At 52.8% G+C, this 43,675-nt stretch carries 43 protein-coding genes; 12 read left to right on the forward strand and 31 right to left on the reverse strand.

The features are described 5' to 3' along the window. Window positions 1-175 precede the first annotated feature (175 nt). The gene (locus AC9UG7_RS07905; protein ID WP_509586322.1) at window positions 176-1,327 is read left to right on the forward strand and encodes a serine hydrolase domain-containing protein; all 1,152 of its coding nucleotides are present in this window, start codon (window positions 176-178) and stop codon (window positions 1,325-1,327) included. Window positions 1,328-1,345: 18 nt separating this feature from the next. After that, window positions 1,346-1,870: a peptide deformylase gene (gene def / locus AC9UG7_RS07910; protein ID WP_509586324.1), complete on the forward strand. Its 525-nt coding sequence runs from the start codon at window positions 1,346-1,348 to the stop codon at window positions 1,868-1,870. Between the two features lie 161 nt (window positions 1,871-2,031). On the opposite strand, the gene AC9UG7_RS07915 is transcribed toward def, so the two are convergent. From AC9UG7_RS07915 to bchF, 13 genes are read right to left on the reverse strand one after another with little or no spacing between them, the layout of a single operon-like run. After that, on the reverse strand, window positions 2,032-3,093 hold the full coding sequence (locus tag AC9UG7_RS07915) for a phytoene/squalene synthase family protein (RefSeq protein WP_509586326.1): 1,062 nt from the start codon (window positions 3,091-3,093) through the stop codon (window positions 2,032-2,034). Continuing rightward, window positions 3,074-4,612, reverse strand: coding sequence for a phytoene desaturase (locus tag AC9UG7_RS07920; protein ID WP_509586328.1), 1,539 nt, complete (start codon window positions 4,610-4,612; stop codon window positions 3,074-3,076). The genes AC9UG7_RS07915 and AC9UG7_RS07920 overlap by 20 nt, the downstream gene beginning before the upstream one ends. After that, window positions 4,609-5,451: a putative photosynthetic complex assembly protein PuhE gene (gene puhE / locus AC9UG7_RS07925; RefSeq protein ID WP_509586330.1), complete on the reverse strand. Its 843-nt coding sequence runs from the start codon at window positions 5,449-5,451 to the stop codon at window positions 4,609-4,611. The genes AC9UG7_RS07920 and puhE overlap by 4 nt, the downstream gene beginning before the upstream one ends. Before the next feature lie 23 nt (window positions 5,452-5,474). After that, window positions 5,475-6,587, reverse strand: coding sequence for a magnesium-protoporphyrin IX monomethyl ester (oxidative) cyclase (acsF, locus tag AC9UG7_RS07930; protein WP_509586332.1), 1,113 nt, complete (start codon window positions 6,585-6,587; stop codon window positions 5,475-5,477). A gap of 3 nt (window positions 6,588-6,590) precedes the next feature. Next, a complete protein-coding gene (gene puhC, locus AC9UG7_RS07935) occupies window positions 6,591-7,067 on the reverse strand; it encodes a photosynthetic complex assembly protein PuhC (RefSeq protein WP_509586334.1) in 477 nt (158 codons plus the stop codon). After that, on the reverse strand, window positions 7,064-7,738 hold the full coding sequence (gene puhB, locus AC9UG7_RS07940; RefSeq protein ID WP_509586336.1) for a photosynthetic complex putative assembly protein PuhB: 675 nt from the start codon (window positions 7,736-7,738) through the stop codon (window positions 7,064-7,066). The genes puhC and puhB overlap by 4 nt, the downstream gene beginning before the upstream one ends. Continuing rightward, window positions 7,735-8,496 carry a photosynthetic reaction center subunit H gene (puhA, locus tag AC9UG7_RS07945; RefSeq protein WP_509586338.1) on the reverse strand — a complete coding sequence of 254 codons (762 nt, stop codon included), beginning with the start codon at window positions 8,494-8,496 and terminating at the stop codon, window positions 7,735-7,737. Before puhA ends, puhB begins: the two co-directional genes overlap by 4 nt. Before the next feature lie 33 nt (window positions 8,497-8,529). Next, window positions 8,530-9,954, reverse strand: a complete 1,425-nt coding sequence (locus AC9UG7_RS07950; protein WP_509586340.1) for a BCD family MFS transporter — start codon at window positions 9,952-9,954, stop codon at window positions 8,530-8,532. Next, entirely contained in the window at window positions 9,951-10,676 is a 726-nt protein-coding gene (bchM, locus tag AC9UG7_RS07955; RefSeq protein WP_509586341.1) for a magnesium protoporphyrin IX methyltransferase, read from the reverse strand. Before bchM ends, AC9UG7_RS07950 begins: the two co-directional genes overlap by 4 nt. 1 nt (window position 10,677) lies before the next feature. Next, window positions 10,678-11,589 carry a ferredoxin:protochlorophyllide reductase (ATP-dependent) iron-sulfur ATP-binding protein gene (gene bchL, locus AC9UG7_RS07960; protein WP_509586400.1) on the reverse strand — a complete coding sequence of 304 codons (912 nt, stop codon included), beginning with the start codon at window positions 11,587-11,589 and terminating at the stop codon, window positions 10,678-10,680. A 24-nt stretch (window positions 11,590-11,613) separates the two neighbouring features. Then, window positions 11,614-13,221 carry a ferredoxin:protochlorophyllide reductase (ATP-dependent) subunit B gene (gene bchB / locus AC9UG7_RS07965; RefSeq protein WP_509586344.1) on the reverse strand — a complete coding sequence of 536 codons (1,608 nt, stop codon included), beginning with the start codon at window positions 13,219-13,221 and terminating at the stop codon, window positions 11,614-11,616. A 12-nt stretch (window positions 13,222-13,233) separates the two neighbouring features. Further along, complete coding sequence (locus tag AC9UG7_RS07970) at window positions 13,234-14,523, reverse strand: ferredoxin:protochlorophyllide reductase (ATP-dependent) subunit N (protein WP_509586346.1); 1,290 nt, start codon at window positions 14,521-14,523, stop codon at window positions 13,234-13,236. Beyond that, on the reverse strand, window positions 14,520-15,029 hold the full coding sequence (bchF, locus tag AC9UG7_RS07975) for a 2-vinyl bacteriochlorophyllide hydratase (protein ID WP_509586348.1): 510 nt from the start codon (window positions 15,027-15,029) through the stop codon (window positions 14,520-14,522). Before bchF ends, AC9UG7_RS07970 begins: the two co-directional genes overlap by 4 nt. Before the next feature lie 163 nt (window positions 15,030-15,192). Here bchF and AC9UG7_RS07980 point away from each other — a divergent pair, with 163 nt between their 5' ends. The 4 genes from AC9UG7_RS07980 (at window position 15,193) to AC9UG7_RS07995 (ending at window position 19,720) form a co-directional block, all read left to right on the forward strand. Continuing rightward, the gene (locus tag AC9UG7_RS07980; protein ID WP_509586350.1) at window positions 15,193-16,008 is read left to right on the forward strand and encodes a cobalamin B12-binding domain-containing protein; all 816 of its coding nucleotides are present in this window, start codon (window positions 15,193-15,195) and stop codon (window positions 16,006-16,008) included. A gap of 130 nt (window positions 16,009-16,138) precedes the next feature. Continuing rightward, window positions 16,139-17,524, forward strand: a complete 1,386-nt coding sequence (gene ppsR, locus AC9UG7_RS07985; protein ID WP_509586352.1) for a transcriptional regulator PpsR — start codon at window positions 16,139-16,141, stop codon at window positions 17,522-17,524. 68 nt (window positions 17,525-17,592) lie between these two features. Beyond that, window positions 17,593-18,480, forward strand: a complete 888-nt coding sequence (gene chlG, locus AC9UG7_RS07990) for a chlorophyll synthase ChlG (protein ID WP_509586354.1) — start codon at window positions 17,593-17,595, stop codon at window positions 18,478-18,480. Between the two features lie 40 nt (window positions 18,481-18,520). Continuing rightward, window positions 18,521-19,720, forward strand: a complete 1,200-nt coding sequence (locus AC9UG7_RS07995) for a geranylgeranyl diphosphate reductase (protein ID WP_509586356.1) — start codon at window positions 18,521-18,523, stop codon at window positions 19,718-19,720. A 67-nt stretch (window positions 19,721-19,787) separates the two neighbouring features. Here the strand turns inward: AC9UG7_RS07995 and AC9UG7_RS08000 are convergent, their stop codons facing one another. The 6 genes from AC9UG7_RS08000 to AC9UG7_RS08025 all read right to left on the reverse strand — a co-directional run bounded on the left by AC9UG7_RS08000 (window position 19,788) and on the right by AC9UG7_RS08025 (window position 28,413). Next, window positions 19,788-20,345 (reverse strand): hypothetical protein, encoded by a 558-nt coding sequence (locus AC9UG7_RS08000; RefSeq protein WP_509586358.1) that lies wholly within the window; start codon window positions 20,343-20,345, stop codon window positions 19,788-19,790. Next, window positions 20,342-20,689 carry a hypothetical protein gene (locus AC9UG7_RS08005; protein WP_509586360.1) on the reverse strand — a complete coding sequence of 116 codons (348 nt, stop codon included), beginning with the start codon at window positions 20,687-20,689 and terminating at the stop codon, window positions 20,342-20,344. Before AC9UG7_RS08005 ends, AC9UG7_RS08000 begins: the two co-directional genes overlap by 4 nt. Before the next feature lie 72 nt (window positions 20,690-20,761). Beyond that, on the reverse strand, window positions 20,762-21,700 hold the full coding sequence (gene bchO, locus AC9UG7_RS08010; protein WP_509586362.1) for an alpha/beta fold hydrolase BchO: 939 nt from the start codon (window positions 21,698-21,700) through the stop codon (window positions 20,762-20,764). Continuing rightward, on the reverse strand, window positions 21,640-23,532 hold the full coding sequence (locus AC9UG7_RS08015) for a magnesium chelatase subunit D (protein ID WP_509586364.1): 1,893 nt from the start codon (window positions 23,530-23,532) through the stop codon (window positions 21,640-21,642). Before AC9UG7_RS08015 ends, bchO begins: the two co-directional genes overlap by 61 nt. After that, on the reverse strand, window positions 23,529-24,554 hold the full coding sequence (bchI, locus tag AC9UG7_RS08020) for a magnesium chelatase ATPase subunit I (RefSeq protein WP_509586366.1): 1,026 nt from the start codon (window positions 24,552-24,554) through the stop codon (window positions 23,529-23,531). The genes AC9UG7_RS08015 and bchI overlap by 4 nt, the downstream gene beginning before the upstream one ends. Before the next feature lie 64 nt (window positions 24,555-24,618). Continuing rightward, the gene (locus AC9UG7_RS08025) at window positions 24,619-28,413 is read right to left on the reverse strand and encodes a magnesium chelatase subunit H (RefSeq protein ID WP_509586368.1); all 3,795 of its coding nucleotides are present in this window, start codon (window positions 28,411-28,413) and stop codon (window positions 24,619-24,621) included. A 111-nt stretch (window positions 28,414-28,524) separates the two neighbouring features. On the opposite strand from AC9UG7_RS08025, the gene AC9UG7_RS08030 reads away from it, so the two are divergent. The 4 genes from AC9UG7_RS08030 (at window position 28,525) to AC9UG7_RS08045 (ending at window position 32,730) form a co-directional block, all read left to right on the forward strand. Beyond that, window positions 28,525-29,091 carry a TspO/MBR family protein gene (locus AC9UG7_RS08030; protein ID WP_509586370.1) on the forward strand — a complete coding sequence of 189 codons (567 nt, stop codon included), beginning with the start codon at window positions 28,525-28,527 and terminating at the stop codon, window positions 29,089-29,091. 142 nt (window positions 29,092-29,233) lie between these two features. Beyond that, entirely contained in the window at window positions 29,234-29,539 is a 306-nt protein-coding gene (locus AC9UG7_RS08035) for a high-potential iron-sulfur protein (protein WP_509586372.1), read from the forward strand. A 172-nt stretch (window positions 29,540-29,711) separates the two neighbouring features. Further along, entirely contained in the window at window positions 29,712-31,610 is a 1,899-nt protein-coding gene (gene dxs / locus AC9UG7_RS08040; protein WP_509586374.1) for a 1-deoxy-D-xylulose-5-phosphate synthase, read from the forward strand. A gap of 40 nt (window positions 31,611-31,650) precedes the next feature. Then, a complete protein-coding gene (locus AC9UG7_RS08045; RefSeq protein ID WP_509586376.1) occupies window positions 31,651-32,730 on the forward strand; it encodes a TRAP transporter substrate-binding protein in 1,080 nt (359 codons plus the stop codon). A gap of 149 nt (window positions 32,731-32,879) precedes the next feature. Here AC9UG7_RS08045 and AC9UG7_RS08050 read toward each other — a convergent pair whose 3' ends face one another. The 4 genes from AC9UG7_RS08050 to crcB all read right to left on the reverse strand — a co-directional run bounded on the left by AC9UG7_RS08050 (window position 32,880) and on the right by crcB (window position 36,838). Then, a complete protein-coding gene (locus AC9UG7_RS08050; protein WP_509586378.1) occupies window positions 32,880-34,652 on the reverse strand; it encodes a TRAP transporter large permease in 1,773 nt (590 codons plus the stop codon). Between the two features lie 15 nt (window positions 34,653-34,667). After that, a complete protein-coding gene (locus tag AC9UG7_RS08055) occupies window positions 34,668-35,273 on the reverse strand; it encodes a TRAP transporter small permease subunit (protein WP_509586380.1) in 606 nt (201 codons plus the stop codon). Between the two features lie 61 nt (window positions 35,274-35,334). Continuing rightward, window positions 35,335-36,423 carry a helix-turn-helix domain-containing protein gene (locus tag AC9UG7_RS08060; protein ID WP_509586381.1) on the reverse strand — a complete coding sequence of 363 codons (1,089 nt, stop codon included), beginning with the start codon at window positions 36,421-36,423 and terminating at the stop codon, window positions 35,335-35,337. 37 nt (window positions 36,424-36,460) lie between these two features. Further along, on the reverse strand, window positions 36,461-36,838 hold the full coding sequence (gene crcB / locus AC9UG7_RS08065; RefSeq protein ID WP_509586383.1) for a fluoride efflux transporter CrcB: 378 nt from the start codon (window positions 36,836-36,838) through the stop codon (window positions 36,461-36,463). A gap of 91 nt (window positions 36,839-36,929) precedes the next feature. On the opposite strand from crcB, the gene AC9UG7_RS08070 reads away from it, so the two are divergent. Then, window positions 36,930-37,274 (forward strand): DUF6172 family protein, encoded by a 345-nt coding sequence (locus AC9UG7_RS08070; protein WP_509586385.1) that lies wholly within the window; start codon window positions 36,930-36,932, stop codon window positions 37,272-37,274. A 3-nt stretch (window positions 37,275-37,277) separates the two neighbouring features. Further along, window positions 37,278-37,952: an SDR family oxidoreductase gene (locus AC9UG7_RS08075; protein ID WP_509586387.1), complete on the forward strand. Its 675-nt coding sequence runs from the start codon at window positions 37,278-37,280 to the stop codon at window positions 37,950-37,952. 1 nt (window position 37,953) lies between these two features. On the opposite strand, the gene AC9UG7_RS08080 is transcribed toward AC9UG7_RS08075, so the two are convergent. The 8 genes from AC9UG7_RS08080 to AC9UG7_RS08115 all read right to left on the reverse strand — a co-directional run bounded on the left by AC9UG7_RS08080 (window position 37,954) and on the right by AC9UG7_RS08115 (window position 43,593). Then, window positions 37,954-38,967 (reverse strand): alpha/beta fold hydrolase, encoded by a 1,014-nt coding sequence (locus AC9UG7_RS08080; RefSeq protein WP_509586389.1) that lies wholly within the window; start codon window positions 38,965-38,967, stop codon window positions 37,954-37,956. Next, window positions 38,964-39,626, reverse strand: coding sequence for an urease accessory protein UreG (ureG, locus tag AC9UG7_RS08085; RefSeq protein ID WP_509586390.1), 663 nt, complete (start codon window positions 39,624-39,626; stop codon window positions 38,964-38,966). Before ureG ends, AC9UG7_RS08080 begins: the two co-directional genes overlap by 4 nt. After that, window positions 39,623-40,324, reverse strand: coding sequence for an urease accessory protein UreF (locus AC9UG7_RS08090; RefSeq protein ID WP_509586392.1), 702 nt, complete (start codon window positions 40,322-40,324; stop codon window positions 39,623-39,625). The genes ureG and AC9UG7_RS08090 overlap by 4 nt, the downstream gene beginning before the upstream one ends. Window positions 40,325-40,375: 51 nt before the next feature. Next, on the reverse strand, window positions 40,376-40,945 hold the full coding sequence (gene ureE, locus AC9UG7_RS08095) for an urease accessory protein UreE (protein WP_509586402.1): 570 nt from the start codon (window positions 40,943-40,945) through the stop codon (window positions 40,376-40,378). A gap of 89 nt (window positions 40,946-41,034) precedes the next feature. After that, window positions 41,035-42,780 carry an urease subunit alpha gene (ureC, locus tag AC9UG7_RS08100; protein ID WP_509586394.1) on the reverse strand — a complete coding sequence of 582 codons (1,746 nt, stop codon included), beginning with the start codon at window positions 42,778-42,780 and terminating at the stop codon, window positions 41,035-41,037. Continuing rightward, window positions 42,780-43,097, reverse strand: a complete 318-nt coding sequence (locus AC9UG7_RS08105) for an urease subunit beta (protein ID WP_509586404.1) — start codon at window positions 43,095-43,097, stop codon at window positions 42,780-42,782. Before AC9UG7_RS08105 ends, ureC begins: the two co-directional genes overlap by 1 nt. Before the next feature lie 5 nt (window positions 43,098-43,102). Next, entirely contained in the window at window positions 43,103-43,264 is a 162-nt protein-coding gene (locus AC9UG7_RS08110) for a hypothetical protein (protein WP_509586396.1), read from the reverse strand. A 26-nt stretch (window positions 43,265-43,290) separates the two neighbouring features. Beyond that, the gene (locus AC9UG7_RS08115; protein WP_509586398.1) at window positions 43,291-43,593 is read right to left on the reverse strand and encodes an urease subunit gamma; all 303 of its coding nucleotides are present in this window, start codon (window positions 43,591-43,593) and stop codon (window positions 43,291-43,293) included. Window positions 43,594-43,675 lie beyond the last annotated feature (82 nt).

A 43,675-nucleotide genomic window follows, 5' to 3' on the forward strand; every position in this document is an offset into this window, starting at 1 on the left:
CAGCAAGCGGCTTCACGCGACATTGGCTACATGCCGGCATTTGAAAACAGCTTGAGCAAGGCGCAAATCACGGCTTTAGTTCAGTGGATGCGACAACGTTATGCACCTGATAAACCCGCTTGGACGCAAGAGCAAATCAACAAGGCAATTCAATGAAACGCGTCTTACTATTGATATGAAGTTTTTCAACCCTTTGTGTATAGCCAGTCGATGCATCAGCTTCACTGTGCTTGGCATCGTCTTAGCGATGACTGGCCGACAGGTGCGGGCCAATGAAGCCATTTCTGCCCTCAGCAAACAAGAACGGATTGCATATTTCCGTGATGCTACCGACAAGTTAATGAAACAACTGCATTCACGCAAAGGTCCCGGCTTGGCGGTTTGGCTGGAAGTCGATGGCGAAACCGTTTACAACAACTGGGGAGGCATGGCACAGCGTGACAAGCAAATTCCTATTGACAGCAACACCGCATTCGAACTTGCTTCTGCTTCCAAACCCTTGACTGCTGCCGCGATTATGCAATTGGTTGAAGCAGGCTTGCTTGGCGTGGATGATGCCGCTATCAAATGGTTGCCTGACTTGCCGCCGCAATGGTCGAAGATCACCGTGCGTCAGTTGCTGACCCAAAGTGCAGGCGTACCGGACTACATGAACCAGATCAACTCTGCCAAGCTTCGCGAGCTTGATGGTTTGACCAACCAACAATTGTTAGAAAAATGGCGGAACAGCCCTGTCTTGAATTTCGAGCCCGGCTCTAAAGTGGAATACAGCAACAGCAATTACGTGTTATTGGCTGAAATCATCGCCAAAGCCTGTGGCATCAGTTATGGCGAATGTTTACGTAAACACATGTTTGAGCCCCTGGGTATGTCACATACACGCGTCGATTCTGAACAGCCGATGCAAGATGAATCGCTGGCCTTGAACTATGCTGCCACGGTTCGCACCAAAGGCATACAACTTAAAACAGAAGGTCCAACTGGCATTTACAGTTCACTTGGCGATTTGGCGATTTGGTTGCGTGCATTTCGCGATGGCAAAATTGTGAATAAGCGCAATGCACAAAACATGGCCATGCCAGGTTTGGGCATGGCTGCATTTGAGAACGGTGATAAGTACGGCATGGGTTGGGTGCTGGCTGCTGAGGACACACCCGCTGGCGCTTATTCACACCCTGGTCAAAAAGATGGGTACCGCACATTGATACGTGGCAACCCAACGCATAAAGTGAATTACATCATCCTCAGTAACGGCGGAGATTTTGTGCAACCGATGACTGAGGAAGTGCAAAATCAAATCCAAGAATTGTTTGAGTCTGCGCTTTAAATTAAAAGTGAAACGAATATGGCTATCAAAGTTATTTTGAAAATGGGAGACCCTCGACTGCTGCAAATGGCAGAACCGGTCTCAGACTTCAATACGCCAGCGTTGCATAGCCTGATCGAAGACATGCGGGAGACCATGGCTGCTGTGAACGGTGCAGGATTGGCAGCGCCGCAAATCGGCGTCAACTTGCAACTCGTTATCTTCGGCACCGATTTCATCAACCCGCGTTACCCAGACAGGCCTTTGGTGCCGAAAACTGTATTGATCAATCCGCTCATCACGCCCATCGGCGCAGACGAAGAACAAGACTGGGAAGGGTGTTTGTCAGTGCCAGGATTGCGCGGCATGGTGCCACGATGGGCGCACATTCGCTATCAAGGGTTTGATGAAACAGGCAACCTCATCGATCGCACGGTTGACGGCTTTCATGCACGCGTGGTGCAACACGAATGCGACCACTTGATCGGTAAGTTGTATCCGATGCGGGTGCGAGACTTTACGCAGTTCGGGTATAGCGAGGTGTTGTTTCCAGAGATTGGGTAATTGGATACTGACCCCAATTACTGCTGCACTGACCCCAATTACCCCAATTATCCAAGGAAATTGGATACTGACCCCAATTACTGCTGACCCCAATTACTGACCCTGACCCCAGTTACCAATTACTGCTGACCCCAATTGCTACCCCTGACAGCTACCAAGACTTAGCGTTGAAACCTGTTCACTGGAACACCTGAGTTTTGTCTTCTTTGTATTTCCAAACGCTCCAGCATATTCAACATAGATTCGATGCGCGGCGGTTTAGGCAAAGTCATATCCATTGCTGTTTGAGCACTCAACTGACATTGCTCGACCAAATACGCAATGCCTGCCAGCGGTTGCGGTTGGTGGCGCTGCACTGTCAGCCAGCGCGATTGCAACCATGCGCAGGCCAGCAACCACAGTTTGCGTTTGCCACTGACGACGCTGCGGTGATTCACTGGGTCCATGCCTATGCGGCGCAGTTGATGACCTATCTCTGCATAAATCAAATGGGCAGACATGATGGCCGAGCGACAGTCGCGCGGCAAATGCGCAATACCGGCGACCGATTGTTTGTACAAACTGTCGGCCTCTTGCAGTACGCGTTCGATCACGCGTTGCAGTGCCGGCGTGCATACAGGTGCAAGCAACCAAGCGTTTGGGTCTATGCCTTCTTCACGCATCCATTGCAAGGGAAGGTAGACCCGGCCAATGCGTGCATCCTCGCCGACATCGCGTGCAATATTGGTCAACTGCATGGCGACACCCAACTCACAGGCGCGCGCCAGTGTGACCGCTTGTTGCGGACCCATGATCCAGCACATCATTGCACCCACACTGCCTGCAACCCGCGCAGCGTAACCATGCAAATCTTCCATGGTTTCGTAACGGCGCTCGTGGCCGTCCCAGCCGAAGCCGTCCAGCAGTGCATCCAGCAAATGTCTTGGCAGCGCATGGCGTTGCACCACCACAGCCAAGGCGCGGTCTTCCACCGTATTCTCTGGCTGCCCGGCATAAATGCGGTCTAGGCGATGGTGTAGTAATTTCAAGCTGCGTTCTATCGAGTCGCCTAAATCCACCATGTCATCGGCCACGCGGCAAAACGCATACAAAGCAATCGCGGCGTCGCGTATGCGCTTGGGCAATAAACGGCTGGCGGCAAAAAAAGTTTTGGAACCGCCGCGCATCATTTCTACGCAAGCAGCCAGGTCGCGGTCAGCCTGATCAGTGAAAGGCAAGGGCATGGGGGATCACCTGTTCAAGCATTTTTGCTGACATCAACACGCTTGGCACGCCAGCACCCGGTTGAGTGCCTGCGCCTACCAAGAATAAATTTTGAATGTCTTCGCTGCGGTTGTGTGGACGGAACCACGCGCTTTGGGTCAGTACCGGTTCCAAACCAAATCCCGCGCCTTTGTAAGACCATAAATTGTCTTGAAAATCTTGCGGCGTGCTGACTTTGGATGTCACGATATGTTGTTTCAAGTCGGGTAATACGCTGTCTTGCAAGACCGTGGCAATCGCGTCTTTGTATTGTTCGGTGATGGCTGGCCAGTCGGTGCCGCTGCTGAGGTTGGGCACAACGGACAAGACATAAAACGCATCGCACCCGTAAGGCGCGAGCGACGGGTCAGTGGCGGTCGGGCGGTACAGATAGAGGCTGAAATCTTTAGAAAGCTTGTGGTTTTTGAAAATGTCTTTGAGCAAACCTTCGTAACGCGGACCGAGCACCATCATGTGATGCGGCACATCTTTGTATTGCTTGTCAGTACCGAAATACCAAACGAACAAGCCCGAAGAATAATTGCCTGTTTCAATGCGCCGGTTGCTCCAACTGGGGCGGTATTTTTCTTCGATCAGGTGTTTGTAAGTCCATGCGGGATCTGCATTGCTGACGACGATCTCAGAGGCGATAAATTCACCGTTTTCCAATTCAACCCCGATGGCTTTGCCATCCTGCACGCGTATACGGGTGACTGCGGTGTTGTAGCGGATAGGCACCATTTGGTCTTGCAATAAATTGACCAACGCATTGACGATGGCACCCGTACCACCCATGGCTGAATGCACCCCCCAGCGTTGCTCCAAAATATGAATCAGTGAATACACACAAGTGACTGAAAACGGATTACCGCCGATCAACAACGGGTGAAAACTCATGACGATGCGCAGTTTGGGGTGCTTTAAATAGGATGACACCATGCTGTAAATCGAGCGCCATGCTTTCATGCGTGCCAAATTAGGCAAGGCTTTGATGACGTCAGTCAGTGTCTCAAAAGGTATAGAGCCGAGTTCGACAAATCCAAGTTGATAGCATTGTGCCGAGGCTTTCATCAGGTTTTTGAAGCCTTGCACATCTGACGGACTGATAGCTTCAATTTGTGACAGCATTGACGCTTCATCGTTGCTGTAGTCAAAGTGTGTGCCGTCATCAAAACGGATGCGGTAAAACGGCGACATCGGCCGCAAATCGACATAGTCTTCCATGCGTTGACCGCACAGAGTGAACAATTCCTCGATCAAATACGGCAATGTAATGATGGTTGGGCCAGCATCAAAAGTAAACCCGTCTTGCTTGTGCACATAGGCACGGCCACCAGGCGCATCCAGCTTTTCCAATACTTGTACTTGGTAACCTTGAACGCTCAAGCGAATGGCGGCAGCCAATCCGCCAAAACCACTACCTATGACCAAGGCGCGTGGAGAATGTCTGGCTGGAGTTCCACCAGCGGCTCGTTCACCTATGGCGCGGTATGCATTCATGCGGGATCTGCCTGGTTAGCTGGGTTGACTGGGACGATGACAGAAGAAGTATGTGTGTCTATCGCAGACACCCTGTAAGCGCCATAAGGACTGCGTTTCATGGCCCAGCCCCACAAGCGTTGCAGCGGCAAGGCAATCACCATCAACACGTGCTCAATGATGGCCAAACCCAGCAGGGCCGATAACAATACCCACCCTGTGCTGATGACGACCGCACCGCTTTGCAACTCCCACACCATCCAAGACCAGACCACCACGGACAAGCCCATGGTGAAAAAGAAGAACGGGCTGATGCGACCGCTTTTGAAATAGCTGCCTATGTAGCGCAAATGCGCGGGCAAATATTGCTCACCGACTTGTGGTACACCGAAAAACAAATTGAGCTTGGCACTCAAACGCATACACCAGAGCAAGGCGAAGGTGCACAAGGCCACATGGTTGGGTTGACCTTGTTGCAATGCCAGTAGCACGCCGAAATTGAACAGCAACGCCACCTCGTGGTAGAGCAAGGCCATGACCGATTGGCCAAAGCGACGATGGATGCCGAGTCCGGGTTCGAGTGGAATACGCCTTGGACCAGCCAACCATCCTGTGAGAAAAGCCATTTCATGCCAACTCCACATGGCAATCACGCTGACAAACCCGATGTAGGCATTGGGTACGGAATTCGAACGCATGCTGATTGAGGTGGTCCACAAACTCACGCCGAGTAAAAAACTGAGAAAAAACATGCTCCAGCGAAACGTGGATGTCGGCAGGCGCACCAACCACAATATGGCGCCCGTGCCCAGCCACCAGCAGAACACCGCAAACAAGCAGGCGCCTAAAGGGGTGGACATAAATTCAAACATCTAGGTTTTCCTTACCAAGTGGGTTGCATGCGAATGTCTGCAGGCAATACATTTTTCTTGACCGGCAACATATACAAACGACCAAAGGTGAACACGGCTTGCAGAGCTGTGCTGGCGCGACCGATCAGGCCGAATACGCCGCCACGTTCTTTAGCCTTGGCATTGGCGATGGACAGTTCGACCAGACGCGTCATGCAGGCGCGGAAAATTGGGTGTTCGATATCGACTTCGATAGGAAAGACTTGACGCGCAATGTCCGAGGTGATGCGAAACACCTCGTAGTCGTAGTCTGTGGATTCAAAGCCCATGGCTTCGTGTAGTAACGGACGCGTGTGATCGCGCACATACATGGTGGCGTAGACCGCCAGAATGAAAAAGCGAATCCACAGCAGGTTCACACCACGCAGTAATTCGGGCTGAGAGCGCATGATGAGTGCAAACGATTCGCCATGGCGAAACTCGTCATTGCACCAGCGCTCAAACCAGCGAAAGATGGGGTGAAAACGCTTGTCAGGGTTTCTCTCAAGTTGACGGTAAATCGTGATGTAACGCGCGTAGCCGATTTTTTCAGACAAATAGGTTGCGTAAAAAATGAATTTAGGCTTGAAGAAAGTGTAGGACTTGGTGCGCTTGAGTTGCCCCAAGTCTATGCCTAAGTCAAAGTCGCGTAACGACTGGTTGATAAAACCGGCATGGCGGGATTCATCGCGTGCCATGAACGTCATCAATTGCTTGATGTCCGGGTTCTTCACATGCTTGCGCACTTCGTTGTACAAAATACAACCCGAAAACTCTGAGGTGAGTGAGCTGATTAAAAAGTCCAGAAACTCCTGGCGCATTTCAGGTGACAGTTGCGGCATCAGCACACGCACTTCCTCTGCAAACGCGTCGTCGCGTTGAAAGTGGTCGTGGTTGTTATCACCCTCGTACTCTTTCATCATCACATCCCATTCGGTGCGCACCGACTCCACGTTCAACTTGTCCATTGCGTCAAAGTCGGTGGTGTAAAAACGCGGGCTGAGCACCGTATTACGTACCGCTTTGGCGTTGGCATCGGCTGCGTTTTCAACAGCTCCGATCAACAGCTCGACGTGATCAAAATCTAATGTGGCGGTGTTGGTCATGGCTTACTCCTGAAGCGCTTTCTGAGGGGACGGGGTGGTGTTTTGCAAGTGTGCAAAAGACGACATATTGGTTGGGCCAAAAGACTCAAGGTCGATACGTATGCCCGTGGCGGGGTCTTGCAATGTCAATCGGCCATCGGTATGACCGACGAGCTCAAATGCAGGGCCAGCGCCTATGCCACGGCGCATACGCTCTCGTGACAGGGTGCGCAGCGTACCTCTGACAAAGCCTTGTTCACCTTGGAACCGAGACACTTCCAATTGGGTTTCGGGGTCTACCACTGCAACGTCCCCATTGGGCCTGTCTTCAAAGCGCAGACTGCGTTTCCAACTGACCGGTGCATCGTCTTGCGGTGTCACCATGCCTTGGCCGCGTAAAAAACCGACGACCAGCAACACGCTACATAAAAAACCCACAAATATCCAACCGGTCAGACCGTGTTGTCCGGGCAGGTGTTGGTTGGAAATGGATTGGTTCATGCGGATACTGCCTCTGTGTGGTGTGGGTTCATATGCAATGCCACTGGCTCTTCGATGATGTCGCCAAGCATGACGGGTACGGACGGGTTGACTTCGCGCCAAGCTTGAACCAACCGTTCGCCAACCCGCACTGCATCAGGAATGAATCTCAAGCATGGCTCTGGGTTTTTCAGCGCCCAAGGTTTGGCATGTGGCCACAGGTTGAGCCAAGCGATGTGGTCATCCCCGGCGAGTTTGAGGGCAATGTCACCGATGCCGTTTTTCATTGGCTTGACACTGGCCGCCGCCACCATGCGTAAAGGCAGATTGAAAGTCAGCGTCAGCACGATGCCAATACGCATGACAACCCGTTTGCTGGTGATGGTGTACAAAGCCGTGCGGGCCGTCAGCCAAGCAAACCAAGTCAACAGGCCTAAGGCGGTCAAACTGAGTGCCACGCTGGTGGCTATAGGCACAAACACTCGGGACGCCGGCTCACCCAGCAAATACAACGCTTGCAATGCCACCATCACAGAAAAGTAAACAGCCAAGGTACGCACGTGGAAAACATGTAACGCCAATTGTTTCCAATCAGGCATACCTTGCCACAACAAGCGTTCGCCTGCGGGCAGAGCTTCGGGCAGACCGGGGGCTGCCTCAAATTCGTGTTCGTGGTGCGGGTTGACGTTCAAAACAAAGGCTCCTGACGTTCAGGCATGGCGTAAAGCGTGCCAGCGCCGTAATAGGCTGTGACTTTTTCTTCTTCCAGCAAGGTGATTTGTACGTCGCTTTTGGTTTTTGGCACGTTGGCAAATTGTGCGGCGAGTATGGAAGACACATGGACGCCACGGCGGTTAATTCGCGCAAAAGTCATAGGCAACAACACGGTATCACCTGAATGCAATGACACTTCGATGTAGCGGAACATCATCTCGCAGCGATCAACCCACAGGTCTTTCACATGGCCTGCTTCATAACGGTCCAAGCCATACACAGGCAGTCCGCGCGGGTCAATGTCGGGGGACATCACGCCATGGTCAGCAGCGATGCGCAAAGGAACAATTTTGATTTCACCGCCGTGGTACAGGTCCGGTTCATCGGCGCGCGCCGCCCATGCGCCCGGGCCGATGCCAGCAAGCAAAGGATCACCCAACGGCTCAAGCGGAGCACCCAGCCAGCCATGCGCAGGCTGTGCTGTGTAACTGCCGTCTGGACGGTTGACATCAGGAGCCAAAATTTCACGACCATCTGCCATCTTGTATACCTTGGGCTCGGGAACGGGCCAGCCGATTTGCACCGGACCGCCTTGCAAATGGCCGTTGTCCATGGGATAACCCTCGCGGTGGCCTTCGCGGACAAGGTAATAAATCAGACCGGCAAAAAATCCCCAGAACATGTAGAGCACGATTTGTGCGACATCTACATACTGCGTAATAGCACCTGTTTCCATGGTCATTCTCCTTTAAAGAGCGCTTAGAAAAAGTTAGCCTGGCAGTTCTGCCAGACCGAATCGGGTGTCTTTGGGATCACGTGGGGTCGGCTTGCGGCTGACCAACGGACCCAAAGCAATCAACACACTGAACAACATGTACATCTCGATGTGAAACACCACGCTGTAACCAGTTACAGGCGAAACCAATGCTTCACCAAGCATGCCTTGTTCCGCCAAATTACCAACCAAGTCGCGAGTCACGCCACCGGCAGCCATGGCCAAACCAGAGGCGGTGGCCTGCACCGCACCCCATGCGCCCAAAACCATGCCCGCTTGTCCTTTGTCTGTCATCGCCATGGCAGTCAGCAACATACCGACTGCAAACAAGCCACCACCAAAACCGATAAAGGTGGCACCTGCTTGAAACAACAGCGCTGATTGCAAAGGCGCTGAAAAAATGATGCAAGCAAATGCGGGCAAGCCGATCAGCGCACCGATGGCCGCCAATCTGCATGCATCCATGCCGCGTGACAAAAAGCGGGCAGACAGCGCAAAAGCCAGCAATGCGCCTGCGGAGGTCATGGCAGTCAGTGCACTGGTTAGGCTGACATCCAGTCCGAGTACCTGAGCGCCATACGGCTCAAGCACGATATCTTGCATACTGAAAGCGGCAGTACCCAAACCCACGGTCCATAAAAACCGTTTCATGCGAGGCAAGGCCATGAGTTGACGCCAGTTGTGAGAAAAACCATCAGGCTCGCGTTTTCCGCGTTTGCTGCTGCGCGCCTCTTGTTTCCACAAGGACACCAGATTGAGCGCAGCTACCATCACGCCGCAGCCCTGAACCACTTGGATCAATTTTTGGGGAGAAAAATCGCTAAGTAACAAACTGAGAGCGGCACTACCTGCGATCAAGCCTACCAATTGCATGGCGTACATCAGCGCCACCACACGTGGCCGCTTGTCTTCAGGCGACACATCGGAGGCCAATGCAAGACCAGCAGTTTGTGTGATTTGCATACCTGCACCGACGCATAAAAACGCCATCGCAGCACCGAAACGGATGACCCACAAATAGCCTTCGCGCGGGTCTGATAAACCTAACAATGCAAACGGCATGATTGCCAAACCGCCAAACATCAACAGCGTACCCATCCACATATAAGGGATGCGGCGCAAGCCCAGTGCCGACGGGTGTGTATCACTGCGATAGCCAATCATGGCACGCAAGGGTGCAAACACAAGTGGCAACGCCACCGACAGCGCTACCCACCAGGCAGGCACTTCAAGTTCAATGATCATCACTCGGTTGAGCGTGCCCACCAGCAGTGCCATGGTCATGCCAATCGATAACTGGAACAGCGCAAGCCTGAATAAGCGACCCAGCGGCAGATCCGGCGAAGCCGCATCTGCAAACGGCACGTATTGCATCATGATGGATTTCATCCATGCTGGTGGGCGCATATGCAATTTCATGTTTGTACCCACTCCCAAGCTTGAGAGGTATAAAAACCGCTAGAGATGCGTTGCATGCGTAGGGGGCGCCATCCGAAGCTGCGCACAGCGCGTTCTATGTACACATGCAGGGTAGATTGGCGAACCGGTGCCAATTGCGGAGACCGGTCGGTGCGCGGAAACAAGCGCCCCATGGCGTGTGCGGTGGCCAGCAAGGGTGAATGCGGCGCAAACGTGAACAGGATAGAAGTTCGGGTGCGTTTACTCAATGACTCCACCGCGTTGGCAATGTCTTGAGTCTCGTAATGGATGAGCGAATCCATGCAAACCACATGATCGAAATCGCCGTGTTCAGCCGACAGCATGTCACCCGATAAAAAAGTGATGCTGCCGCCTTTGGCGCTGAGTGCTGGATTGTTTAACAAGTCTTGGGCATGGCGTTCACGCGCCAAGTTCACCAACGTGGGTGACAAATCGATAGCTACCACATGGGCGCCACGCTTCATGGCTTCTTGCGCTAACGCACCAGTGCCGCAACCTGCGTCAAGTAAACGCAAACCAGTCATGTCCTCGGGCAGCCAAGAGAGCAAGGTGTGGCGCATTTGGTCACGGCCACGGCGCACAGTGGCGCGAATGCGACCCACAGGCGCATTGGAGGTGAGTACCTCCCAAGCCTTGGCTGCGGTGCGATCGAAATAGGTTTCGATCTGGCCGCGACGCGCGACATAACTGGCGTGGTTCATCTCAATCAAATCCCAACAAATCAAAAATGTCCCGGTCTTTCATCGGAATGGAGGGCAGGGGATCGGCACCCGCCCACAAGGCTGCAGCCAGACGCAAGTATTCGTCCTGCACAGCTTTGACCGCTGGTGTGGGCTCGAGTTCAAACAAAGTGCATTTCTGCAAACGGCTTTTGCGGATTTCGTCCAGCATAGGGAAATGCGCCATGGTTTTAAGACCAGTGACCGCATTGAATTTATCGACCTGATCGGTGGCGTCACTGCGGTTGACGATCACGCCGCCTAAGCGCACGTTGTAGTTTTTCGATTTAGCGCCAATGGCTTGCACAATGCGGTTCATGGCAAAGATGGAATCGAAATCGTTGGCCGTGATGATGAGTGCGCGGTCTGCGTGCTGCAGTGGTGCGGCAAAACCGCCGCACACAACGTCACCAAGCACATCAAAAATGACAACATCGGTATCTTCAAGCAAATGATGTTCTTTCAACAGTTTGACAGTTTGACCCACCACATAACCGCCGCAACCCGTACCTGCTGGCGGGCCTCCAGCCTCGACACACATGACGCCGTTGTAGCCGGGGAACACAAAGTCCTCGAGGCGCAACTCTTCGGCGTGAAAGTCAACCGTTTCCAAGGCGTCGATAACGGTAGGCACGAGCTTTTTGGTTAACGTGAACGTGGAATCGTGTTTGGGGTCGCAACCGATTTGCAGCACGCGTTTACCGAGTTTGCTGAACGCAACCGACAGGTTGGATGAGGTGGTGCTTTTGCCAATGCCGCCTTTGCCGTAAATGGCAAACACCTTGGCGTTGCCGATCTTGACGCTGGGGTCCATTTGCACTTGAACACTGCCTTCTCCATCGGGCGGACGCGGGCCGCGTGTGATGGCGCTGAGCGGAATGTTGGCGGTTTCAATCATGACATTTTTCCTGTTGGGACTTCATCTGCTGAAATGGGCTTTGGCTTCGTACATGGTTTCGACCGTGATTTGCGACACACCGCGTTCACGGGCAAACAACTCGGTATTTCGACGCGCTTTGCCGCGTACAAAAAACGGGATTTTTTTCAATTCTTTTTCGGCTTCTGGCGCCCAGTCGGTGGAGGCTGCGGCGCTGCCATTGGCAGTGCCGTTGTCTTGCGCCAAGTGAATTTGTTCAGCGTTGTTTGACGGTGTGAGTGGTAGCACCATGGATTTGGCTGGTGCACCGTGGCCTGACCCCAAATGAGAGGGCGCGGCACCATCGTGGAACTCGAAGTCTTCGCGGAACATGCCCAGCAAGTGTTCTTCCAGTCCCATCATGAGCGGGTGTACCCAGGTGTCGAACAACACATTGGCGCCTTCAAATCCCATTTGCGGTGCGTAGCGTGCAGGAAAATCTTGTACATGCATGGGCGCAGAAATGACGGTGCAAGGCACGCCCAGTCGCTTGGCTATGTGACGTTCCATTTGCGTGCCCAGCAGCAGCTCAGGCTGTAACGCTTTGACCTGGTCTTCAACTTCAAGGTAGTCGTCAGTGATGAGCGCTTCGATGCCGTACAACTTGGCTGCATCTCTGACTTCGCGTGCAAATTCGCGGCTGTACGTGCCCAAACCGACCACCTCAAATCCCATCTCTTGGTGCGCCACGCGCGCGGCGGCGATGGCGTGGGTGGCGTCGCCGAACACAAACACACGCTTTCCGGTCAGGTAAGTGGAGTCCACCGATTTGGCATACCAACGTGCACGTGAGCTACGCATGAAATCCTCGCGGGATTGCGTCGGGTCTGCCATGCCAGCGAGCTGTTGAACTTCAGCGATAAAGTCCAACGTGCCGTTCACGCCATAAGGAATGCACTGGGTGAAGGGCTGAGCGCAACTGCGTTGCAACCATTGCGCTGCGGTACGACCAAGCTCGGGATACAACACCACATTGAAATCGGCTTCGGGCAAGCGGCGAATGTCAGCCACACAAGCTTGCAGCGGCGCGACCACATTGACTTTGATACCGAGTTCTTCGAGCAAACCACGGATTTCTTTGACATCGTCGCGGTGTCTGAATCCAAGCGCGGTCGGTCCCAAGATATTGCAAACCGCTTGGCGGCCTTCGAGGGGTGTGCGGCTGTGACCAGCAGGCACCAGCGCACGCACCAAATGGTAAAAAGTTTCAGAAGCGCCCCAGTTTTCTTTGCGCTGGTAAGCCGGCAATTCGAGTGCCACGACAGGTATGGGTAGGTTCAATGCCAGCGCCAGACCACCTGGGTCGTCTTGAATCAGCTCGGCTGTGCATGAGGCGCCGACCAGCATGGCGTTGGGCTTGAAGCGTGCATGAGCCTCGCGCGCCGCATCTTTGAATAACTCGGCGGTGTCGCCGCCGAGGTCGCGTGCTTGGAATGTGGTGTAAGTGACTGGCGGGCGGCGTGGCAAACGCTCGATCATGGTGAACAACAAGTCAGCGTAGGTGTCGCCTTGTGGCGCATGCAACACGTAATGCACGTCCTTCATGGCTGTGGCCACACGCATGGCGCCAACGTGCGGCGGTCCTTCGTATGTCCAAAGTGTGAGTTGCATTTGAGTTGTTCCTCAGGCGGCGAGTTTGATGCGACGGCGCAGCGGTCTGCTGAACAATTCAGCCAGATCAGCGGCTTGCTCGTAGCCTTGGATGGGGGTGAAAACGAGCTCGATGGCCCATTTGGTGGCAAGGCCTTGAGCTTCCAGCGGGTTGGCCAAACCAAGACCGCAAACCACCAGATCGGGTGCTTCGGCGTGGCAACGATCCAGCTGGTTTTCCACATGCTGGCCTTCGGTGATGCGACTGCCTGGAGGCAACATGGCCAATTCTTCGGCCATCAATTTGCGGTGCAGATAAGGTGTGCCAATCTCTGACAATTGCATGCCCATTTCGCGGTGAAGAAAACGTGCCAATGGAATTTCAAGCTGTGAGTCGGGGAAGAAAAAGATTTTCTTGCCTTCCAACTGGCTGCGTATGCGTGCCAACGCCGCTTCTGCGCGTTGTCTGGCAGCACGGGTCACGTTGTCGAAAGTCTCGTGGCTCACATGGAACGTATTTGCCGCCGCTTGTAACCATGCGGTTGTTCCTTCCACGCCCAGCGGAAAGGGTGCGGATAAGCGCTTGGCACCGCGCGCCTCTAGCGCGAGTGTTGTATCGGGGAGAAATGGCTGAGCCAGTAAAAAAACCGTGTCAGCGCCTACCGCAGGCAGTTCGGTGCTGTTGCGTGGTGGGAAAAAGTCAACTTCTGCAACACCCATGTCTGTCAAAAGACGGCGCAACTGGTCTTCCACAATGTCTGCCAGCGTACCGACCACCATCAAACGGGGTTTGGCTTGGGCAGGCAAAGTGGGCAGTACCGGCACCATGGATTGCAGGCAGGTGTCTTCGCCTTGTGTGAACGTGGTTTCAATCCCGCTGCCCGAATAGTTGAGCACCCGCACACCCGGATTGAACTGGCGACTCAAGCGCTCGGCGGCACGGGATAGGTCAAGCTTGATGACCTCAGAAGGGCAGGAACCCACCAAAAACAAGGTCCGGATATCTGGGCGTCGCGACAACAATTTGTCGACCACTTTGTCGAGCTCGTCATTGCAGTCGGCCAGGCCTGCCAGGTCACGTTCGTCGATGATGGCCGTGCCAAAACGCGGTTCGGCAAAAATCATCACCCCAGCCGCCGACTGGATAAGGTGGGCACACGTGCGCGAACCCACCACCAAGAAAAACGCATCCTGAATCTTGCGGTGCAACCAGATGATGCCTGTCAGACCGCAAAATACTTCACGCTGACCGCGCTCCGTGGTCACCACCGGCGACTGGTCGCAACCGCTGCTGTCTGAACGAATGGGAATGACGGGCGTCATGCTGTTAATTCCTGATGCATGGCCAAGGTGGCACGCTCCTGAACCCTGGCTGCCCTCAGTTTGAGTAAAAATTGACCGGCGTTGATGGCGTAAGCCGCATAGGCCGCGAGTGCCAGCCAAAGTTGTTGGTAAGTGTTCATGTTGCCGGTATACAAACTCCATAAATAGGCAGTATGCAAACCCAACACCAAAAAGCTGAATACATCCTCCCAAAAAAATGAGTGGGCGAACAACCATTTGTCAAACACCACCTTCTCCCAAATGGAGCCGGTCACCATGATGGCGTAGAGCACCATGGTTTTAAATACCACGGACCAAATGGCTGCAGTCTCACCCAGGCCGGTGACCATGAAGCGGGTGATCAGACAAACGCTGACGGCAAACACAATGAACTGGAAAGCCGCCAGAAAACCCTGTACCGGCGTCCAGATAGTGGCATCGCGGCGGGCGCGTTCCTCAGGTGTATATAAGCCGACGCTGATTGTCGGTGCGGTTGATTCAATCATGTCTCATGCTGGTCGATGTCCATGAATTGACTTTAGAGTCAGAACGTGAATGTGTCAACTTAAATTGACGTTATTTAAAGATGACATAAGCGGGGTTTTCCCTAGGTCCGCTGTGTCTAAAAACATTGACACTTTAGGGGTTTATTCGAATTAACGACAAGAAATGTATTGCGCGGGGGCTCTATTGGAAATCACCATCAATCAAGAAATCAATTTGCCTCTGCACCAAACCCTGGTTTCCCATGTCATTCCGCAATTGTTGGACACCGCAGTGAAAACCTATGCCAAGGCCTCATTACAGGGGCAGCACAGCGTTTTGCTGGGAAAAGCCTGTGTTTCCAACCATTCTGGCGCAGCCGAGGCCTATGCAAGAGGCTTGCTTGCCAAAGAATATGACATTGAAAGTCTGTTTTTAGACACTATTCCGCAAACCGCCCGCCTGTTTCATGATTGGTGGAACAATGACGAAATTGATTTCATTCAAGTCACCACGGGTATTTTTAGGTTGGAAGAGCTGGTTTACAGCCTGAGTTCCGAATTTGTCCTGGGTGGGCAAATGCAAACACCGGGCCGGCAGTTGAATGCCTTGCTTCTCAAGCCCGAGGGCTCTCACCATTCGCTGGGATTGTTGCTTTTGTCTCAGTATTTCAAGCGACATGGCTGGCATGTTTTCAGCGCCAATCAATTCACGGATGAGGACATGTCCAGTGCGGTCAAGTCGGAATGGGTGGATTTGATAGGGATTTCACTCTCCGAGGACCACCAGATTCCCTCGGTCAAAAAATTGATTGCGCGTTTACGAAAACAATCTGGCAATCCACAGGTTCAAGTCATGGTCGGGGGGCCTTTGCTAAGGTTATGCCCTGATTTGTCTCAATTATTAGGCGCTGATTTTGCCTGTTTAAGGGCCGATCAGGCACAATCACGGGCCAAACAGCATGTTCAAATGAACCTGTCTCTTGGAGATGTCAATTCTTGATGACGCCAAAATAGGTCTATCAAGTTGACAGCAAGCTTAGAATGCATTGAGTTTCAATATATATTTTCAAATAGCAAATAAACAGGTGTATCCAAATTAATAAAAACTCAACCTATTCAAATCATTCAAAGTGAAACCTATACCATTACCCCTAGACAAAATTGATGGTCTGCTCACAACGTTGTCGGACATTATTTTTGTGACTGATTTTCAGGGTGATATTCAAAGCATTCAGGTGAATGGCAGAGACCTCAAGCGTTTAGATTTGTCTACTTGGCAGGGAAAAAACATCCATTCTTTGGCAACCATTGACAGCCAAGACAAAGTCCAGCAGTTGCTAAGTGTGACTGCAGACGATACTTCCCACACATGGAGGCATGTCAATTTCGTTAGTCCTGACAATGTGGATATGCCCTTGCAGTTGTTGCCAGTTGTTTTTGCCCAAAGCCAGCAACTGTGGCTTTTTGGCCGAGATCTGAGTGGTGTGTCGCAAATGCAGCGCCGTTTGGTGGAGTCGCATCAGTCCATGGAGCGTGACTACTTGCGTTTGCGCCACATGGAAGCACGCTACAGGCTGCTGTTTGATTCTGTGGCTGAGCCTATGCTGGTGGTGGATGTCACGCAGCGTCGCGTCATGGAAGCCAACCATTCGGCCCAACTGGTCTTCAAGGATATTCTCAAGCGGTTGCCGGGCAGTGACGTTGCACAGTGCTTCGAAACTACATCCAGTGAGGCCTTGGATGCTTTGCTGCGGTCTGCTCAAACCTCGGGGCGCACAGAATCTGCGCGCGTTCGCAGTCTCAAGGCTGAACAGGACTGCATGTTGCACGTCTCCGTGTTTGTGCAAGAGGGGGGGCCACAGTTTTTGTTGCGTTTGCAGTCTTCATTTGTATCGTCGAGTTCGATGATGAAACGGCACAGCGAGCAATGGTTTAGCAGCGCGTTGGAAAATGCGCCCGTGGGTTTCATGGTCAGCGATCGCAACGGCGTCATTCTTGCTGCCAATTCAGAAATATGCGCCATGCTGGGCTTGAGCGTCAGCAGTCAATTGATTGGTAAAAATATCGAAGATTATTTAGAGCGGGGTCAGGTCGATCTGGGTGTGTTGCTCAACAATTTACGCCAGTCACGCACACTCAGGGGCTACGCCACCGAGTTACGCACGGTGGCAGGCGTGCAGTTGGCGGTAGAAATATCAGCTGTGACTTTGGGTGGCAATGAACCAGCGTATGGTTTTTTCATACGCGACATTCAGCTCGGCAGGGCTCGCGACAAAACGGCCACTTCAGGCATGGCCGACTCCGTCGAGCAGTTGTCTCAATTGGTGGGGCGAATGCCCATGAAAGATATTGTGGGTGAGACAAGCACCATGATCGAGCGCATGTGCATACAGGCCGCGCTGGCCTTGACCCATAACAACCGCGCATCTGCTGCCGAGATGCTGGGCTTATCCCGCCAGAGCCTTTACGTCAAATTGCATCGCTATGGCATGGTGTCAGAGACCGACTCAGAGTAAACCCTAGGAACCGACGAAAAGCGTCAACTTAGATTGACAATTAACGCTGTCAAACTAAAAATGGGGGTATGTCATTGCCCCAAGCGTCGGCTGTCTTACAGCTTCTCAAACCCGTCACATGGTTTCCTCCGATGTGGGCGTTTGCGTGTGGCGTGGTGTCTTCCGGTCAACCTTTGGCAGACCATGTGTGGCTGATATTCAGTGGCATCGTATTGGCTGGCCCTATGGTGTGTGCCACCAGTCAGGCAGTCAACGATTGGTATGACAGGCATGTAGATGCCATCAATGAACCGCAACGTCCCATTCCTTCAGGCCGAATACCAGGGTATTGGGGTTTGTATATCGCCATCATTTGGACGGTACTTTCATTGCTTTGGGCATGGCAATTGGGTGCTTGGGGATTCAAAGCGACCTTGTTGGCACTGTTACTGGCTTGGGGCTATAGCGCCCCGCCATTTCGCTTCAAGCAAGACGGCTGGCTGGGTAACGCTGCCTGTGGTCTGAGCTACGAGGGATTGGCTTGGATCACCGGCGCGGCCGTCGTGTCTGGCGGCGCTTTGCCAAACGCGCAGATTCTCACGCTGGCGCTTTTATACAGCTTGGCGGCACACGGCATCATGACCTTGAACGATTTCAAATCCATTGATGGTGACAAACAAATGGGTGTGTGGTCGCTGCCTGTGCAACTGGGTATCAAACGCGCTGGCGGCACTGCCTGTTGGGTCATGCTGCTACCGCAATTTGTGGTGGTTGCTTTGTTGCTTTACTGGTCCGACTGGTCTTATGCCTTGGCAGTTCTGCTAATGATCTATGCACAAATACCGTTAATGACTCGGTTCATGAAAGACCCTGTGAAACAAGCCCTGGGACTGAGTGCTTTGGGCGTGCCTTTGTTAGTGGCTGGCATGATGGTCAGCGCATTCGCCCTGCGCCATGCAAGTGGGCCCTTGGCATGAATACTTTGTTCGATTCAACCCTAAAGTCTGGAGAAGACCAATGAAAAATGACACGTATGACGTGGTTGTGGTGGGCGGTGGGCCAGCTGGTGCAACAGCGGCTGACGATCTGGTGTTGCAAGGACATAGGGTGTTATTGCTTGACCGTCAGGGCCGTATCAAACCCTGCGGTGGCGCCATACCGCCGCGATTGATCAAGGACTTTGATATTCCAGATGCGTTGTTGGTGGCAAAGGCTCGCGCTGCGCGCATGGTTTCTCCTAAGGACAAAAAAGTAGATATTCCTATTGAAGGTGGGTTTGTCGGCATGGTCAACCGCGACCAATTTGACGAATGGTTGCGTGTACGTGCGGAAACACACGGTGCTGTGCGTCAACGCGGTGTATTTGACAAACTCACGCGGGATGATGACGGTGTCAGTCGCGTGCATTTCACTGTACGCACTGACGATGGACTGAGCTTTGCGGCCAGCACACGCGGGCGTTGCATCATTGGCGCAGACGGTGCGAAATCGGAAGTAGCCAAGCAAGCAGTACCCGGCGCTGAAAAAACCAAATATGTGTTTGCGTACCATGAAATCGTACAAACCCCGGCTGACATGGTGCAAACAGACGCTGATCCTTCTCGGTGTGACGTGTATTACCGGGGCAGTTTGTCTCCCGATTTTTACGGCTGGGTATTCCCGCACGGAGACACCATGAGTGTCGGCACCGGCAGTGCCGACAAAGGCTTTTCATTGCGTGGTGCTGTCGGACGGTTGCGCGACGCGGCGGGTCTGCAAAACGCCACTGTCTTGCGACGCGAGGGCGCTCCGCTGCCAATGAAACCTTTGCCGCGTTGGGACAATGGCCGCGATGTGGTGCTGGCAGGAGATGCCGCCGGTGTGGTTGCTCCAGCCTCAGGTGAGGGTATTTATTACGCCATGTTGGGCGGGCGCTTAGCAGCTCAAGCGGCCCATGAAATGCTCACCACAGGAAACACGAAGGCGTTGAAATTGGCCCGTAAGCGTTTCATGCGCGAGCACGGTACGGTGTTTCTGGTGTTGGGCATCATGCAGTACTTCTGGTATAGCACGGACAAAAGGCGTGAGAGTTTTGTCAAAATGTGCGAGGACAAGGACGTGCAAAAACTGACTTTTGATTCGTACATGAATAAAAAATTGGAACGTAAAAAACCCATGGCGCATGTCAAAATTTTCTTCAAAGACATGGCGCACTTGATGGGCATGGCCAAAACTTGAGTTGGTGTTCAATCAACGTCTGATGAGGCAGTCTCATCAGGCGTTTTCCTTGACAGTCAGTTTTTATTTATAGACTGCGATTGGATTTGTAGACAGCCAGTATTGCGCGGATAAGGCCTATCACCAGTAATACGCCAGTGATGTCTCCTACAAACATGATGAGCATGCCATCCATCATATTGATCGTCATTTGGTTCCAGTAAAGCACCAGCTGATTAAAGGCGGTATTGAGCCCAGAAAACAGCAAACCCATGATGAGCAAAATTTTCCAGTTGAGATCTGCCAGGTCATGACGGATCAAACCCTGGTCCCTGAAAAATTTCGTCGCCAGTAAAGGCGCACAAGCATTGGCCAGCGCCAACTCTATAGACAATGGAACCATGCCCTTGAAATAAAAAACAAGCGCGGCAAGCAAAGACACAGTGAAGATACTCAATGCCCCGATGAAACCAAATACCAGCACGAATAAAAATTTAAAACCACTGGGCAGGTGTACCAAATGTGCGCCAGGGGCCAGCAGCAAGGGTGCGGTCAATAGATTGTTAAGTGTGTAAATGCTGGCAAATACCAACGTCACAGCAACATAAGTGACTGCTTTGTTATTCCAAAAAACATGAGCATTCATCCGTTCAATATTTGCACAGATTTCATGGCTTGTGACAGTCGGGCGAAATACATTTCACCTTTTTTGGTCAGCGCCATGTATTTGGTTCGTCTGTTGTTACCAATAAAAATGGGGTGAACCAATTCTGCCTGTAAAAGAATATTGAGTTTGCGGTGCAAAGTTGCTGGTGAGCCCAAATTTTTCAGCCCCATGACCTCAGAAACGGTCATCAGTTTTTCACTGGCGACACCCATGGCAATTTCATCCAGAATCAATTTGCTAGTGAAATCAAGTTGCTCAATTTCAACAGAGGGTTCTAGTGCTTTGACAAAATTTAAAAAATTGATGTAGTAGTTATTTTTCATTTTTTCTCGCTTGATGAAGTCATCTTAAACCAGATTAAATGACTTATTTACTGAAGAATCATTCAACGCTCTTCAATTTAAGACCATTTTTAAAATTTGTAAATGACAAAAGTCAACAGTTTGTATCGGCGCTTCTTCATGGACCAAGTGCCCGTATCCTGCCCAATGCACGCATTGAGCGTCATCCAATAACGTCAAAGCTTGGTTGGCTTGTTCGGGCGGGACGGTGATGTCATTGTCACCAATAAGCATGCGCACCGGACAATGCAATTGTTTCAGTTTGTGTTCGCCAAGGGACAAATCCCACGCTGCCATCATCTTCAATGCGCCTTGTGCATGCGATGGGCTGGCAACCAATTGGGCGTACAAGTCTTTGCCTCGTTGATCCAATTGGGAGCCTGTACTTTGCAGTAATTTGTCGAGCATGCCGACGCTGCTGGCCTGACGTGCAAACCAATGTGGCACCAGACGGGACATCGCCAATAACTTGGCCGCAGGCGGAAAAAGTAAACCAGCCCATCCCGGCAGTGGCAGCCAAGCTGGGTTGATGCCTATCAATACCCCTGGTTTCAATTGCTGGTCCAGCACCATTTGCGCGGCAATCGCTGCGCCAGCCGAATGGCCGATGAATGCATCTACAGGCCATTTCAAATGCGTTAACAAGTGGCCTATGCTGTGGGCCATGCCAGGCAAAGACATGCCCTCATTGTTTGCCAAACTGCTGAAGCCGTGTCCCGGCAAATCGATAGCCAACACTTGGGCCTTTTCTGCCAATGGCAAAAAAAGGTCGCGCCAGGTGTGAGAAGACGCACCGGTACCGTGAAGCAACAGCAAACGAGGTCCTCGCGTACCCACTTGTTGCACATGCCAGCGAATCCCTGCAGCTTCCACAAACTTGCTGAATGTGGCGTTCGGCCAGTCATGGCGGTGTAATTCCCAGTCCATTGCAATCAACTTGAGGCGGGGTTGCGCCAAACGGGTGTGGTTGACGGTGCGGTTTGCTTTTGCCACATGGGTGTGGACTGGGCTGACGTGGACGCTAGGGGTTTACCGGTTTGGGCGGCATTCACCGCTTGTGCCATTCGGTTGCCGTTGGCCAGCGGCAGCGGCACGTAGCGGGCGCCCATTTCCTTGGCCAATTGCTGCGCCTGCGGGTCGGGCCGGGCGCTGGTATCGAGCCAGATGGCGGGAAGCCCATGACCCCGCCAAAGACGTGCCAAAGTGAGCGCATCCTCTAGCGCTTGAGCCCGCCCGCCTTGACCTTGCAGACTTATGTTCGGGCGTCCGTCGGACAACATCACCAAGCTGGGAGAATGCCCTAGCCGTTGTTCCGCTAACGCCACTTGCAGGCTTTGTTCAATGGCTTTGGCCAATGGCGTACCGCCACCGCCGGGCAGACCAGAGAGGCTGCGTTTGGCGCGTACCAAGGATTTGGACGGCGGTAACAACACCTCGGCGGTGGTTCCGCGAAAGGCTATGACGCACACTTGATCGCGTCTGGCATAAGACTGTGCCAGCAACAACTCGACCGCTCCCTTGGCTTCTGCCAACCGGTGCAGTGCCGCAGAACCGGAAGCGTCAATAGCGAAGATGAGGCAGGTGGGGCTGTGTTCGGCAAAGCGGTGCACATGAAAATCCTCGGTGCGAATCGCCAGTCTGACGTTGGTATGGGCGGGCAGGCGACGCAATTTTTGTCTCGGTACTGCGGCGTTCAGCGTGGCCAACACATGCAAGCGCGCGCCTTGGCGCGGGTTGCCTGCCCGTGGCGGCATCGGTGTACCGCGCAAAAAACTCATCTTGCGGTCTCCACTGCGCCCCTGTCCGCGACTGGCGAGGGCGGGTTTGTAACCCTGGGCCAGTTGTGCCAGCACATCTGCAGGCAGGCAGGCCATCGCGGCTTCAAGCATCATCTCGGCCATATGCTGTGGGTCAACTTCGGGCTCGTCCAGTTCTTTTGCAGGCGGTTCTGAATCTTGCTGCTGATCGGGCGGCGGCGGATCTTCAGGCGGGTTGGTTTGCTCTGGGGGGGCAGGGGGAGGCTGCTCTTGCTGGGCATCCTCAGGTGGCGGCGGCAGGCGGGTGGCGCGTGGCGTGATCACTAAACGGGCGGCGCGACCGAGGTCCTCGTCTTCGAGCACATCACAGCCGCGCAAAGCAGCCATGATTTTCGCCAATTTGATGGCTGCCAAGGGCGCGCGCAAACTGTCTACACCCAAAGCTATGGCGGTTTGGCAGATGGCTTGGACTTGCAAATCGCTGACTGGCATGTTCTTGGCATGCGCACGCAAGGCCTCCAAATCGAGCGCGGGCAAGGTGTCCAATACCATCCGGGTTTCCTCAGATTCGCCACCCGAGCGGCCCATGGAACGCAAATCCAGCCATACCCCCAAGCGCTCTTGCAAACCGCCGGTCATCGGCGGTTCGTCATCCAAGGCCTCGTCCAAAGCAGCCACGCCTATGAAAGTGTCTTGCGTCATGCCGCTGCTGCCTAGAGTTACCTGCCCTTGGTCCAGCACCTGACCCAAAATGGCGGCGGTGTCGTTGGGCAGTCGCTCGGCCATGGGTAGCATCAACACAGTGGGGGTAGTTTGCAGCAGCAATCCGGCCTGGTAAACGGCTCGCCCTGCATTCAATGTGGCACCCAAGTCAAGCCCGCCGAGCAAGCGTTCGGTGTCGGCATGGCCAGGCAGTCTTCTGATCAACGGATGCAAATGTGTCAGTTCTGCCAACCACTTGTCACGAACCGGCCCGTGCGGCGCACGCACCCAAATTCCGCGCAGGCCAGCCGGATCGATGCTGAGTGCGGCTGCAGCCCATAAAGCGTCGTCCCAGGCCAGGTTCACGCGCCCAATACCTCCTCAAGCGCACGTTGTACCCGCGCGCCCGAACCGGTGTCGTCCAAAGGATTGCGGCGCAAGCGATGGCGCAAGGCCAATGGCGCGATGGCGCGTAAATGCGCCGTTGTGACGATTTTTTTCCCTTGAATGGCTGCGTATGCACGGCTGGCACGCATCAAGGTGAGTTCGGCACGCAAACCATCGGTGCCTAGTTTTTGACAGAGTTGGGCACAGGTTCGCAACAAGTCGTCACCGGCTTGCACCTTTTCAAGTGTTTTACGCGCTTTCACTATGTGTTGACGCAAGGCGTCGTTGTCAGCTGCGAAAGTTTGGCGAAATGCCTCGGGGTCTCGTTCGAATGCATCGCGGCGTTTAATGACCATGACCCGCTGATCCAAATCTTGAGGCGTGCGTACTTCTACCGACAGGCCGAAGCGGTCTAACAATTGCGGACGAAGTTCGCCCTCCTCCGGGTTGCCGCTGCCGACCAACACAAACCGCGCAGGATGCCGAATGCTCAGGCCTTCACGTTCGACCACGTTTTCACCCGAAGCGGCAACGTCAATCAGCAAATCGACCAAATGGTCTTCAAGCAAATTGACTTCATCAATGTAAAGAAATCCTCGGTTGGCCTGAGCCAGCAGGCCGGGTGAAAAAGCTTTGACGCCTTGGCTGAGCGCTTTCTCCAAATCTAAGGCGCCGACCACGCGGTCTTCAGTAGCGCCTAAGGGCAAGTCGATGACCGGCACCGGTTTGCTTTCAGTGGTGATTTTTTGACCCGATTTAAGGCTGGCGCAATCCGGGCAACCGCTGCTCCCACTTTTGGGGTCGCAACCGTATCTACACCCTTTGACCACTTGGATGGGGGGAAGCAAATCTGCCAACGCACGCACTGCGGTGGATTTACCAGTGCCTCTGTCACCCAATGCGAGCACACCGCCGACTTTGGGGTCGACAGCAACAATTTGTATTGCCAATTTCATTTCGTCTTGACCGACGATGGCGGAAAAGGGGAAGGGAGTAGCCATGGAGTAATCTTACGAAAGGCGCACAGAGACACGGTCACCATGCGTAAACAGGGAATACATGGGATTAACCTTGCGTCGCTTCGTACACGCCTTCCAAACGGTCTTCCAACTCGTCGCTGGCTTGCTGCAATTGCTTGAGCATGTCAGCATCAGGCGTCCAGTAAGCGCGTTCAGAGGCTTCAATCAAGCGGTTGGCCAAACGGGCTGAAGCGGTGGGGTTCAGCTTGGCGAGTCGATCGCGCATTTCGGGGTTGAGCACAAAGGTTTCTGAAAGTTGTTTGTATACCCAAGGTTGCACTTGCCCGGTCGTGGCAGACCAGCCCACAGTATTGGTGATGTGCACCTCGATTTGTCTGACACCTTCGTAGCCGTGCTCAAGCATGCCTTCGTACCACTTAGGGTTGAGCATGCGGGTGCGGGTTTCGAGCGCTACTTGCTCAGACAGACTTCGAACAGTGCCATCGCCTCGGGTCTGGTCGCCGATGTAAACCGGTGTATTTTCCGAGCCACCTTTGGCCTGGCGCACCGCTCGCGTGATGCCGCCCAGGGTGTCGAAATAGTTATCTACTGTCGTGATTCCAAGTTCGACTGACTCTAGATTTTGGTAGGTCAGTTGCACATCTGCCAATGCGCTTTTCAGTAAACCAGGGTTGGATACAGGTTGTCCGCTGACGCCAAAGGCAAAGCCTTTGCGGGACGTGTAGGTGTTTGCCAGTTCGTCCTCGCTGTCCCAACAGCCGTTGTCAATCAAGTGGTTGACGTTTGCGCCATAACTGCCGTCCATGTTGCCAAACACCCGCAAGGCCGCCGTCGGCATGTCGCAGTTGTGTTCTTGTTGGTATGCCAAGGCATGTTTGCGAATGTAGTTTTGCTCAGAAGGTTCATCCGCTTGAGCGGCCATCAGCGCGGCCTGCGCCAGCATTTTGATTTGCAGCGGTAACAAGTCGCGGAAGATACCTGACAAGGTCACCACCACATCAATGCGCGGACGGCCAAGTTCAGCCAGCGGTATCAACTGTGCGCCGACCAATCGGCCATAGCTGTCAAACCGAGGTTTGGCACCCAGCAAACGCAGCGCCTGGCCGATCTGGCTACCTTCGGATTTGAGGTTGTCACTGCCCCATAAAACAATGGCTACGGATTCTGGAAGCGGGTTACCGTCGTCCATGAAACGCGCGATCAGTTTGTCGGCTTGTTTAGCGCCGTCTTGAACAGCGAATGCGCTCGGTATGCGAAACGGATCAAAGCCATGCAGGTTGCGACCAGTGGGCAGCACGTCCGGCGTGCGAAGCAAGTCCCCGCCAGGGGCTGGGTGTATGTATTTGCCGTCGAGGGCGCCCAGCAGGCCTTCGATTTCACTGTTCTTACCCATCAGCACATACGTCTTGACCAAGGTTTCAAATAACTTTGTAAGTTCATCGCTGGCTGGCTGGCCGCTGAGCTCGGCTGCCTGAGCAGCACTCTGGCCTTGCACAATCGCATGGATCGAGGCTGGCGCGACCTCACCCAACTGCTGACTCTCTGCCATGGCGCTCAACATATCCGTGTACTGTGAGTCTGTGTAAGGTTTACCCACCACATGCAAGCCATGCGGAATCAAGGCGTATTCAAGTTCCAAAATCTGGGTGGACAGTTGCCCTATCGTGTGCTGAACAGATGGCAAACTGTGTCCGTCTTCAGCGATATGCCACACAGGTTCGGCGGGCAAGAGGTCAATAGCGGCAGCTTGCGCCTGAATCAATTCAGCCAAGCTTGCCATTTCAACCGATTCAGACGGGCTTAAATTGCGCCAGCGGTCTATGGATGCTTTCAGATCTACCAAGCCGCTGTAGAGACCAGCTTCTTCCACCGTGGGTGACAAATAACTGATGAGCGTAGCGCCGCCTCTTCGCTTGGCAATAGCGCCTTCTGAGGGGTTGTTGGCGGCGTACAAATAAAAGTTTGGCAAGTCTTGGATCAATCGGTCTGGCCAGCAACTGCCCGCCAAGCCGGTTTGTTTACCTGGCATGAATTCCAGCGACCCGTGTGTGCCGAAATGAAGTACTGCATGAGCCGCAAAGTCTTCGCGCAGGTAGCGGTAAAAGGCCGAGAAAGCATGCGTTGGTGCAAATCCGCCTTCAAACAACAGGCGCATCGGGTCGCCTTCATAGCCAAAGGACGGCTGTACCGTGACCAATAAATTGCCAAACTGATGACCGAGTACAAAAATAGACTCACCGTTGGAGAGTTGTTTGCCGGGTGCTGGGCCCCAATGCGCTTCGATGTCGGCAAGATAGCGTTCACGGCGCACATGGTCTTGCGCAGCAATCAGCGTGTGCACATTGGCGTCCGCGCCGTATTGCAATCGGTTGCCTTCCAAGATTTGTTGCTCCAGCGCTTCACGCGATTCGGGCATATCCACGGTGTAACCCTCGGCCTGCATGGCTTTCATGGTGTTAAAAAGAGACTCAAACACACCAAGATAGGCTGCGGTTCCCGTGTTTCCTGTGTTTGGCGGGAAATTGAAAATCACCATGGCCACACGACGCTTGGCGCGTTCACTGCGGCGCAATGCCACCAGTTTGGCCACCCGCATGGCGAGCATGGAGGTGCGTTCCGTGCACGTGAACATGTCTTCCTGATGGTGCTCTTTGGTGAAGGTGCAGCGTTGTTCACAGCCGGTGCAAGTCACGCCATCGGCACCGGGTCGTCCCCCATAAACCATGGGAACCACGGAGCCGTCAAGCTCTGGTATGGCCACCATGATGGTGGACTCAACGGGAAGCAGACCCCGACTGGAACTGCCCCACTGGTCTAAGGTTTGAAATTCAACCGGGTGCGCCGCTATGTAAGGGACATCGAGTTGGCCCAAAATTTCTTCTGCGGCGTGCGCATCGTTGTAAGCAGGTCCGCCGACCAGTGAAAACCCAGTAAGCGAAATAACCGCATCTACTGTGCATTTGCCGTCTTTCATGAAGTAAGTTTGAATGGCAGGCCGAGAGTCTAGGCCAGCGGCAAAAGCTGGAACCACTTGCAAGCCCTGAACTTCCAATGCGGCAAGCACCGCATCGTAGTGTTGCGCGTTATTGGCAATCAGGTATGAGCGTAAAAGCAATATGCCAACCCGCCCTTTGGCGACCCCATGCTTGACCATCACTGGTAAGTTGTTGAGGTCTGCATCCAAGCGAGGTTGCATGCGCGGGTGATATACGCCGACTTCCGGGTATTCGGCAGGTGCCGCTACTTTCAGTAGGTCATTGCTCTTAGGTATGGCGTGTTTGGCATAGCGATCAACCAAGTAAAGCACCAGGTTGTGTATGTTTTCCTGTGAGCCGCCCAGCCAGTATTGCAAGGTCAGAAAGTAAGCGCGTAAGTCTTGCGCAGTACCAGGTACAAAGCGAAGTATTTGTGGCAGACGGCGCAACATCTTCATTTGTTTGGCGCCGGCAGATGCGTCCTGTCCAGCCTGAGGTTTACTGCCGCGCAGTTTCTTCAAAAACGCCATCGGTCCGGTGCTTGGCTTGTTCATGTCCAGCTTGCCCATGCGGGTGAGTTTGACCACTTCAGCCGCAGACATGATGCAGACCATGGCGCTACAGTTCTCGCGTCGGGCTTGGAGGTCAGGCAAAATCGGCTGGAAATGGTCTTCCAGAAAAAGCATGGTGACGATGATGATGTCGGCGTTGGCAATGTCTGACCGACAACGTGTTAACTTGTGCGGATCTGCAGAGTAATCGGAAGCTGAATGGATAGAAAAACTCAGGCCAGGAATCAGGCGCATCAATGCAACGCGTGCTTTGCCAGCCGCGCTGTTGAGGTGCGTGTCCATGGTCAGAATGACCACTTTGAGAGCGTTGCTGACAGATGAAATTTTCGTCATGCCTGAGTTGCTTTTTCTCTGTTGGTAAGGGAAATACCTTGATGGTGTTAATGTGTCAATTCAGATTGACATTACAAGGTGTATAGCCAAATTTATAACTAGGGAAAACCCTTGAATACTGAAAATCTCACCAGTCAATCAGGATCAGTCGGTTCGTCACCACAAATCATGTCTGAAACACATGCAATAGCGGGTGTCCAAAGTCATTGGCGCAGCCTGCTGGTGTCATTCGTGATCAGTTTCAGCGTGGCTGGTCTGGGCTCTGCATTGACAAACTTGGACGACTGGTATTTCTCACTTAAACAACCTGCTTGGAAGCCACCAGACCCAGCTTTCGGCCTGATTTGGTCAGTGATCTTTACGCTCGGGGCACTCAGTGCCTGGATGGGGTGGCATGCCTGCCCCGCACGCAGGCAAAGAATGCAATGGCTTTTTTTATGGGCCTTGAACGCCTTTTTCAATATTTTTTGGAGCCTGATTTACTTTCAATGGCACCGACCTGATTGGTCGATGATTGAACTCTTATTCATTTGGCAAAGTATTGTGGCTTTGATGGTCTTTGTCTACCCTTACCGGCGTTTGTCGGCTTGGCTGTTGCTGCCTTATCTGGCCTGGGTCACGACGGCTGGGGTACTGAATTACTCGACCATTGTGCTGAACGGACCATTTGGAGGCTGAAACAGTGGAGGCGGCACAGGTCTTTACTTGAGCGTCAACCTAGGGTATCTCTATAACGTTGTGTAGCAATGTCCCGGTGTAGGCAAGAATACCGGGGTGTTTACCCCAAACGGGGCATTTTTTTTAATCTTCGGAGATCCTTATGACAAGTCGTCGCGAATTCGTAATTCAACTCAGTGTGGGCAGTGCTGCCCTGTTGGCAGGTAGCCAAGTGTTTGCTCAAGCCATGGTAGATGAAAAAGATGGCCAGGCTGCGGCCCTGGGTTACAAAGCTGATTCCTCTAAAGTGGATGGCAAAAAATTCGCGACACACAAGCCGGAACAAAATTGTGGCAACTGTGCCTTGTTCCAAGGCAAGGCCGGTGACAAAGCAGGTGCGTGCCCACTGTTTGCTGGTAAACAAGTCGCTGCAGCAGGCTGGTGCAGTGCTTACGCCAAAAAAGGCTGATTAGAAATCTCTGATTTCTTGACAGACAAACCCCTGCGGTGCTTAACCACAGGGGTTTTTTATTGCTGCTAAGCTACCAAGGGTAAACCCCTTATTGTCAACTCTAGTTGACACATTTAAGCTCAGCGGTAGCGCCTAAAAACGGGCGTGACAGATTGCAGGAGACGGCCACATGACCCCATTGTTAGACAGTATCCAATCGCCAGCGGATGTGCGGTTGCTGTCAACCTCTCAATTGCCCGTTCTGGCCAATGAATTGAGAAGCTTTTTGATCGAGACAGTGGGTAAGACCGGAGGGCATTTCAGTTCTAACCTGGGCACTGTTGAACTTACCGTGGCACTGCATTACGTTTTCAATACGCCGCACGACCGTTTGGTATGGGATGTGGGGCACCAAACCTATCCCCACAAAATATTGACTGGCAGACGCGATCGCATGGGCAGTTTGCGTCAGCTAGGCGGCATCGCCGGTTTTCCTAAACGCGATGAAAGCATATTCGACAATTTTGGTACTGCGCATTCTTCTACCAGCATTTCTGCCGCATTGGGCATGGCCATGGCGGCCAAACAAAAGGGTGAGCACAGACACAGCGTGGCCATCATCGGCGACGGCGCCATGACGGCTGGTATGGCCTTTGAGGCCATGAACAACGCAGGCATCTCGGATTGCAATATGTTGGTTATTTTGAACGACAACGACATGTCCATCAGCCCGCCCGTCGGCGCATTGAACCGTTATCTGGCGCAATTGATGAGTGGACGTTTTTATACGGCAGCCAAGGAAGTAGGGCGCCAGGTTCTGAAAAATGCGCCGCCGTTGTTCGAATTGGCACGCCGCCTTGAGCACCAGACCAAGGGGTTGATTCTGCCAGCCACTTTGTTTGAAAAATTCGGCTTCAATTACATCGGACCGATTGACGGGCATGACCTTGAAGCCTTGATTCCTACGTTACAAAATATCAAAGGTATGTCCGGGCCGCAGTTTCTTCATGTTGTGACCCGCAAAGGCCAGGGCTACAAACTCGCTGAAGCCGATCCGATTGCCTACCATGGGCCTGGCAAATTCGATCCCAAGGTGGGTTTGCTGCCACCTGCCACAGTGCCTAAACAAACCTTTAGCCAAGTGTTTGGCAACTGGCTGTGCGACATGGCGGCGCAGGACCCCAAACTCGTTGCTATCACGCCGGCGATGCGTGAAGGGTCGGGCATGGTCGAATTTCACCATCGCTTTCCAGACCGATATCACGATGTGGGCATTGCTGAGCAGCATGCATTGACATTCGCCGCTGGTCTGGCATGTGAGGGTTTAAAGCCGGTAGTCGCTATTTACTCCACGTTTTTACAGCGTGCCTACGATCAGTTGATACATGACGTGGCTTTGCAAAAGTTGCCTATGGTGCTGGCCCTAGACCGCGCGGGTATTGTGGGTGCCGATGGCCCTACCCATGCGGGCGTGTATGACATTCCTTTTTTGCGTTGTATCCCACAGGTCAGCATTGCTTGCCCTGCGGATGAAAACGAATGCCGAATGTTACTCAGCACCGCACATGCGCAGGATCACACTGTCGCTGTGCGCTATCCGCGCGGTGCTGGTGCGGGTATCCCTATGTCCTCTGGCTTGGCCATGCTGCCTTTTGGCAAAGGTGAAATTCGCCGACAAGGAAAAGGTGTTGCATTGCTGGCTTTTGGTACTTTGCTGTATCCCGCTTTGCAGTCCGCCGCTGCATTGAACGCGACGGTGGTCAATATGCGCTGGGCCAAGCCTTTAGATACCGAGTTGCTGTTGCAAGTGGCTGCCAGCCATGAGGCGCTGGTCACCCTAGAAGAAGGTGCTCTCATGGGTGGCGCTGGCTCTGCCGTTCTTGAAGCATTGCATGATGCAGGCGTTCATCTGCCTGTGCTACGCCTTGGTGTGCCAGATGTATTCACTGACCATGGTGACCCTGTCAAAATCATGTCCATGCTTGGACTTGATCACGTTGGTATTGAGGCGTCTGTTCGCCAAAGATTTAACCATTTACTCATTGCGGAAGATACTGCGGCAGTTAGCAATCTAAAGCTCGTTGGCTGATAGAATTTTTTGAATAAAACCACCTTTGATTGGAGTTCGTATGGATCGTCGTTCCGCTCTTAAAAATGCAGGTATTGCAGGCATACTGGGTGCCGGCATTGCACCCGCAGTACATGCCCAAGAAGCCATTCGTTGGCGACTGGCTTCCAGTTTCCCTAAATCGTTGGATACTATTTACGGTGCAGCTGAAACCTTTGCCAAAAAAGTCAGCGAACTCAGCGGCGGTAAATTCGTTATTTCCACCCACGCTGCGGGTGAGCTTATGCCTCCGTTTGGTGTGGTCGATGGAGTGCAAAACGGTACGGTTGAAGTTGGACATACCGCGCCTTACTATTTTTTCGGTAAAGACGAAACCTTTGCTTTGGGTTGCGCCGTTCCTTTTGGTCTGAACAGTCGTCAGACGACTGCTTGGATGTTCCAAGGCAACGGTATGAAATTGATGCGCGAGTTCTACAAGCAATACAACATCATCAATTTCCCTGCCGGTAACACCGGTGTGCAAATGGGCGGTTGGTTCCGCAAGGAAATCAAGTCGGTTGCGGACATGAAAGGTCTGAAATTCCGTGTGGGCGGTTTTGCTGGCAAAGTGATTGAGCGAATGGGCGGTGTCCCGCAAAACATCCCTGGTGGCGAAATTTACCAAGCCTTGGAAAAAGGCACCATTGATGCAGCTGAATGGATCGGCCCATACGATGACCAAAAACTGGGATTCAATAAAGTCGCACCGTTTTACTACTACCCTGGCTGGTGGGAAGGTGGTCCAGAATTGGACATCTACATTAACGACAAGGCCTACAACAGCTTGTCAGATGTGAATAAATCCATCATCGAATGTGCATCTGCCTTTGCCCACGTCGATTGCCAGGCCAAGTACGATGCCCGTAACCCGGTTGCATTGATGCAACTCGTGGCAGGGAAAACCAAAGTGCTGCCCTTTCCTAAAGACATGATGGATATTGCCTTCAAAGAATCCATGGCTTTGTACGAGGAAATCAGTGCCAAGAACCCGAACTGGAAAAAGGTTTACACCGATTACTCAGCGTTTCGCAAACAACAAAACCTGTGGTTCCGTTTCTCTGAGGCTTCATTCGACCGGTATATGCAGAGTGTGAAACTCTGATTTTTTGGCGAAAAATTCAGTCGTTTTAAAAGTGACTGTGCACCCCAAAAGCCGGATCTCCATCCGAGTTTTTGGGGTGTTTTTCATGGGGCAAGAGAAAACTAAAGCGGGCAGTAGCCGATCAAGCTATGAAAGCTTGATCGGACACATTATTTTTTCTCGCCTTCTTTGTTCATAGACTCTTGCATCATTTTCATGGGATCGTCTTCGGGCTTGGTTTCGGTTTCAGCACCCGGTTGGGGTGTGGCAGTTGGGTCGGCGGCGTTGTCGGCATCCTGAGTGGCATTCATCATCTCAGTTTGCACTTGCTCTGCGTTCAGACCTTCTTCCTTGTCCAGCCCGCTAGAAACAATAGAAGGGAATGCAATGATCAGACCAACCATGATGATTTGAATGATCACAAATGGAACGGCACCCCAGTAAATTTGCATGGTGGTGACAGGTGCAATTTCTTTTTGCGAAGGCTTGTCAAAATAGGCTTTGATGGGAGCCACGCTGCGCAGATAAAAAAGCGCAAAACCGAAAGGTGGATGCATGAATGAGGTTTGCATATTCACGCCCAACAGCACGCCAAACCAAATCAAATCGATACCCAGTTTTTCTGCCACTGGCCCTAGCAATGGCACTACGATGAAAGCCAGTTCAAAGAAGTCCAGGAAAAAAGCCAGCACAAAAATCAGCAGATTGGTGACTATCAAAAATCCTAACTGTCCGCCGGGTAAATCGCCGAGCAAATGTTCTACCCATTTTGGACCATCAACCCCTTGAAACACCAAGCTGAAGCAGGTGGAGCCAATCAGAATGAACACCACAAAGCTGGCTAATTTGGTGGTGGAGGTCAGCGCCTGTTTGAGCAAGGAATAACTCAGTCTTCCGCGTATCAAGGCCATGATGATGGCGCCCAAAGCACCCATGGCACCGCCTTCAGTGGGTGTGGCGATACCAAGAAAGATAGTTCCCAGCACCAGGAAGATCAGTAACAAGGGTGGTATCAGCACAAAGGTGACGCGTTCAGCCATGTTGGACAGCAAACCGATACGTGCAGTTTTATTGATGACCGCAAGTACAAATGCCAGCAACACACCAGAGCACAACGACACCACAATGGTTTCGTCTGTGGGTGGGTTCGAACCACTGCTGCCCTTGAAATAATCAACGATGGCAGGGTAGCTGTGTGCCAGATAAACAGCCGATACCGTGCATAAGACAGTCAGCAGCAGCAGTGACAGTAAACCGGATTTGCCGTTATCTTCACGGATGGTGCGAGCCGACAAAGGCAGCGCAGGCACCCATTGCGGCCGGAATATGGCAACTCCAACAATAAATAGAACATACATGCCAGTCAGCGCAAAACCAGGAATAAATGCGCCTTTGTACATTTCGCCGACGCTGCGCCCCAGTTGGTCGGCCAAGATGATCAGCACCAAAGAAGGAGGGATGATTTGCGCCAATGTGCCTGATGCTGCGATCACGCCTGAGGCAATGCGACGGTCGTAGCCGTAACGCAACATGATGGGCAACGAAATCAGGCCCATGGATATCACTGAGGCGGCAACCACACCCGTGGTGGCTGCCAGCAAAGCGCCCACAAAAATCACTGCAAACGCCAGACCGCCACGCACCGGACCGAACAATTGACCGATGGTGTCGAGCAAGTCTTCGGCCATGCCAGAGCGTTCCAGTATCAAGCCCATGAGCGTGAAGAACGGGATGGCCAGCAATGTGTCGTTTTGCATGATGCCAAAGATGCGCAAAGGCAGTGCTTGCAATAGCGCTTCTGGAAGTACGCCTAGTTCAATACCTATGAATCCAAAAAACAGGCCGCAGGCACCCAGACTGAAAGCTACTGGAAAACCCAGCAACAAGAAAAAAATCAGGCCCAGAAACATGATAGGGGCCAGGTTGTGAATGAATAATTCCATGGTGTGTATTCCCGCTCAGGCTTTGGATGGTTGGGCTTTGGCTTCGGCAAGTTTGCGAATTTCCTCGGCCAATTCTTCTTCTGCGGATCTCTCACCTTCTTTGAGCGTAGGGTCTGTGATCAGGCCTTTTAAAAAAGCGATGCGCTTGATCAATTCAGAAGCGCCTTGCAACCAGAGCAGTCCAAATCCCAATGGCAACATGGCGTAAACCGGCCATCGAATCAGACCGCCCGCGTTGGAAGACATCTCTCCTGTCATCAGACCTTTCCAGAAAAAAGGCAATCCAAACCAGATGACGGCGGTACACATAGGCAGCATGAAAAAAGCAAAGCCGAAGATGTCGATTTTGGTTTGAGTCTCGCGGGTGAATCGAGAGTAAATAACATCAATCTTGACATGCTCGTTTTGCAATAGCGTGTAGCAAGAGGCTAGCAAAAAAGAAGCCGCAAATAAATACCACTGCACTTCCAAAAAAGCATTTGAACTGTTGTTGAATATTTTTCTCACCAACGCGTTGATGGCGCTGATGAGTGTGGCACCCAGTATCAACCAGATGACATAGCGATTTATCCATGTGTTGAAACGATCTATACCGTTTGAGAATTTGAGCAATCCCTGCATTTCAGGCTCCGACATTTAAGCAAGCGCACATTCTATGCTTACACGGAACTGAATTTTCAGGTTACTGGCTGGATTTGCGCGAGAGTTTGCGGTAAAGCGTGGCGCGACTGATGCCCAAAGTTTTGGCCGCCTGCGCCACATTGCCTTTGGCTTGGGATATGGCCTTGCTGATCATGGCAGATTGAATTTGTTGTAGCGCACCTGTTGCAGCAGGTTGTTGTATGTTGTTACAAGCATGCTGCAATTGGCTGCGAATTTGCAGATTCAGTCCCGACCATAACGGAACCTCCATGGCGTGGGTATCAGAGGCTGCGTCAAACAGCAGCCCCATGGGAATGGCAAACAAATCGTTGGCGTGAAAATGAGCGTCCGGCGCCATACTGAGCATGTCGCGCGCTTGCATATTGGCGCCGAGTACTTCTCCTTCATCATTCAACAACATCAAACCGTCGTTGTCCTCACCCCCAAGACGTCCAGGCCAGTTCATACGTAACAACAAGTGGTGAGCTTGTCTCAACAAAAAAGCGTTGCTGATACTGCGCGAAGACAAAGCCGCCAGATGTTTCAACTCTGGGCGCTCCTGACTCATCACGCCAGTCAAATCCAGCATACCTATGCATTTTCCCTGTCCGTTCCAAAGCGGAGCCCCGGCGCAACTGTAGACAGACGTATCTTTGAAAAAATGTTCACCCCTATGCAGCCAAACTGGTTGTTTTTCAGACAACGCCGCGCTGATGGCAGTGGTGCCGACGGCCTGCTCGCTGAGTTCAACGCCTACGCGTGCAATGGCATCGATACGGCGGTCGTGTCTGTCTATAAAACTTCCCACATCAATCACAATGCCGTTGGCGTCTGTGATCATGGCAAAAAACGAAGTGCCTGCAATCGCGCGTCCAAGTCTTTCCAGTTCGGGATGTGCGGCAGTCACCAATTCACGGTTTTGATCCAAGGTGCGGCGTATATGTGCCTGTGTCAGCGGATCAAAAGCCACTTGGTGGTGTGGCTTCATGCCTGACGATAAACAGCGCTGCCAGCTTTGAGTGATCCAGTCAGGCACCAAAGGAGAGCTGTTCGCTCCCTCATGGAGGATGGCCGCTCGAGCCTGCTCAAGCTGGCTCAATCGGTTGACAGTAACGGTGGAGGTAGTCATGCAGACCGAAATGTGGGGCATGGTGCTGACAACCCGCTTACCGCGCCCAGAGCCACTCAATGGTTTTGATTCCCGCCAGTGTCAATAGCAATGAGCCGAACAAATGCATGGCCGAGGTCAGCAAGGCCATGCCGTAACGCGAGTTGATAAGCATTTGTACCACCTCACTGCTGAACGAAGAGAAAGTGGTCAATGCGCCCAGGAAACCAGTGACCAACAGCAATCTCCATACGGGGTCAAGTTCGGGAAGGTGTTGAAAGGTAGCGACGCACAGACCGATCAGGTAGCCACCGATTAAATTGGCATACAAAGTGCCCCAGGGGAGCATCCCACTCTGGTTGAAATGCACACTGAGTTGCCAGCGTGCCAATGCGCCAACGCAAGCCCCGATACATATTGCAATAACAGCTGACATGGCAAGCCTCGAGTCCAATGGTTTGCAGATTATCAACCGATGTTAACGATGCCGTGCGCGATGACTTGGCCCAGGCCGCATAATCAAAGGCATGAGAAAAACTTATCCGTTGCAAGTTGAAGGACGCCATCCAGACAGAGTATTGGACGCAGTGAAACATGATGTGCGCAAGTACTTGAAGCGTGAGCGCCGCCGCCCTTTGCCGCTAGGCGTGGATTTTTGGGACTTTGACTGCAAATTCGGTCTGAGCGCCGAAGCCGCCGAGAAAATACATTTGTCTGAAGTCATTGCTTCGATTGACGCGGCAGCCAAAGAGCAGGCCGTCCATGTGTATGTAGAAATCATCACCACCCACGGTAAACGTCAACCTAAGCCCATCGCGGTTGCGTCAGAAGCATTGCCAACCGAGGATGAAGAAGACGATCTGCCGGAGTAAATCATGATGTTGCAAGGATTGCGAATTCTGGTGACCCAAGCCGACGTCTTCATGGGACCGGCCTTGTGCGACACCTTGTCCTCACACGGTGCTGAGGTACTGGCAGACACTCAAGATCTCATTCAGCCAGACGCAGCGGTACGCATGGTTCAACAGCATGGACACATAGATGTGTTGCTGGTGAATTTGGCCATGCCCGCACCTTCAACGCTCGCTGGCGAAGTGTCTGAGGATGAATGGCAATCGGTGTTCAACACCATGGTCCATCCTTTGCCAAGGTTGGTCAAAGCCGTATTGCCACAGATGCAGGCGCGCGGAGACGGAAAAATCGTGGTGATGGGCAGTGCCAGTGCTTTGCGCGGCATGAAGCGGGCTTCGAGTTACAGCGCTGCACGCGGCGCGCAACTGGCTTATGTGCAAGCGATTGGGGTTGAGTTGGCGCCGTTGAATATTCAGGTCAACGCGATTGCACAAAACTTTGTCGACAACCCGACTTACTTCCCGCCTGAAGTGCAGGCCAACCCCAGATTCATCGAGCGAATGAAACGCGAAGTGCCCTTGGGCCGATTGGTCAAAGCCAAGGAAGACGCCGAGTTTGCCGCTTATTTATGTTCGCACAATGCCGATTGCTTTGTTGGTCAGGTGTTCCCAGTCAGCGGTGGTTGGGCTGTGCGCTGAGTCAATCTGTCTCCAGTGCCACCAAGCTGTGCAAAAGTGCAGTTTTAAAACGATCAGGGTTTTGAATTTGCGGCGCATGTCCCAGATCGGGGAACAACACCACGCGCGCACCGGGTATGGTTTTCACGGCACGCAGTGCCATTGCTCGGTAATTGCCTAATTGCGATTTAAGCGGTTCATCGACCAAGTCCCGGCCAATCGCTGTGGTGTCTTTTTCACCGATGAGCAGCAGCGTAGGTACCTTGATTTGCCCGAACTCATGAACCACAGGTTGATTGAAAATCATGCCAAAAGTCAGTGCCGCATGCCACGCCACCGTTTCTTTGCCAGGGCCGCGGTACATGCCGGCAATCATTTGAATCCATGGCTCGTATGCCGGTTTCCACTCGTTGGCATAGTAGGTGCTGAGTTGGTAATTGCGTAAGCGCTCGTCGGTGAATGCCAATTCGCGTTGATACCATTGGTCGTCGGTCAGAGGTGGTACGCCCATGGCTTTCCAGTCCTCCAAACCCAGCGGATTGACCATGACCAGTTGCGTGACCTCTGCGGGGTACATCAACGCATAACGGGTGGCTAACATGCCTCCCATGGAATGTCCGATGACCGTCGCTTTTTTGATTTTCAATGAAACCATCAAGGCGTGCGTTTGCCGTGCGAGTTCCACAAAACTGTAAGCATAGTTGGCGGGCTTGCTTGATTTACAAAAACCGATTTGATCCGGCACGATCACCCGTAAACCTGCTTGTTGCAATGCCACTGCGGTGTCATGCCAAGTGGCAGCGCAAAAATTTTTTCCATGCATGAGTACTACCGCGTGGCCGTTAGGCTTGGTTGGCTTGTAGTCCAAATACGCCATTTGCAAGGCTTGGCCTTGGCCGGTAAATGCAAACTCCACCACAGGTGCGGGGTATTCAAACCCCTGCAATTGCGGTCCATAAACCGGCGCATCAGCCAGCGTGTTAAGGCCCACAGCCAGCAACAGCAGGCCAAATAAATGCTTTATGTGTTTTGTCATGCGGTAGCCAGCATGCCCTTGTGTTCAATGAATTTAACAACCGTATCCAAACCGCTGAGTGTTTTCAAATTGGTCATAACGAATGGTCTGAGACCTTGAGGCCCAGTGCGCATGCGTTCGGTATCGGCTTTCATCACGTCCAAGTTGGCGCCGACGTGAGGCGCCAGATCGGTTTTGTTGATGATGAACAAATCGCTTTTGGTGATGCCAGGCCCGCCTTTGCGAGGAATTTTTTCGCCGGCGGCGACATCGATCACATAAATCGTCAAATCACTTAATTCAGGACTGAACGTTGCGGCCAGGTTGTCGCCACCGCTTTCCACAAACACCACATCAGCGTCAGGAAATTTTTCCAGCATGCGGTCAATCGCTTCCAAGTTAATAGACGCGTCTTCACGAATGGCGGTGTGCGGGCAACCGCCAGTCTCTACACCCATGATGCGCTCGGCAGGCAGTGCACCGCTGATGGTCAGCAGTCGCTGGTCTTCCTTGGTGTAGATGTCATTGGTGATGGCGATCAAATCGTATTTGTCACGCATGGCTTTGCACAACATTTCAAGCAAAGTGGTTTTGCCCGAACCGACAGGCCCACCAATGCCGACGCGCAGAGGAGGGAGTTTTTTATGGCGATGGGGAATGTGGTGAAGAGGTGTGCTCATGATCTGAAAAGTCGGGAGTACTGGGTTTCGTGGCGCGCCGACAAAATGGCCAGGCGCGGTGTATAGGATTGTTGTTGATTGTCGGGTACAGACAAGGCATGGTCGATTGCAATGGGTATGTCCACACTTAATGCAGCGAGTATGCGCTGTCCGCTGAGTTGGCCCAAGGGCACCGATTTGATGGCGGCTTGCACCATGTTTTCCGCCCAACCGAAAGCGAAAGCCAGCAAGCCTTCGCGCGGTTCAATGCGTTGCGTGTTTAAGGCCAGCGCAAACACGATGGGCCAGGTCGGCGGCAAGCATTCACAGCATTGCATATCTGCTTCATCTGCCGCTTGGTGATTGCGTAACCAGACCAACAAAGAACGTCCCATTTGTTCGGTTTGCAAACGCATTTCAAAAGTTTCGCGTGTTTGCATCACCCAGTCGCTGAGTTGTTGCAATGCGGCTTGGTCGTGTGTTTGCCAGGCATGCATGGCTTGTGCAACGACTGGCAATTCGCTGCGCGCCTGCACCAGATGCAGTTGATCTATCAGCCATTGTTGGGCAGAGCTTTCATCGGTGATCAAGTCGTGTTCAACCGCCGCCTCCAAAGCTTCCGAGTAGGAGAAGCCACCCACAGGTAAGGCGGGTGAGGCCAGTTGCATCAACCAAAGCAAGCGGTGGGCGGGGTTCATAGCCGCTGGCGTTATTGACATGGTGAAGGTGTTTGCGTGATGCAATGCAATGGAAAGTTCAGTTTTGATTGATCAGTGCGAGTGGTCATGGCCGCAATCGGGTCCGTGCACATGCCCTTGGTCGTGATTGTGGTTGTGGATGTGGTCGTGGCTGTGTTCATGGTGCGCGTGGCCAGTGTGCGATGCGTGCTCGCCGTAAGCACCGTTTTCTGGTTCGAAGGATTCGTTCACCGCAACCACAGTCATGTGCATGTCGCGCAACATGTCAGCCAGTACATGGTCGGGTTCAATTTTCAAATGATCTGCTTGAAGTTCAATGGGTACATGACGGTTACCCAAATGGTAGGCGGCGCGGGTCAAATCAAACACACTGCCATGGTCCGGGCAATGGGTAATACGTAGCACCGGTTGCGGTGCGGCCAGCACTTTCAGCAATGAGCCATCTTCACCCACCAGCACATCACCACCGCGCACTACTTGCCCGCGTTGCAAAAAAATACCAACACTGCGACCGCTGGCGTCGGTGGTTTCAAATCGGCTTTTCTGTCGCACATCCCAATCCAACATCACGGTGGTTGCGCGTCGGAGTAAGGCATTGGCCAGACCGCGGCCTTGGCGTATGAGTTTGGAGTAATGAATCATGGATAAAGAATCACCTGCTTGTTGTTGATGCCGAATGCCCGACAAATTAGCCACATGGGCCTTGTGCGTCATTTGAATAACTGCCTACCTCAGAACAGGAAGTAGCGCTGCGCCATCGGCAGCACACTGGCAGGCTCGCAGGTCAACAGCAAACCATCGGCACGCACTGCATAAGTTTGCGCATCGACTTCCATACGCGGTGCATAGTCATTGTGCAGCATATGACGCTTGCCCACCCCTCGAATGTTTTTGACTGCGCTCAAGGTTTTGTGTAAACCGAATCGTTCACCGATACCGGCGGCAAATCCTGCTTGCGACACAAAGCTGAGCGAGCCTCGGTGCAAAGCGCCGCCGAAGGCACCGAACATCGGTCGGTAATGTACGGGTTGCGGAGTAGGTATAGAGGCATTGGGGTCACCCATGGCGGCCATAGCGATGAAACCGCCTTTCATGATGATGAAAGGTTTGACGCCGAAAAACGCAGGTTTCCACAACACCAGATCGGCCCATTTGCCAACCTCAATACTGCCCACCTCGTGGCTGATACCGTGTGCGATGGCCGGGTTGATGGCAAGTTTGGCCACATAGCGTTTGACCCGTGCGTTGTCGTGTCTGTCGCTGTCGCTTGGCAGTGGTCCGCGCTGTTGTTTCATTTTGTGCGCGGTCTGCCAGCAACGCATAATCACTTCGCCGACACGGCCCATGGCCTGACTGTCGGAACTGAACATACTGATCGCGCCAAGGTCGTGCAGTATGTCTTCAGCGGCAATGGTTTCGCGACGGATGCGACTTTCAGCAAATGCCAAATCTTCTGCAATAGATGGATCAAGATGGTGACACACCATCAACATGTCTACATGCTCATCCAATGTATTGATGGTGTAGGGACGCGTCGGGTTGGTGGAGGAGGGCAGCACATTGGCTTCGCCCACGACTTTCAAAATATCCGGCGCGTGGCCACCGCCCGCGCCTTCGGTATGAAAGGTATGGATGGTTCGGCCTTTGAATGCCGCGATGGTGTCTTCGACAAAACCGGATTCGTTCAAGGTGTCAGTGTGAATCGCGACTTGCGTGTCGGTGTCTTCAGCCACATTCAAACAGTTGTCAATGGCAGCAGGCGTGGTGCCCCAGTCTTCATGCAATTTCAAGCCAATCGCGCCCGCATGGATTTGCTCGTGCAAGGCGTTCGGCAAAGAAGCATTGCCCTTGCCCAAAAAACCCAGGTTCATCGGGAATGCATCTGCCGCTTGCAACATACGCTCTAAGTTCCAAGGACCGGGTGTGCAAGTGGTGGCAAAGGTGCCAGTTGCAGGCCCAGTGCCGCCACCAAGCATGGTGGTCACGCCACTGGCCAAGGCTTCTTCGATTTGTTGGGGTGCGATGAAGTGGATGTGTGTGTCAATCGCACCAGCAGTGACGATCATGCCTTCGCAGGAAATGATTTCAGTGCTGGGTCCAATGATGATGTCCACACCGGGTTGGGTGTCCGGATTACCCGCTTTGCCAATGGCTGCAATGCGTGAATTTTTGATACCGATATCGGCTTTGACAATGCCCCAGTGGTCAATGATGAGCGCGTTGGTCAGTACCGCATCCATGGCACCACCAGATTGAGCGCCGGTACCCAATGGGCCATTACGGGTGCGTTGTGATTGCGCCATGCCGTCGCGTATGGTTTTGCCGCCGCCGAATTTCACTTCCTCGCCATAGCCACCTGCGCGCAAGGTGTAATCGTCTTCTACTTGAATGACCAAATCTGTGTCTGCCAGACGTACACGGTCGCCGACGGTGGGACCATACATTTCTGCATAAGCGCGTTTTTCTATTTGTGCCATCACTTGGCCCCTTTCAATGCACCTTGCACTTCGCCGCGAAAACCATAGATGTGTCGTTCTCCGGCATAGTCGACAAGTTCCACTGTGCGTTCTTGACCGGGCTCAAACCGCACAGCCGTACCTGAAGCAATATTCAAGCGCATACCTGTGGCTGTCTGTCGGTCGAATTGCAAGCCGTGGTTGGTTTCGGCAAAGTGGTAATGCGAGCCGACCTGTATCGGGCGGTCTCCTGTGTTTTTCACCAGCAAGGTACAGGTTCTTCTGCCGGTGTTCAACGCATGCTGTCCGGCATCAATGAACATTTCGCCTGGAATCATGCGGCTCATTTGCGTGTTTCCCACCAAATACCGACCAACACCACTGCAAGTATGAGTAAGCCGAATAAATCAGAAGCGTGCGAGTGCGGTGAGACTTCACCGTGACCTGGGTGCGCCATGGCTTGTGTGCAGACCATCAAGCAGATAAATGGAAGTTGTTTCAACATGGTGTGGTCCTTTGCTGTTGGGGCGTTTAAACAATAGGTTGATGCACGGTGACCAGTTTGGTGCCGTCAGGAAAAGTGGCTTCAACTTGTATGTCTGGAATCATTTCAGCGATGCCGTCCATCACATCGGCGCGACTCAAGATGTGACGTCCTTCGCTCATCAATTGGGCAACCGTCTTTCCATCGCGCGCGCCTTCCATGACGGCGGCGCTGATGAACGCGACGGCTTCAGGGTAATTGAGTTTCAAGCCTCTGGCTTTGCGGCGCTCGGCCAGCAGTGCAGCGGTGAAGATCAGTAGCTTGTCTTTTTCGCGGGGCGTGAGTTCCATGGCAGATTTTGGCTAGTCAAGTGAAGTGGCCAATTATTGACGCAAATTCTGCACCAAGCCACAAATTGAAAAATGTGTGCTT

Source organism: Limnohabitans sp. (assembly GCF_046052765.1).
Lineage (GTDB): Bacteria > Pseudomonadota > Gammaproteobacteria > Burkholderiales > Burkholderiaceae_C > Limnohabitans.

Bases quoted from the DNA above. Each gene is read 5' to 3' on its own strand.
- bchF (WP_509586348.1), bottom strand. From the start codon at position 15,029: ATGATTGAATCAACCGCACCGACAATCAGCGTCGGCTTATATACACCT.
- bchM (WP_509586341.1), bottom strand. From the start codon at position 10,676: ATGAACCACGCCAGTTATGTCGCGCGTCGCGGCCAGATCGAAACCTAT.
- AC9UG7_RS07920 (WP_509586328.1), bottom strand. From the start codon at position 4,612: ATGAATGCATACCGCGCCATAGGTGAACGAGCCGCTGGTGGAACTCCA.
- acsF (WP_509586332.1), bottom strand. From the start codon at position 6,587: ATGACCAACACCGCCACATTAGATTTTGATCACGTCGAGCTGTTGATC.
- def (WP_509586324.1), top strand. From the start codon at position 1,346: ATGGCTATCAAAGTTATTTTGAAAATGGGAGACCCTCGACTGCTGCAA.
- AC9UG7_RS07905 (WP_509586322.1), top strand. From the start codon at position 176: ATGAAGTTTTTCAACCCTTTGTGTATAGCCAGTCGATGCATCAGCTTC.
- bchB (WP_509586344.1), bottom strand. From the start codon at position 13,221: ATGCAACTCACACTTTGGACATACGAAGGACCGCCGCACGTTGGCGCC.
- AC9UG7_RS07915 (WP_509586326.1), bottom strand. From the start codon at position 3,093: ATGCCCTTGCCTTTCACTGATCAGGCTGACCGCGACCTGGCTGCTTGC.
- chlG (WP_509586354.1), top strand. From the start codon at position 17,593: ATGTCATTGCCCCAAGCGTCGGCTGTCTTACAGCTTCTCAAACCCGTC.
- puhA (WP_509586338.1), bottom strand. From the start codon at position 8,496: ATGGAAACAGGTGCTATTACGCAGTATGTAGATGTCGCACAAATCGTG.
- dxs (WP_509586374.1), top strand. From the start codon at position 29,712: ATGACCCCATTGTTAGACAGTATCCAATCGCCAGCGGATGTGCGGTTG.
- AC9UG7_RS08080 (WP_509586389.1), bottom strand. From the start codon at position 38,967: ATGACAAAACACATAAAGCATTTATTTGGCCTGCTGTTGCTGGCTGTG.
- AC9UG7_RS08055 (WP_509586380.1), bottom strand. From the start codon at position 35,273: ATGCAGGGATTGCTCAAATTCTCAAACGGTATAGATCGTTTCAACACA.
- AC9UG7_RS08050 (WP_509586378.1), bottom strand. From the start codon at position 34,652: ATGGAATTATTCATTCACAACCTGGCCCCTATCATGTTTCTGGGCCTG.
- ureE (WP_509586402.1), bottom strand. From the start codon at position 40,945: ATGATTCATTACTCCAAACTCATACGCCAAGGCCGCGGTCTGGCCAAT.
- AC9UG7_RS08090 (WP_509586392.1), bottom strand. From the start codon at position 40,324: ATGTCAATAACGCCAGCGGCTATGAACCCCGCCCACCGCTTGCTTTGG.
- AC9UG7_RS08105 (WP_509586404.1), bottom strand. From the start codon at position 43,097: ATGATTCCAGGCGAAATGTTCATTGATGCCGGACAGCATGCGTTGAAC.
- AC9UG7_RS08075 (WP_509586387.1), top strand. From the start codon at position 37,278: ATGATGTTGCAAGGATTGCGAATTCTGGTGACCCAAGCCGACGTCTTC.
- AC9UG7_RS08000 (WP_509586358.1), bottom strand. From the start codon at position 20,345: ATGAATGCTCATGTTTTTTGGAATAACAAAGCAGTCACTTATGTTGCT.
- puhE (WP_509586330.1), bottom strand. From the start codon at position 5,451: ATGTCCACCCCTTTAGGCGCCTGCTTGTTTGCGGTGTTCTGCTGGTGG.
- AC9UG7_RS08110 (WP_509586396.1), bottom strand. From the start codon at position 43,264: ATGTTGAAACAACTTCCATTTATCTGCTTGATGGTCTGCACACAAGCC.
- ureC (WP_509586394.1), bottom strand. From the start codon at position 42,780: ATGGCACAAATAGAAAAACGCGCTTATGCAGAAATGTATGGTCCCACC.
- bchI (WP_509586366.1), bottom strand. From the start codon at position 24,554: ATGGCTACTCCCTTCCCCTTTTCCGCCATCGTCGGTCAAGACGAAATG.
- AC9UG7_RS08070 (WP_509586385.1), top strand. From the start codon at position 36,930: ATGAGAAAAACTTATCCGTTGCAAGTTGAAGGACGCCATCCAGACAGA.
- AC9UG7_RS07980 (WP_509586350.1), top strand. From the start codon at position 15,193: ATGTATTGCGCGGGGGCTCTATTGGAAATCACCATCAATCAAGAAATC.
- AC9UG7_RS08060 (WP_509586381.1), bottom strand. From the start codon at position 36,423: ATGACTACCTCCACCGTTACTGTCAACCGATTGAGCCAGCTTGAGCAG.
- AC9UG7_RS08045 (WP_509586376.1), top strand. From the start codon at position 31,651: ATGGATCGTCGTTCCGCTCTTAAAAATGCAGGTATTGCAGGCATACTG.
- AC9UG7_RS08035 (WP_509586372.1), top strand. From the start codon at position 29,234: ATGACAAGTCGTCGCGAATTCGTAATTCAACTCAGTGTGGGCAGTGCT.
- AC9UG7_RS07950 (WP_509586340.1), bottom strand. From the start codon at position 9,954: ATGAAATTGCATATGCGCCCACCAGCATGGATGAAATCCATCATGATG.
- AC9UG7_RS08115 (WP_509586398.1), bottom strand. From the start codon at position 43,593: ATGGAACTCACGCCCCGCGAAAAAGACAAGCTACTGATCTTCACCGCT.
- AC9UG7_RS07970 (WP_509586346.1), bottom strand. From the start codon at position 14,523: ATGACGCCCGTCATTCCCATTCGTTCAGACAGCAGCGGTTGCGACCAG.
- AC9UG7_RS08005 (WP_509586360.1), bottom strand. From the start codon at position 20,689: ATGAAAAATAACTACTACATCAATTTTTTAAATTTTGTCAAAGCACTA.
- AC9UG7_RS07995 (WP_509586356.1), top strand. From the start codon at position 18,521: ATGAAAAATGACACGTATGACGTGGTTGTGGTGGGCGGTGGGCCAGCT.
- ureG (WP_509586390.1), bottom strand. From the start codon at position 39,626: ATGAGCACACCTCTTCACCACATTCCCCATCGCCATAAAAAACTCCCT.
- crcB (WP_509586383.1), bottom strand. From the start codon at position 36,838: ATGTCAGCTGTTATTGCAATATGTATCGGGGCTTGCGTTGGCGCATTG.
- AC9UG7_RS08025 (WP_509586368.1), bottom strand. From the start codon at position 28,413: ATGACGAAAATTTCATCTGTCAGCAACGCTCTCAAAGTGGTCATTCTG.
- puhC (WP_509586334.1), bottom strand. From the start codon at position 7,067: ATGAACCAATCCATTTCCAACCAACACCTGCCCGGACAACACGGTCTG.